Origin of the sequence: Gardnerella washingtoni (assembly GCF_049262705.1) — a bacterium.
Lineage (GTDB): Bacteria > Actinomycetota > Actinomycetes > Actinomycetales > Bifidobacteriaceae > Bifidobacterium > Bifidobacterium vaginale_D.
On the sequence record NZ_CP058398.1, the window covers coordinates 1,324,851 to 1,382,521 of the forward strand.

58 protein-coding genes, 1 tRNA gene and 1 pseudogene (2 of these 60 cut by a window edge) are annotated in these 57,671 nt (G+C 41.5%); 15 read left to right on the forward strand and 45 right to left on the reverse strand.

Annotated features, from left to right (window positions below):
* The 3 genes in view from HXT28_RS05145 to HXT28_RS05155 are tightly spaced (at most 34 nt apart) and all read left to right on the forward strand, a layout consistent with a single transcriptional unit that may run on beyond the window.
* Nucleotides 1–388 carry the 3' portion of a hypothetical protein gene (locus HXT28_RS05145; protein ID WP_004129675.1) on the forward strand. It extends 74 nt beyond the left edge of the window, so 388 of the gene's 462 nt are visible here — the last part of the coding sequence; its start codon lies beyond the left edge, outside the window; it ends in the stop codon at nt 386–388.
* Nucleotides 389–422: 34 nt separating this feature from the next.
* Entirely contained in the window at nt 423–1,076 is a 654-nt protein-coding gene (locus HXT28_RS05150) for a response regulator transcription factor (RefSeq protein ID WP_004129674.1), read from the forward strand.
* Between the two features lie 34 nt (nt 1,077–1,110).
* Nucleotides 1,111–2,283, forward strand: coding sequence for a hypothetical protein (locus HXT28_RS05155; protein ID WP_016637934.1), 1,173 nt, complete (start codon nt 1,111–1,113; stop codon nt 2,281–2,283).
* Nucleotides 2,284–2,492: 209 nt separating this feature from the next.
* Here the strand turns inward: HXT28_RS05155 and HXT28_RS05160 are convergent, their stop codons facing one another.
* Both HXT28_RS05160 and HXT28_RS05165 read right to left on the reverse strand, forming a co-directional pair.
* Nucleotides 2,493–2,780, reverse strand: coding sequence for an addiction module antidote protein (locus tag HXT28_RS05160; RefSeq protein WP_016636885.1), 288 nt, complete (start codon nt 2,778–2,780; stop codon nt 2,493–2,495).
* A complete protein-coding gene (locus tag HXT28_RS05165) occupies nt 2,774–3,001 on the reverse strand; it encodes a type II toxin-antitoxin system RelE/ParE family toxin (RefSeq protein ID WP_016636886.1) in 228 nt (75 codons plus the stop codon). Before HXT28_RS05165 ends, HXT28_RS05160 begins: the two co-directional genes overlap by 7 nt.
* 260 nt (nt 3,002–3,261) lie before the next feature.
* Here HXT28_RS05165 and HXT28_RS05170 point away from each other — a divergent pair, with 260 nt between their 5' ends.
* The 4 genes from HXT28_RS05170 (at nt 3,262) to HXT28_RS05185 (ending at nt 7,022) form a co-directional block, all read left to right on the forward strand.
* Nucleotides 3,262–3,531: a type II toxin-antitoxin system RelB/DinJ family antitoxin gene (locus HXT28_RS05170; protein ID WP_016636887.1), complete on the forward strand. Its 270-nt coding sequence runs from the start codon at nt 3,262–3,264 to the stop codon at nt 3,529–3,531.
* On the forward strand, nt 3,524–3,799 hold the full coding sequence (locus HXT28_RS05175; protein ID WP_012913985.1) for a type II toxin-antitoxin system YafQ family toxin: 276 nt from the start codon (nt 3,524–3,526) through the stop codon (nt 3,797–3,799). The genes HXT28_RS05170 and HXT28_RS05175 overlap by 8 nt, the downstream gene beginning before the upstream one ends.
* A gap of 346 nt (nt 3,800–4,145) precedes the next feature.
* The gene (locus tag HXT28_RS05180; RefSeq protein WP_422113342.1) at nt 4,146–6,344 is read left to right on the forward strand and encodes a hypothetical protein; all 2,199 of its coding nucleotides are present in this window, start codon (nt 4,146–4,148) and stop codon (nt 6,342–6,344) included.
* Between the two features lie 6 nt (nt 6,345–6,350).
* On the forward strand, nt 6,351–7,022 hold the full coding sequence (locus HXT28_RS05185; RefSeq protein ID WP_410296385.1) for an ABC transporter ATP-binding protein: 672 nt from the start codon (nt 6,351–6,353) through the stop codon (nt 7,020–7,022).
* 95 nt (nt 7,023–7,117) lie between these two features.
* Here the strand turns inward: HXT28_RS05185 and HXT28_RS05190 are convergent, their stop codons facing one another.
* From HXT28_RS05190 to HXT28_RS05205, 4 genes are all read right to left on the reverse strand, one after another.
* The gene (locus HXT28_RS05190) at nt 7,118–7,291 is read right to left on the reverse strand and encodes a hypothetical protein (protein ID WP_016636891.1); all 174 of its coding nucleotides are present in this window, start codon (nt 7,289–7,291) and stop codon (nt 7,118–7,120) included.
* Nucleotides 7,288–7,581, reverse strand: coding sequence for a DUF2089 family protein (locus HXT28_RS05195; protein ID WP_016636892.1), 294 nt, complete (start codon nt 7,579–7,581; stop codon nt 7,288–7,290). The genes HXT28_RS05190 and HXT28_RS05195 overlap by 4 nt, the downstream gene beginning before the upstream one ends.
* Before the next feature lie 217 nt (nt 7,582–7,798).
* The gene (locus tag HXT28_RS05200; RefSeq protein ID WP_016636893.1) at nt 7,799–9,022 is read right to left on the reverse strand and encodes a histidine kinase dimerization/phosphoacceptor domain-containing protein; all 1,224 of its coding nucleotides are present in this window, start codon (nt 9,020–9,022) and stop codon (nt 7,799–7,801) included.
* Nucleotides 9,016–9,756: a response regulator transcription factor gene (locus tag HXT28_RS05205; RefSeq protein WP_422113343.1), complete on the reverse strand. Its 741-nt coding sequence runs from the start codon at nt 9,754–9,756 to the stop codon at nt 9,016–9,018. The genes HXT28_RS05200 and HXT28_RS05205 overlap by 7 nt, the downstream gene beginning before the upstream one ends.
* 194 nt (nt 9,757–9,950) lie before the next feature.
* On the opposite strand from HXT28_RS05205, the gene HXT28_RS05210 reads away from it, so the two are divergent.
* Nucleotides 9,951–10,454, forward strand: a complete 504-nt coding sequence (locus tag HXT28_RS05210; protein WP_016636895.1) for a hypothetical protein — start codon at nt 9,951–9,953, stop codon at nt 10,452–10,454.
* Nucleotides 10,455–10,480: 26 nt separating this feature from the next.
* Here the strand turns inward: HXT28_RS05210 and HXT28_RS05215 are convergent, their stop codons facing one another.
* Entirely contained in the window at nt 10,481–10,828 is a 348-nt protein-coding gene (locus tag HXT28_RS05215; protein WP_016636896.1) for a hypothetical protein, read from the reverse strand.
* 228 nt (nt 10,829–11,056) lie between these two features.
* On the opposite strand from HXT28_RS05215, the gene HXT28_RS05220 reads away from it, so the two are divergent.
* Nucleotides 11,057–11,293: a hypothetical protein gene (locus HXT28_RS05220; protein ID WP_016636897.1), complete on the forward strand. Its 237-nt coding sequence runs from the start codon at nt 11,057–11,059 to the stop codon at nt 11,291–11,293.
* Between the two features lie 12 nt (nt 11,294–11,305).
* Here HXT28_RS05220 and HXT28_RS05225 read toward each other — a convergent pair whose 3' ends face one another.
* The 11 genes and pseudogenes from HXT28_RS05225 to HXT28_RS05275 form a co-directional block, all read right to left on the reverse strand.
* Nucleotides 11,306–11,905, reverse strand: coding sequence for an FMN-binding protein (locus HXT28_RS05225; RefSeq protein ID WP_032814828.1), 600 nt, complete (start codon nt 11,903–11,905; stop codon nt 11,306–11,308).
* A gap of 45 nt (nt 11,906–11,950) precedes the next feature.
* Nucleotides 11,951–12,796 carry an ABC transporter ATP-binding protein gene (locus tag HXT28_RS05230; RefSeq protein WP_081091175.1) on the reverse strand — a complete coding sequence of 282 codons (846 nt, stop codon included), beginning with the start codon at nt 12,794–12,796 and terminating at the stop codon, nt 11,951–11,953.
* Between the two features lie 50 nt (nt 12,797–12,846).
* The gene (locus HXT28_RS05235) at nt 12,847–14,142 is read right to left on the reverse strand and encodes an ABC transporter permease (RefSeq protein WP_016636900.1); all 1,296 of its coding nucleotides are present in this window, start codon (nt 14,140–14,142) and stop codon (nt 12,847–12,849) included.
* Entirely contained in the window at nt 14,132–15,466 is a 1,335-nt protein-coding gene (locus HXT28_RS05240) for an ABC transporter permease (protein WP_016636901.1), read from the reverse strand. The genes HXT28_RS05235 and HXT28_RS05240 overlap by 11 nt, the downstream gene beginning before the upstream one ends.
* Before the next feature lie 10 nt (nt 15,467–15,476).
* Entirely contained in the window at nt 15,477–16,748 is a 1,272-nt protein-coding gene (locus tag HXT28_RS05245; RefSeq protein ID WP_016636902.1) for a DUF2318 domain-containing protein, read from the reverse strand.
* 95 nt (nt 16,749–16,843) lie between these two features.
* On the reverse strand, nt 16,844–17,488 hold the full coding sequence (locus HXT28_RS05250) for an iron transporter (protein ID WP_016636903.1): 645 nt from the start codon (nt 17,486–17,488) through the stop codon (nt 16,844–16,846).
* 105 nt (nt 17,489–17,593) lie between these two features.
* Nucleotides 17,594–19,312 carry an FTR1 family iron permease gene (locus HXT28_RS05255; RefSeq protein ID WP_016636904.1) on the reverse strand — a complete coding sequence of 573 codons (1,719 nt, stop codon included), beginning with the start codon at nt 19,310–19,312 and terminating at the stop codon, nt 17,594–17,596.
* Nucleotides 19,313–19,537: 225 nt separating this feature from the next.
* Nucleotides 19,538–20,008 (reverse strand): annotated as a pseudogene (locus HXT28_RS05260) (type I restriction endonuclease subunit R, EcoR124 family); the annotation flags it as partial.
* A gap of 253 nt (nt 20,009–20,261) precedes the next feature.
* On the reverse strand, nt 20,262–21,026 hold the full coding sequence (locus HXT28_RS05265) for an ABC transporter permease (RefSeq protein ID WP_032814827.1): 765 nt from the start codon (nt 21,024–21,026) through the stop codon (nt 20,262–20,264).
* Between the two features lie 13 nt (nt 21,027–21,039).
* The gene (locus tag HXT28_RS05270; protein ID WP_016636908.1) at nt 21,040–21,765 is read right to left on the reverse strand and encodes an ABC transporter permease; all 726 of its coding nucleotides are present in this window, start codon (nt 21,763–21,765) and stop codon (nt 21,040–21,042) included.
* A complete protein-coding gene (locus tag HXT28_RS05275; protein ID WP_004105713.1) occupies nt 21,762–22,526 on the reverse strand; it encodes an ABC transporter ATP-binding protein in 765 nt (254 codons plus the stop codon). The genes HXT28_RS05270 and HXT28_RS05275 overlap by 4 nt, the downstream gene beginning before the upstream one ends.
* A gap of 139 nt (nt 22,527–22,665) precedes the next feature.
* On the opposite strand from HXT28_RS05275, the gene HXT28_RS05280 reads away from it, so the two are divergent.
* Together HXT28_RS05280 and HXT28_RS05285 are read left to right on the forward strand one after the other, a co-directional pair.
* Complete coding sequence (locus HXT28_RS05280; RefSeq protein ID WP_032814825.1) at nt 22,666–23,367, forward strand: response regulator transcription factor; 702 nt, start codon at nt 22,666–22,668, stop codon at nt 23,365–23,367.
* Nucleotides 23,368–23,373: 6 nt separating this feature from the next.
* On the forward strand, nt 23,374–24,783 hold the full coding sequence (locus HXT28_RS05285) for a sensor histidine kinase (protein ID WP_016636910.1): 1,410 nt from the start codon (nt 23,374–23,376) through the stop codon (nt 24,781–24,783).
* A gap of 124 nt (nt 24,784–24,907) precedes the next feature.
* Here HXT28_RS05285 and HXT28_RS05290 read toward each other — a convergent pair whose 3' ends face one another.
* The 5 genes from HXT28_RS05290 to HXT28_RS05310 form a co-directional block, all read right to left on the reverse strand.
* A complete protein-coding gene (locus tag HXT28_RS05290) occupies nt 24,908–25,930 on the reverse strand; it encodes an FAD:protein FMN transferase (protein WP_064347331.1) in 1,023 nt (340 codons plus the stop codon).
* Between the two features lie 23 nt (nt 25,931–25,953).
* Nucleotides 25,954–27,264 carry a Fic family protein gene (locus HXT28_RS05295; RefSeq protein ID WP_016637383.1) on the reverse strand — a complete coding sequence of 437 codons (1,311 nt, stop codon included), beginning with the start codon at nt 27,262–27,264 and terminating at the stop codon, nt 25,954–25,956.
* Nucleotides 27,265–27,771: 507 nt separating this feature from the next.
* Nucleotides 27,772–28,764 carry a Fic family protein gene (locus tag HXT28_RS05300; protein ID WP_016637386.1) on the reverse strand — a complete coding sequence of 331 codons (993 nt, stop codon included), beginning with the start codon at nt 28,762–28,764 and terminating at the stop codon, nt 27,772–27,774.
* A 208-nt stretch (nt 28,765–28,972) separates the two neighbouring features.
* Nucleotides 28,973–29,692, reverse strand: coding sequence for a Fic/DOC family protein (locus HXT28_RS05305; RefSeq protein WP_016637388.1), 720 nt, complete (start codon nt 29,690–29,692; stop codon nt 28,973–28,975).
* A gap of 23 nt (nt 29,693–29,715) precedes the next feature.
* Nucleotides 29,716–29,901, reverse strand: coding sequence for an antitoxin VbhA family protein (locus HXT28_RS05310; RefSeq protein WP_064347330.1), 186 nt, complete (start codon nt 29,899–29,901; stop codon nt 29,716–29,718).
* A 439-nt stretch (nt 29,902–30,340) separates the two neighbouring features.
* On the opposite strand from HXT28_RS05310, the gene HXT28_RS05315 reads away from it, so the two are divergent.
* A complete protein-coding gene (locus HXT28_RS05315) occupies nt 30,341–31,618 on the forward strand; it encodes an ATP-binding protein (RefSeq protein WP_016637391.1) in 1,278 nt (425 codons plus the stop codon).
* 152 nt (nt 31,619–31,770) lie between these two features.
* Here HXT28_RS05315 and HXT28_RS05320 read toward each other — a convergent pair whose 3' ends face one another.
* Nucleotides 31,771–32,823 carry a hypothetical protein gene (locus HXT28_RS05320; protein ID WP_422113344.1) on the reverse strand — a complete coding sequence of 351 codons (1,053 nt, stop codon included), beginning with the start codon at nt 32,821–32,823 and terminating at the stop codon, nt 31,771–31,773.
* A gap of 239 nt (nt 32,824–33,062) precedes the next feature.
* Between HXT28_RS05320 and HXT28_RS05325 the strand changes: the two genes are divergently transcribed.
* Nucleotides 33,063–33,365 (forward strand): HigA family addiction module antitoxin, encoded by a 303-nt coding sequence (locus HXT28_RS05325; protein ID WP_016637394.1) that lies wholly within the window; start codon nt 33,063–33,065, stop codon nt 33,363–33,365.
* A 66-nt stretch (nt 33,366–33,431) separates the two neighbouring features.
* Here HXT28_RS05325 and HXT28_RS05330 read toward each other — a convergent pair whose 3' ends face one another.
* The 10 genes from HXT28_RS05330 to HXT28_RS05375 all read right to left on the reverse strand — a co-directional run bounded on the left by HXT28_RS05330 (nt 33,432) and on the right by HXT28_RS05375 (nt 43,587).
* Nucleotides 33,432–34,877 (reverse strand): ATP-binding protein, encoded by a 1,446-nt coding sequence (locus tag HXT28_RS05330; RefSeq protein WP_422113345.1) that lies wholly within the window; start codon nt 34,875–34,877, stop codon nt 33,432–33,434.
* 544 nt (nt 34,878–35,421) lie between these two features.
* Nucleotides 35,422–35,736 (reverse strand): F0F1 ATP synthase subunit epsilon, encoded by a 315-nt coding sequence (locus tag HXT28_RS05335; RefSeq protein WP_016637244.1) that lies wholly within the window; start codon nt 35,734–35,736, stop codon nt 35,422–35,424.
* Nucleotides 35,737–35,738: 2 nt separating this feature from the next.
* Nucleotides 35,739–37,226 (reverse strand): F0F1 ATP synthase subunit beta, encoded by a 1,488-nt coding sequence (gene atpD, locus HXT28_RS05340; protein ID WP_016637243.1) that lies wholly within the window; start codon nt 37,224–37,226, stop codon nt 35,739–35,741.
* A gap of 6 nt (nt 37,227–37,232) precedes the next feature.
* Nucleotides 37,233–38,237 (reverse strand): F0F1 ATP synthase subunit gamma, encoded by a 1,005-nt coding sequence (locus tag HXT28_RS05345; RefSeq protein WP_016637242.1) that lies wholly within the window; start codon nt 38,235–38,237, stop codon nt 37,233–37,235.
* Between the two features lie 3 nt (nt 38,238–38,240).
* The gene (gene atpA / locus HXT28_RS05350; protein WP_016637241.1) at nt 38,241–39,902 is read right to left on the reverse strand and encodes a F0F1 ATP synthase subunit alpha; all 1,662 of its coding nucleotides are present in this window, start codon (nt 39,900–39,902) and stop codon (nt 38,241–38,243) included.
* Nucleotides 39,903–39,918: 16 nt separating this feature from the next.
* On the reverse strand, nt 39,919–40,500 hold the full coding sequence (locus HXT28_RS05355; RefSeq protein ID WP_016637240.1) for a F0F1 ATP synthase subunit delta: 582 nt from the start codon (nt 40,498–40,500) through the stop codon (nt 39,919–39,921).
* Between the two features lie 87 nt (nt 40,501–40,587).
* A complete protein-coding gene (locus HXT28_RS05360) occupies nt 40,588–41,130 on the reverse strand; it encodes a F0F1 ATP synthase subunit B (protein WP_016637239.1) in 543 nt (180 codons plus the stop codon).
* Nucleotides 41,131–41,194: 64 nt separating this feature from the next.
* Nucleotides 41,195–41,428: an ATP synthase F0 subunit C gene (atpE, locus tag HXT28_RS05365; protein ID WP_004126223.1), complete on the reverse strand. Its 234-nt coding sequence runs from the start codon at nt 41,426–41,428 to the stop codon at nt 41,195–41,197.
* A gap of 75 nt (nt 41,429–41,503) precedes the next feature.
* A complete protein-coding gene (gene atpB / locus HXT28_RS05370) occupies nt 41,504–42,358 on the reverse strand; it encodes a F0F1 ATP synthase subunit A (RefSeq protein ID WP_032814995.1) in 855 nt (284 codons plus the stop codon).
* A 197-nt stretch (nt 42,359–42,555) separates the two neighbouring features.
* Nucleotides 42,556–43,587 (reverse strand): homoserine O-succinyltransferase, encoded by a 1,032-nt coding sequence (locus HXT28_RS05375; RefSeq protein WP_016637237.1) that lies wholly within the window; start codon nt 43,585–43,587, stop codon nt 42,556–42,558.
* 139 nt (nt 43,588–43,726) lie between these two features.
* On the opposite strand from HXT28_RS05375, the gene HXT28_RS05380 reads away from it, so the two are divergent.
* A tRNA-Met gene (locus HXT28_RS05380) sits at nt 43,727–43,800 on the forward strand.
* 118 nt (nt 43,801–43,918) lie between these two features.
* Here HXT28_RS05380 and HXT28_RS05385 read toward each other — a convergent pair.
* From HXT28_RS05385 to HXT28_RS05395, 3 genes are read right to left on the reverse strand one after another with little or no spacing between them, the layout of a single operon-like run.
* Entirely contained in the window at nt 43,919–44,941 is a 1,023-nt protein-coding gene (locus HXT28_RS05385) for a co-chaperone YbbN (protein WP_016636530.1), read from the reverse strand.
* 45 nt (nt 44,942–44,986) lie between these two features.
* Entirely contained in the window at nt 44,987–46,051 is a 1,065-nt protein-coding gene (locus tag HXT28_RS05390) for a hypothetical protein (protein WP_016636529.1), read from the reverse strand.
* Entirely contained in the window at nt 46,035–47,837 is a 1,803-nt protein-coding gene (locus HXT28_RS05395) for a hypothetical protein (RefSeq protein WP_016636528.1), read from the reverse strand. The genes HXT28_RS05390 and HXT28_RS05395 overlap by 17 nt, the downstream gene beginning before the upstream one ends.
* Before the next feature lie 78 nt (nt 47,838–47,915).
* On the opposite strand from HXT28_RS05395, the gene HXT28_RS05400 reads away from it, so the two are divergent.
* Nucleotides 47,916–48,899: an FKBP-type peptidyl-prolyl cis-trans isomerase gene (locus HXT28_RS05400; protein ID WP_422113346.1), complete on the forward strand. Its 984-nt coding sequence runs from the start codon at nt 47,916–47,918 to the stop codon at nt 48,897–48,899.
* A 160-nt stretch (nt 48,900–49,059) separates the two neighbouring features.
* Here the strand turns inward: HXT28_RS05400 and nucS are convergent, their stop codons facing one another.
* The 8 genes from nucS to HXT28_RS05440 form a co-directional block, all read right to left on the reverse strand.
* Complete coding sequence (gene nucS / locus HXT28_RS05405; protein ID WP_064346795.1) at nt 49,060–49,767, reverse strand: endonuclease NucS; 708 nt, start codon at nt 49,765–49,767, stop codon at nt 49,060–49,062.
* A gap of 36 nt (nt 49,768–49,803) precedes the next feature.
* Nucleotides 49,804–51,237, reverse strand: a complete 1,434-nt coding sequence (locus HXT28_RS05410) for an amino acid permease (protein WP_155237199.1) — start codon at nt 51,235–51,237, stop codon at nt 49,804–49,806.
* A 226-nt stretch (nt 51,238–51,463) separates the two neighbouring features.
* A complete protein-coding gene (locus HXT28_RS05415) occupies nt 51,464–54,145 on the reverse strand; it encodes an FtsX-like permease family protein (RefSeq protein WP_422113347.1) in 2,682 nt (893 codons plus the stop codon).
* A 5-nt stretch (nt 54,146–54,150) separates the two neighbouring features.
* Nucleotides 54,151–54,852, reverse strand: a complete 702-nt coding sequence (locus HXT28_RS05420) for an ABC transporter ATP-binding protein (protein WP_422113348.1) — start codon at nt 54,850–54,852, stop codon at nt 54,151–54,153.
* Nucleotides 54,853–54,949: 97 nt separating this feature from the next.
* The gene (locus HXT28_RS05425) at nt 54,950–55,570 is read right to left on the reverse strand and encodes a DUF5701 family protein (protein ID WP_016636522.1); all 621 of its coding nucleotides are present in this window, start codon (nt 55,568–55,570) and stop codon (nt 54,950–54,952) included.
* A gap of 145 nt (nt 55,571–55,715) precedes the next feature.
* The gene (locus tag HXT28_RS05430) at nt 55,716–56,783 is read right to left on the reverse strand and encodes an aspartate-semialdehyde dehydrogenase (RefSeq protein WP_064346789.1); all 1,068 of its coding nucleotides are present in this window, start codon (nt 56,781–56,783) and stop codon (nt 55,716–55,718) included.
* 45 nt (nt 56,784–56,828) lie between these two features.
* Complete coding sequence (locus tag HXT28_RS05435; RefSeq protein ID WP_064346787.1) at nt 56,829–57,398, reverse strand: ACT domain-containing protein; 570 nt, start codon at nt 57,396–57,398, stop codon at nt 56,829–56,831.
* Between the two features lie 85 nt (nt 57,399–57,483).
* On the reverse strand, nt 57,484–57,671 hold the 3' end of the coding sequence (locus HXT28_RS05440; RefSeq protein WP_016636519.1) for an aspartate kinase. The gene runs 577 nt beyond the window's last position; 188 of the gene's 765 nt are visible here — the last part of the coding sequence; the start codon falls outside the window, past its right edge; its stop codon occupies nt 57,484–57,486.

Genomic DNA, 57,671 nt, shown 5'->3' on the forward strand with positions numbered 1-57,671 from the left:
CAAAACGTATGTGCTTACTATGAAGTACGACCCTTGGTGGAAAGATTTAATCAAACTATTTTTGTTACCTAAATTATTCTATGTAGCGCAAAGCGTTGTTGCGCGTATTATTGCTGCCACTAATAATGAGTTTATTATTGTTAATCCGAATGTCATTTTAGGCTCGGGTAATCTAGCTAAATTAGACGATAAGTATCTTCGTCGTATTGCGTGGAATCAACTCACTAATTTTGAAGTTATAAGTAAGCCAACAACTCAAATAATTCGTTTTACTGCGAATGGCAAAACCGAAGAATGGAGTGTGCCAACGGAAAGTGCTAGCGTATGGCACTTTAATGTGTACAATCTTGATAATTTGAGAAAAACAATACAATCGCACATCTCTTGATAAGCAAATTCCAAAACAAGATACCATATATTGTATGAACACTACTTACGCAATTGTTGATAATGACACGCTTGTATTGCGGTACATGCAACTTCTTCTAAAAAGTCGTTTGCCTGAAAACTTTGTTTGTGCATGGATGTGTTCTTCTGCAAAACAAGCTATTCATCGTTGCGTTACAGAAAATACTCCTGACGTACTTTTAGTAGATATGTCAATGAGAGAAATGAGTGGTGTTGATGTAATTAAAGCAATTCGCGAGCGCAATAGCAATATTGTTTTAATCGGCATTACTTCCTACATGTTAGATGAATACGTATTGCAAGTTGCTAAGTCAGGCGGTCAAGCGCTAGTACATAAAGACAATTTATCAGACGTAGTTGCAGCTATCCAATCGCGCGCAACAAGCTACGGGTGTCCAGAATTGCCACAATATATTGACTATTTTCACACTCCGCAAGAATCATTTAATATGATTTCTCAACTTCCGAAGACTTCAGTTTTGTCTCCTCAAGAATCGGAAATTATGCGCTTGTGCAAACAGGGGTATTCTACGAAAGAGATTGCAGATCAGCTTAATGTGAAAGTTTCAACAGTCAACACGCATTTACGGCGTATTTATGGAAAACTTCACGTCCGAAGTCGAATGCAGGCGCTTGCTGCGCTAGCAAAATATTCGCATGACATATAACGTGTAAGAAATTAACGTGTAAAAGTAGGTAGTTATGAAATTATTAACACGTATGATCAATTTTTTGCCGCATGACGCTTGGCAGAAAATTGGAATTGGCGCAATCATAAGTTGTACTTTGATTCTTGAAATTTGTTCCTATAATAATCTTCATTACTACTCTAATTGGCATGCAATTACGGTTGAAATAGTATGGATTGTAATCTGCTTATGTATTGCAATCTGGCCTCGTAAAGCATCTTTTATTGTGCTCATTTGGATGCCGTTGGTAATTATTGCGCCAAATATCAACTATTCATCTATGATGCTTACCATATTGATTTGTCTGGCAATTGCTGTAATTACTCAACCTTGGTACACTGTGCTTTCTTCTTGCGGAGTTTCTTCGTGGTTCTTTATTATATGCGATTTTCAAAACGCTTATGTGTTAGCGTGGTGGCTTCTTATCACTCTTATTTCTAGCGCAATCGTAAAATACTATATTTCCACTATTCACCAACAGCAGGAACAGTTATTTGCACAGCGTTACAACGTTTTTCAAAAATATGCCACTATTGCAGCAATTCGCATGCATGATGAAGTAACTAATGAGCTTTCCAGTATTATGATGATGGCCCAACAGTCTATTGAACCTCAAACAACTCATGAACAAGAGCATGAAAATTCTCGAGAGATTCTTCAATGTGCTACTACAACTATTCATAAAGCACGTAATATTATTTCTCTTCTTGACAATGCTACAACTGCAAGCACTGGCGATGTTATGCAATCGACTACATGTTATAAAGATTTTTGTACAGGATTACGCGTTTTATTTGATGGTGAGCAAAAGTCGTTTGAAAAGCTTGGCTATATTGGTTCCATTGACTTGAATAGTGATTTAGCTGCTGAAGATTCTCGGTCAATCCATTTGCCTTTTGAAGAATGTGCTCAAATTGAATATATTTGCCGAGAACTACTTGCAAACGTAAAAAAGCATGCTGCAAAGCCTAAAGAATACGCCATGAATGTAATGCTTAATGACAATGAATGTCATATTACGTGTATAAATAGTGCGCAACGAGGTATTCTTGCTAACTTGCAATTAGGATATGGACTGCGTTTCCATAAGATGCTTGCGGAACGAGTTGGCGGAACTTTTAAAGTTATTGAAGATGGCGATTCGTGGATTATTAATGTACACGTTCCGCTTCATGCAGAGCAATAGCCATTGTGCAAGAATAAATTATTATGCTTTCTTGCGCTTTAATCGAGTACTTGGATCTATTTCAATCGAGTATTTGGACGAACCTTTGCGTAGCAAACGCAAATAAGAAGTTAATCTGCAATGCAGAATGGTGTTTCGTTGCTATGTTACACACGTTATCGTGGCAGTTTTTGCTAATTTTGCAATTTTTGCCACGATAACTGTGTGCGTCACACATTTGCTGGTTCTATTGCAATACGTCCACCTAACGCTTGAACAACCTTCGCAATAGTTTGGAAGCTGGGATTGCCGTCTCGTCTTAAGCTTTTGTAAAGGCTTTCCCTTCCAACCTCGGCTTTTTGAGCAATCTCTTTCATTCCTTTAGCTTTTGCAATATCGCCTATAGCAGCTTGCAACAAGCGAGGATCATTAAGTTCTGCTGCGGCATTGAGATATGCAATAACATCATCATCGTTCTCAAGATACTCACTCGCATCCCATTTACTTATATTTACCATTTCTTCTCCTCAATTAACTGTGCAAGGAGTATCTTTGCTTGTTTAATATCTTTACTTTGACTACTTTTATCTCCACCAGCGAGTAACAGCATTAGCTTTGAGCCTTTTTGCGCAAAATACACACGATATCCTGGTCCAAAAGCGAAACGCAGCTCGCTAATGCCATTGCAAACTGGATGCAAATCACCTACTGGCTTGCCTGCAATTTCACATAATCTCACCTCGCGTTAATTCGAGCTTTAGATTGCGTATCGCGAAGTTTTTTCATCCAATTGCGATACTCATCTGTTTTAAGTATCTCCATAAAAATATTTTATCCTGTAGGATACAATTTTGCAATTTTTGCCACGATAACGCACGATTTAGTAATAATTGTGTGCACAATGGTGCTACTTTGGCATTACGTTGGGTGCTACATGTCTGCTACAATAAAGCAAAGCATGAATAACAAATTTATGATTTTAAGCTTAAAGGAAACAACATGACTTCTACAAAAACAGCCAAAACAAGCAGATTAAGTGTAAGAGTTAACCCAGAAATACGAGATAGCGCATCGCAAGTTCTTGAACATTATGGTCTTGATATGAGTTCAGCAGTCAACCTATTTTTGTATCAGATTGTAAATACGCAACGTTTCCCATTTTCACTTGAAAGTTCTCCATATGAGCACTCTATTGATGAAGCTATGAAAGAAAAACCAATAGCTGCAGGTACTGTTGACGATTTTGCTGAGCTGATGCGCAATGCCTAAACCGCCATTTTATAGTCCAATCTATCTGCGAGATGTTAAGAAATATAAGCAGAAGCATTACGATATTGAGCAGGTAATCAATATTGTAAGACTTATTTGCAATGGTGCAGATTCTCGCGAGCTTGCAACTTATAGAGATCATATTCTTAAAGGCTCATATAAAGGCGTGCATGAATTGCATGTGTCTGCAGATGTTCTACTGTTGTATCAAGTTAAAGAAGATTGCATTATATTCCTACGCTTAGGATCTCACGACGACTTATTCTAGCTAGCAAAAACTGACGCGATAACGTGTATAAAATAGCAACGAAACACCATTCTGCATCGCAGATTAACTTCTTATTTGCGTTTGCTACGCAAAGGTTCGTCTAAATACTCGGTCGGAATAAGTCGTTAGCATTTCTTGTTGACGCAACAAATAAGTGAATCTATCATGTTAGTGGGAGGCACATTGCCCCCCCCCAGCAAATAAGTTGGAGGTTTACGATGAAGAAAATTTCACGTATTGCATCGACAGTAGTGTTAGCAATTTCCATGGCATTGGCTCCATGCGCTACTGCATATTGGGATTGCAAATAATCTGTATGTATGAATAACTTATCATAGGGGATGCGATGTCTCGATTGTTGCGTTCATTGTCATGCGCACTTGTTCTTCTGCTTGCATTATTTGCATCGCTGTTAGGTTTGACAAAAATGAACGACTCCTTGGGTGATTGTATTGCTATATATCCACAAACGAGTCGCCTTTTTTCATTACGCGGTGTGACAGAAGACAAAGCTGATCAAATTTATGCATTACTCAAGAATACTGTTGCTCAGCATAATGCTTTTGTGGTTCGTAATGATATGCGCTTGGCAGCGAGTGACGCCGGTGTAGATGGTTTTGAGCTTGGCATATTTGGCAATCCTCGAGGTAAAGAAGACCTTATTACCTTGTCATATCTCGGAACGCCAATTCTGACATCGCATGCCTTTACGCAATTATTGCACAGCGAAAGTAGCAAAACGCTTGGACTTGATATGGCAAAAGCAGATATGCTTGCTGATCTGCCCACTATTTCCATTGAGGGTTCGCGTTTAGTTGTTCGTCAATTAGATGCCCTCGTCAACAATAGTAAAACAAAGCTTGGTGATTACAGGATTGTGGGACTTTCCAATCGAGACTACCATGCATTAGTTACTCAAGCTGCTCGCATCGCTGGTACAACCTACCAAGATTTTCAACGTGGAAAATCTGGAATAGCACGATCCAATAGTTTTAATCAACTTACTTTTATTATTGTCTGCATTGTAACAGTGTTGCTTCTTGGCATTACGATAATCGCTGATGGGTATCTTTCGTATAGAACATTGGGAAGCTACCTATTGTTGGGTTGGTCGCGTTCATCGTTTGCTTTGCGTCATCTTATGCCGATACTTGTTTCAGAGCTCGCCGTATATCCTCTTGTTTGTATCGTGATGAGTTTATTTACTCACGGATTTATATGGAATATTCAATTGTTAATGCAGGCGCTGATTATAGCGTTGCCAGTTATTGCAGTTGTGTTGCTTCTCAGTGCATTAGTCATTTTGATGATTATTTCTGTAAAACCAGTAGATGCAATTCGTAATCGTATTACCAAACGTGGTATGCTTATTGCTCTTGCACTCGTTTATGCTATTGCATCAACATGCGTATTAGAAGGTGTGCATAGCATAGATGGGCCAATAGGCGAGTTGACGAAAAGTGTGGAAGTTGCTCGTATGTGGCATCCTGTATTAAACCAGAGAATTATGTATCACCACCTCGTAGGGCAAGATGGTGCTTCGGTATCTGGTCAATCGACGCAGTATGCCAAAGATGCTTTTGCATGGTATCGTTCTATTGAGGATAAGCCAGGAGTAAGGCTTATTTACACAAGCTTCTTTGATGCGGATATACTACAAGATTGGCGCAACGGTAGCGTATATAAGCATGTGCCTTCTAAGCCATTCTGGTCGTTTGTGGCATCGCCTAAGTACTTGCAAGATCAAGGATTTACTGTAGATAACGAGGTCAAAAACCTTGCTCGTCAGGGTGTGCGCATCTACTTCATTCCCGACACGTATAATCCTCAAGAGCAGACTTCGATGAAGCAGTGGCTTCAAGAGTCAGACAACTTAACGTCTACTGATGTTTCGACCAAGTTTACTGCGCATCCACAATTCGCATTCCGCACGTATCATCCTTCTCGCGAGTGGTTTAACTGGTCTACGGATATTCATCATAAAGTTATGGTAAAAGATCCTATTATTTTTTATGCGACGAGCGATAATTTGAATGCATCTGAAAGTGAATCATTACTTGCTGGCGGCCTTGACAATAGCTACATTAAATTGAATGATCAAGCAGCAGCTCGATATCTGAGCGACGCTTATACTGCACGGTATCATCTTGATGATAATCATCTTCAATTCTTACAAGTAGGAGAATGCATTGCAGGCTACCAAAAGACGATTATGCAGACGTTGCAATTGTTTGGTAGCGTAATTCTGCTTATTACCCTGCTTATGTTGATATTGCTTATAGCGATTATTGCTATGTTTGCAGCATGCTATCAAGAAAGTATTGCGGTGAAACGATTGCTTGGTTTTTCGCTATTACGCATATTCTCTATGCCGTTCTTGCTTGTGGGAATCGTTCAAGGAGTACTTTTTGTTATTGCTTCGATTGAACGGACTCGTTCTGGCATGATATATGTGCTAATTTCGGCAATTATTGAACTCATATTATTAACGATACAAACATATTATTTGAGTAATAAACACATTACTTCTATGGTAAAGGAGTAGTCGATAATGCAAAATAACAGTATTGAACCTTTAATAAGTGTACGCAATCTTTATAAATCATATGGGAATCGACCGGTTTTACATAATCTTAGTTTTAGTGTGCAACAAGGAGAATCGTTAGCAATCATGGGGGCTTCCGGCTCTGGAAAATCCACTATTCTAAACATTCTCGGCATGCTTGAAACCTATGATAAAGGTGAAATAAAGATTGCTGGCAAAGAACTTCCAGCTATTAATTCTGTTGCTGCTACTAAGTTACGTCGTTATCATATTAGCTATTTATTTCAATCGTTTGCATTGCTCAATAATCGAACTGTATTTGATAATTTGTGGATTGCGATGGCATATAATAAAGAGTCAAAGTCTGTTAAACACCAAATGATTGATGCAGTTCTTGCTGAACTCAATATTGAGTATGCTAAAAATGACCGTATTGCTGTGCTTTCTGGTGGTGAACAGCAGCGAGTTGCGATTGCTCGTGCAATGCTGAAACCTGGCTCGTTGATTTTGGCAGATGAGCCGACGGGTTCACTTGATAGAGATCTTGCCGATAAAGTGTTTGCGCAATTGCAAGCGATGAATAAAGAATATAACAAGACATTGCTTGTAGTGACACATGATCCTTTGATTGCTCAGCGATGTGATCGTGTGTTGCATATTGAGGCGTTAGCTCGGTAGTTGCATTGCTTCTCTTCTCTTCGTTAAATTTCGAGTTATCGTTGCAAAAATTGCAAAATTAACAAAATCTGCCACGATAACTCGGTTTTTGTGTTTTATAAGTCCTGTAACGCAATTCTTTTATCTTCTGCAGACTGTTTAGATGACTTATCGTCCTTCTTAAGAGAATGCGCATAGCGAATAAGACTTCTTGCAACAAAGAACACTAAAGCACATATAGCAAGTGCAATAAGAATGTCAATTATCGGACCAAATAATGCATAGCTCATGATTCATCCTTTCTTTTTCTATATTCGTTTATAAGTGTTCGAGCTGTGTCAACATCGTATTTATCGTCAATAGCAAGACTCTTTACCAAAAGAACGAACGGGTCTTCTGGTTCATTGTCGCCTATGCGCAGTTTTTCGATGAGCCTGTTAAGCCTGATTCTCATCGTTGGGTAAGAGACTTGATACATTTGCGACATTTCTTTTAACGATCCAGACGATAATACAAAGTTCTTTATAAACGACATGTCTTCGTCTGTGAGATTAGCCATCCATTTTGGAATATGATCCATATCACCCCTTTCTTCAACCTATAAAACTTTAATTAAATTAAACTTTTATTAAAAATAATAAAGTTGTTGTATGAGTTTGTCAAGAATGAGCATGAGAGATATGACGCAAAGCGACATTTTTATGTCGCCAAAATTGTCGCTTTGTCGCCAAAATAATAAAGATATATATTTACGTAACATATGAGAACATGGAGCTATCGTGGCAGTTTGAGCGCCACTAGTTTAACGGAATAACAACATTAACCAACCAAGTGTCGTCATCTTTTTGAGCGCTTAAAGATCCGCCTAAACGTTCCACAGATTTTTTGTGAAACAGTAGACCTTTGCCAAAAACAAGTCTTTCGCCAAACTTATTCAACGTCGAAATCGAATTCATGCACATTATTTTGCATTCGCGCTCATCAACCGTAACATTCATAGAAAAATCAACGCTAGTATTGCAATGCTTGCGAATATTAGTAAGCAACTCACTGCACATGCGAATAGCACATTGGGCCTTTTCAGTATTAACAGTTGCAGATGCAGTAAAATCACCACTCCCCGAACTTTTATCAACCACTGTTAGAGAGCCATAATACCCAAGCTGCTCACAAATTTGCTGTTCAGCTTGTAAGCGCGCACGAATATTGCATAAAAAATCAGTCAAATTCATGCGATCATTGCTATTAGAACCATAAACGAACTGCGTGCTGGCAATATTTGAATCTAAAGAATCATCATACTTTTGCTCAGCTTGCTCAAGCAGGCTGATAACAAGTCTCGCTTTGGAAAGCGCGTTACGCGAATGTTCAACAATCTGCTCTAACGATTCTTTTGTATGTTCACTATTCTCAGCATATAAAGCATCCGTTGCAAGCAGCGTAATATCCGTAATCTCATTGTTCACATCGTCATGCAATTGCAACGCAACCGACGCAATATAAGACTGGAACTTGCTTCGTACAATATCCATTTTTGCGCGATTATTTTCTTCCAACATGTTCAAATACTTGCGCAAAGCGTAACCGCAAATCATGGAAATAAGAATAAAACAAGGAAAAGTAAGCGGAATGTACGCCATTTTTGCAAAGTACATAATATTCAGCGAAACTATGTACGCACAAAGCAAATACTTCCACGAATCGTAAAAGCCTGCAACAAACATGCTAGCGATCAATGAAAAAAGAAAGCAAGTTGCATTTACGCCTGGTACTGCTAACGTTACGCAATACAAAATCGGAGTTACGAGGGATATTTGACGTGAAAAAGCAATCAAAAGAAATATTGCGAACATCCAAACGTATTGGCACACAGATTGCTGCGGGTTATGCCACAAACCAGCTGTATTGCAAGATTGCACATCCATTGACACTACAAGAATCGCCAATATTATGAATAAAGTTCGTTGAATTTTCCAGCTTTTAACCAACTCAATAACACGCGAAAATGTTTTCATTACCATGCGTTATCCGTTTCTTGCAAAAGATTCTGATGATTTTGCAGCGAATCATTAAAATATTGCATATTGCTATTTTGCTCACGATTTTGCATTGCAGCAAATGCAGATATTGCTTGCACGCGGTTAGAAACATGCAATTTTTTGTAAATCCTATGAATATGCGTGTTTACAGTGTTTGGCATAAGACCAAGTTGAGCCGCAATCTGATTTGTTGTGTAGCCTTTAGCGAGCAGATCCATGATTTTTAGCTCTTGAGGCGGCAAAACGCTTCGCGACCTTGATTTAGAAAGCCTAATAAAAGATTCTTGCGGAGTAGCAAAATCGTAAGCAACATCTTTAACGCAACGGCAGCCATACACCTTCTGATTATCGCAATATTGCAAAGCTTCTGCTAGTCCTTTGAAATTGTCTTTAGCGACCATTGCTTGCCCACCAACTTGCGCAACCATCGAAGCGTAGGATCTACAATCGTAGGAAGTCATGCCAATTAAAATGATACTGTTGTTTTGCTCACGAATTGCGCGTATTACTTCCACTCCAGACATGTCTTTCATTGACATATCTATCAAAATATAATCCGGAGTTGTTTTTGTTACGAGGCAATATTTCAAAGCTTGCGCTCCAGATTTTACGCACCATTTGCACACGTACTCACTCGGCAAAAGCTTGCTGAGCACGTTTCGCATAACCGCTAAAACTAGCGGGTCGTTATCTACTATTGCATACGTTTTTGGCATAATGGCTTTCTTGCAATCACACGCTACTTTTCTTATATTCTACTTTATAAACGCGCGCAAAGTAGGGCAAATTGTGTAGTAAAAAATGATTACAAGTACTGCGCGTAGATCATATGTGCTTATAATAAGTAACAATATGTGACTTTTAGTTGCGTTTGAAAATGCAGTTTCAATAATGATTGCAGCAGGATTATATGACAAAACGATTAGTAGTATTGCACTCCGCAGAAGTAGCTGCGATGGCGCTTGCCTCAACAGCTGCTTTTATGCGTAGCTTTGGCTTTTTCGTTTTGTGGCTTGTTCCAGGACTTCTTTCTGTTGCATTGTATTCTTATGCATATTTTTTCTTGCGAAAAATCGTTATTAAAGAAAAAAATGCGTATATAGAAAATAATATATCTAAGATTGACGGCGCAGGCGCTAACAGCATAAGTAGTGATGTTGAGAATATAGAAAACAACAAAGATTACATAATGACTCTTGAGCAAAAACGCAAAAAAGTTGAATCACAAAATAAGCAAATACGTAGCAATTATCTAAATAATTTAACAAATATTATTTCATGCTTTATTTGTGGGCTTATTCACGTTCCTTGGATTTATTACTACGGAATTGCAAATGGCGTTGTAACATTGGTGATTCTGTGGCGCGTCATAAAGCGCCCACAAGGTCACCCTATTGATGAAAGCGATTTTTAAGGATTTAAGACTTTACGGATTTAAGCTTATCGTTGATCTTCCATTGAAAGATTTAATCCTTTTGCAGCATTGCGAAAATCTTCTATATGATTGCCATAACCGTCTGCAATAATAGCATCCTCTTTTACAACAAAAGAGCCATTTTCTAGCACGATATATTTTGTAAAGAATTCTTCTAATTGCTTAGCTAATTCATCAATGTCATCTTGTGAAAGCTCTTCGCTACTATTTTCCGCAAGGTTATCTTCCTGCTCCTGAATTTGATTAATGCTATTTTCACTAACGTTTCCTATTTTGTTTACGTTATCTTCTGGTTGCCAAGAGCTTATACCAAAATCACTCATACTTGCACTACCCATATTTGCGCTACTCATGTTTGTATCTCCTTGTATTTGTAACGTATTTGCACAACATATTTGTGCGTTGCTTTAAGTCTAATTACCAACATTTTCCGTGCAATATTGAGTACTAAGTTCTGAGTACATCGTACTGCTCGAAGGATTGCGACATTTATACTAGAAATACATACGAACGAGCAGCAACGTACGCTAATTAGCTACAATGCTCACGAACAAAACAGCAAATTAGAAAGAAGGCAACTCATGAGCAAGGACTCTATAAAACTTATTAAAAAAACGCTTATTTGGATTCTTAAGTGGGCAATATTTACAGCAATCGAATTCCTTCTTTTGTACGTTGCGATTATTTCTTGGGATCATGATTTTGCACAATTCATGCACGAATACAGTAATGCGATTATTCCATTTATGGCAGCAACCGGAGCTATGGCAGCAACGATGATTCGCGACGAAGGCACTATTCTTGAAGTCAAAGATTAAGGTGGTTGTAGATTATTTTGCGGATTGAATTGAAGCCTCTTGGCGAGCAACGTCAAGCGCTTTATTGAATGCGTCGCTAGTCCAACTTGCTCCAGCAACAACCGAAATATGCAAATCTTTCAACGGTTTTCCAACGATTTTTCCTGGAATAGCCTTTGAGAATGCATTCATATGGCCTCTTGAAATCGGCGTAAACGGATGAGGAGTGATTTGCACATCGCTCACATTGCCATTCGCAACGCTTAAATTGACTTCAATACTATCTTCCGCAACTGGGCCATACGTGGCTTTGATTTTGTATTCACCATCTTTGTAATTGCCAGTATCGGTTTTAGGCTGATTTTGCTGATTCTGAGAATCCTCACTTTGCGCAGAAGCGTGCGATTGTTGAGCACCTGAATCGTACTTACTCGAAGGGGTACCACTATCGTCTGCGCTTTGACCAGAATTACCAGCGAACTCATCGTTCATCGGCACAGCACTCGGCTCGCCGCAAGCAGACAACATAGCAGACGATGCAGCTACAATCGCAAGTGTAGCAACGGTTTTCGTAACTTTTTTGGATTTCAAATCGTCGCGTGAAACATCGTGAAACATATTATCTGAAATCATACAATCATCGCCTTTAAATCTTGTATATTCTAAAATCTTACGCAACTAATCATCTAAATTCGCTAATTTAGGCGACTTAGTAGGCTCATGGTCTTGCAAAGCTTCCGCAACGCTTTCATCAATATGCGCACTCGTAAACGCAGGCTTGCCGCCAATCGCCTCGTACGCTTTACGCGCATCCTCATTATTCCAGCGCTCACCAACAAGCACACCGTGATTAAGCATAATTTCGCGATCAGCGCATTGAGCTACCAAAGAATCGTGAGTTACAACAATAATCGTCGTGCCTTGCTTATGTAGCTGCTTAAACAAGTCGAGCACAATCTGCTCATTTTTTTCATCCAAATTGCCAGTTGGCTCATCCGCAAGCAGCAACTTAGGACAGTTAATAAGCGCACGAGCAATGCACACACGCTGCTGCTCGCCGCCAGAAAGCTGACTTGGCAGATGGTAAGCACGATCCTTCAAACCTACGCGATCCAAAGCGTCCATCGCTTGAGCTTCGTCAACAACCGAATGATAGTATTGCGCAACCATCACGTTTTCAACAGCCGTTAAATGTGGTACAAGATAAAACTTTTGAAAAACTAAGCCGATTACGTTTTTACGAACGTCAGCAAGCTGACCGGCGTTCAAATCCTCAAGTTTGCGTCCTTGCAAAGACACGGAACCCTTGGACGGCGAATCCATGCAGCCAATAATGTTCATTAACGTTGTTTTGCCAGAACCACTGGAGCCAACAATAGAAAGCCACTCACCTTCTGGCACAGTAAGCGACAAATCGTCAACAGCACGAAGAGAGCCGTAGATCTTGGAAATATGATCCAAAGTCAACAGCATTTTTGGCTTAGACTCCGCGCCTTCCAACTTATTTTCTACATTCTCTGCCATGTTAAATCCTTAACTCAAATCTTAAACAATCCATAAATTTACGCTTAAAATTATTCTTCTCGAAGCACAATTGCAGGGTCAATTTTTGAAGCGCGCAAAACAGGCGGCAACGCAGCAACGCAAGAAGCAATCAGGCTAAATGCAACAGAAAATGCAACAAGCCACCAATTCACACCCAAATCTCTAGCGAACACCATTGCCGCAAGCAAACGCGCAAACACATACCCTACTGCCGTACCGGCAATGCCACCAACGAAACCGTATAATCCAGCTTCGGCAGTAAATTCCACGCCAATACTCTTAGCGCTTGCACCCAAAGCTTTGCGCAAACCAATTTCGTTTCGACGCTGTTGCACAATCGAAGAAATCGTAGTGCTCACACCAACCATCATCAACGCGAGCACAACTAGCGAAACTATGCAAAACAGGCTGCGAAGCATAGTAATAATACCAGTGTCAGCAGCAGTAACTTTAGTAACCTGCTGAGCGCGCACGCGCATAGAAGTCATATTGTTAATGCTTCTCACAACCGCATCAACGCTAGGCGCAGAAGACGAGTAAGCAATCACGTCTGCTCCGCGCTTAACTCCAGTAAGAGTATTTACATCTGCGTTTAGTGCATAAAGCATGGAATCCTCTGCACCACCAGTGTCCAAAATGCCACAAACGCGGAAAGTTGTGCCGTGAGTATCCATAATATCCGTTGAAACTCTGCCTTCAACAAGCTTTTGTTGAGAAGATTTTTGTGCAGACTGATTTGTAGACTTATTTGCAGATTTACTTGCAGACTTATCTTCAGATTTCTCTGCAGGCTTATGCGAGCCGTTAGTATTATCCGAAGATCTATACGCAATTGCAATACGAGAGCCTATTTTTAAGCCCATCGCAGAAGCAACATCTCGCCCAACCATCACATTTCCGCTGCTCGGCCAAGAGCCGTCTACATTCCAATGCTTATTAAGAGACTTTACTGAACGAACGTCTATTCCTGCTAAAACGTACGGAGCTGCGTTAATACGCACATTTTCGTAACGATACGTAGCAGATCGCATAGCACCTTTTGCAAGAACCATATCGTTTGTATGCAAAACCATTGCGCGATCAATACCGTTTTTCCACTCGCCCTCAATTGGCGTTACGATAATATTCGCTCCATACGCGCGCATTTCGTCGCTCATCTGCTGGGGCACAACCAGGCAGATTGCAGCCAAACAAAACAGCGTAGCAGCACCAACAAGCGTTGCAATAACAGCCATTAGAGCACGCGATTTTCGGCGAAATACCGCGCTCAATAGCATGGTTATAAACATTGCATTGTTGGAAGTCATATAAGATTTACCTGCCATGAAGCACCTCCGCAGGACGCACACTCAAAATCGAACGAATCGACGAGCCTGCAGCCGCAAGCACAGTCAACGCAAGCAGCACAAACACAAGCACAAATACCATTGGTCGGAACAAAATCGCAGAACCAAACACCGTAAAACCAATAATCTGTGCCACCGCAAATCCCAAAACCATGCCTAGAAGCGCTCCACCAAATGCAATAACCGCAGTTTCCATAAGCATAAGACGAGCAACAGCACCATCTCGTGCGCCCAAAGCCTTAAGTAAGGCAAGCTCACCGGAACGTTCCGAAATCGAAGCAGCCATAAGATTCGCCACAGCAACAGCCGCAGCAATCAAGCTCAATGCAGTCATCAAAACCATAACAGCGCGCGTCTTATTCAATACGTTTCCCTGCAGCGCCGCAACTTGACGAACCTGTTTTGCAACAGCTCCCGGAATTACCTCCTCAATTTGGTAAGTAATCGAACTCGGGTAAGCAGTGCAATACCAAGTCTCCCACTCTTCTTGGCTGAGTGCTGCCGGATTTTTAGCAGCCTTACGCGCTAAATCATTTTCAGGAGTAGTAAGCGCCTTTACCTCAATCAAATCAGCCATATTCGGCTTATTTGCAAGGTTTTGAGCATCGCTAGAGCTTGCGTAAATTGCGTTATTATCGTCGTCGCCGGAATCGTATACGCCCACAATGCGCAACAAAATTTTGCGTCCGTCACGAAGCAAACGCAAACGCTGGCCAAGTTTTAAGTGCAAACGTTCCGCTAGATTCACACCGACCATTGCCTCGGATTGATTATCTTTTGCCCATCTGCCTGAGCGAATCTTCCACCAAGAACGCAAACCTTGAACGCCAACAACAGTTGTTTCACCAGAAGCCAGCGCAAGCTTGCGATTAAACCAAGTTCCAACAATCGGCACCACAGTTTTCGTAGAAGACTTCACTTCAAGATTGGCGTGAACTTTTATTTTCGGCGCAAAATTCGTAATATTGAACGCCCAAAAAATCATTTTAATTTTTGCAGCGTCTGATTCCTTCAAAAAAGCAGTAGACTCTTGGCTTTCGGCAGCTGCTAGATTATGCAAAGAAGCAGCATCTTCCTGCTCGCGAGACGCATACAAATCATTCACAACAGCACTAGATTTTGGTTGAACAACAATATTCGAACCGTATGAGCTAAGCTCGGCGTTAATCTTGTCTCCAACGTCATACACAACACTAAGCATTGCAACGCTTACGCACGCGCTTAAACACACTACAAGCGCAATCAGAACGCGCTTTTTTATTTGCCGCACAAGAGAGCGAGCAACCATACGCATCATAAACATTAGTTGCTCCTTACTTAAAGTGCGAACTAAGCACGTCTAAATCAGCAGTATGAATGGTGATTTTGCCATGCCCAGCCTTATACGGGAACGGAATCGGATTGCAACCACCCTTAAAACCAATGGTCGCCAAGTTAATTGCTACGTCACATTTGCGGCAAATAATCTTGCCGTCTTTTTCATAGTAGCCTGCGTCTCCACAGTTTTCACACGCGTCTAAACCAACTCCATATGCTCCACCATTCTTTTTAATGATTATAAAGCGCATAACAGTGCCATCTTTTGCTTTGTATTGGAAGCGGTGAAGGTGGCCGTCTGAAATTTGCACAAAGTTGATAGTTGCCACACCATCGTGCAATTCGTACGGTTCTGGAGGCGTAAGAGTTGGCTTAATATTCATAATAGATACGCCTGCAGTAAGCGTAAGTATTACCGTAACTGCAGCCAAAAGCGCTGCGAGCGCAGACTTTCGAGATTTGCGCTTAAAAGCTCGCTTTGTGCGAATTTCTGCAGCATTTTCACCAACTACTGCCGTCTTAAAACCGATTACGAGAGATGCAACTGCAGGAATCAAAAACACACAAATTTGCGCCATAATCATCAGCGGATTATTGTTAATCAGCCAAACAAGCACGCTGAAAGAAAAGTCGTCAATATAAAGCAGAATGCTTCCTTGCATAATCTGCAAAAGTGAAGTTACGTGCTGCACAAGCAGAATAATCATGCTGAGCACAATTGCAATTTTGAAGGAAATTGCGCTAGCTGTAGCTCGCACTGAACGAGCCATAAGACTTAAACAAATCGCCGCAATAATACCTAGAATAAAACCAAGAGCACGCAAAAGCATGTCGGAAGTAAACGGCGGCGTGCTTGAATCTACGAAAATTGTAAGCTGTAAAATAACGTCTGGAAGCGCATAAAATACGGTAAATGCTAGTGCGCACGCGCCGATTGCGTTACTTATGTGCATTGCAAGCTGGTGCGTACGCCAGTTTTCAACAGTTTTGTGCGAACGAAGCACAACTACAATCGCCGCAATGTCGAAAGGAACTGCAACGCAAAGCGCAGGCATGTTAATAAAGTTACGCTGATTAATTACTACGCTTGCTCGAAGAATCGCAAAAATAAGTGCGGCAACTGTGCCAACCGACAGGCCATACAATCTCCATCGCGCACTTAGCGGCTTATCTCGCCCCTCACCAACCGTAAGAGAAGCGCTTAAGCCCATGGTAAGTAGCATAAGAGGGAGCAGCCCAGGCATAACTGCTACGAACAGTCTGAGCATAACTCCCTCCTTTGCTATCAGTTATAATCTTTAACTCAATAATTACTAATAATTGCTAATAATTACTAACTACTTCTGATTATTACTAACTATTACTACCACTGGCGAGGAGTGTACTTCCAGTCGTCGAATGTTGCCTTGATTGGTTCAGTCCAGAAGCGACCAGTTACGCCGGTAGCAGGATCGACGTGAAGCATCCAACCCTTCTTTTCTGGGGATTCGATGGAAAGCACAAGCTTGTAGTTGCCAGCCTTGTCAAGCTTAACGTTTGCACCATAATGAGGACCATCGGAAGCATTCATCTGCATGAACGTGCCCTTGCCAACAGATTCGCCGCTTGCCTTGTCAACAATCTCATAGTTCACAGTCAAATCTGGAATGAACTCGCCCTTACCGTAGCCGAGCTTGGTGCCTTTTTGGTTAGCATGAATATCGGCTTCAAGATGGAAGCTCGCTTCTGAAGCCTTCAAGCCCATGCCAGCTGGAACCATATCAACTGGCTGGAAGTATACGGCACCGATAGTAAGAGGTCCAATGTTTTGATCCTGGTGAGGGCCAACTGGCACCTCTTCAAAGCCCTTATCGCCGCCTTTGTCGTCGGCCTTGTCGTCAGCCTTCTGCTCAGTCGCTTGTGACTTAGCGGCAGTTTTAGCAGAATTGCCATTAGCACCACATCCAGCGAGTGCAAGCATTCCTGCAAGCACTAAGGCAGCAAGTGCCATCATCTTATTATTCTTCATATCTAACCTTCTCTGTTTGTTGATTGGTTATTTATTTGTGAGTTACTCGTTGTTTAATTGTTACTTATTTGTTAGTTATTTATTGGTTATTTTTGATTATTTTGCTTATTTATTTTCTACCGTACACTTTCCACGGCTTCGCACAATAGATACGCAAAGCAGCGAAATTACCACGATTACAGCTACAATTTGAGCTACAATCGTTTCCACATACGGGTAGAATCCAAGCCAATCGTTAGTTGGCAAGCCTTGAATATACATACCTGCGAGCGCATCGCCTTCTATGAGCGCATGCACGCCACCGCCAGCAAAAATCACCACAAGCACAGACATAAGAGCACTTGTACCGGTGAAGAATGGGCGAATTGGTATGCGCACAGATGCGAAACGAATCAGCAGGAAAATTACTACTAAAACTGCAGCCGCAGCAACGAAACCGCCCCAAATCATGGAATCAGCTCCGTTTGAAACCGCAAAAATAGCTTGGTAGAAGATTACAGTTTCTGCACCTTCACGAAACACTGCCAAGAAGCTAAGCAGTACAAGCGAAATCAAGCTGCCTTGGGACACGGCAGCCGTGGTTTGATCGCTAATGTATTTATTCCACGCTTGTACAGAAGAGCGCGAAATCATCCAGTTGCTTGTGTACAGAAGCATAAGCATTGCAAACAGTGCAACCACGCCTTCCGTAATCTCTTGCTGCGGTCCAGAACCATTAAACAATAGTCCGAACAGTGCAGCAACAATCAGCGAAGCAACAATACCAGCAACAAGTCCTAAGTAAATGTACTTCACCATGTTTTTGTGACCAGATTTAATCAGGTACGCAATAATTGCTGCAACAACCAGCAATGCTTCTAAGCCTTCACGCAGTAAAATAACAAAAGCCTGACCAAAAGAACTAGTTATAAATTGCATCAACGGGTTTGCGCTAGAAGAAGCACCACCGTCAAGTTTTGCAGCATCTTCTATAAGCATTGCTTTAAGATCCGTTACGAACTTTTTAGCTTGCTCAACCGTTTTGCCGTTGTTCATTGCTTGGCGGCACTCTTTGAACTGATATTCGACTGTTGAAACGCGGCTTCCACTAATTGCATTCATAACGTTTTTCTCAAAGCCAAGTTTTTCATAATACTGGTAGTAGGCTTCGTTAATTAAATCAACGGCTGTTGCGACTTGCGACTGGTTTCCTTTTGCAGATTTGTAGGTTGCAACGGACTTGTCGAGAATAACGTTCATTTCTCGTGCAACTTGACTCCATGTGCGACCATTTCTGCCAAGATTTTTCTTTTTTGCAGCGTCAAGCTTTTTTCGCTCTGCTTTGATTTGCGCCCGAAGTTTTTGTGCGTAAATATTAGGCTTATCTAACTTAGCATTTGAGTCAAGTTGAGCTGCAGTTTGTGCAACGTCTTCTGAAAGAGCTTTTGATACAGCGCTTATTTGCGAACCTTGATTTTGTTGATATACCAGCGTTTGCAACTGCTGGAACTGGTCTTGCTGCGCTTGAACTTTATCCTGCCCAATTGTATCTCGCACAACTGTAATCATGTTTGAAGCAACGTACACAGAATTGTAGGCTGCTTGGAATCTCGTCGCAGCACCGGAATTGTTACCACTTCTGTATTCGTTTTGACCTTGCTGTAATTGATTATCTATAGCCTTGGAAACTTCAGTCCATGTAGCGTATGAACGATCTGCATCTGTTGCGAAAACTGGCGTAGCGATAGCAAATGAGCTTACTACACAACTTATAAGCATGCACACAGCCAGCATCAGCGCAGCCGAATTACGAATAATCCAGCGCACTTTTACACACGCGCGCATAACATCTCCTCGCGTTCTTTTGTGTCTTTTGCATTTTGCGCGCTTGCGCTTCACACACTTCACGCACTTCCTGCATTTCTAAACGCTCTACCCCAATCGAGCGCACCCAACTAAAACTTGCCATACAAAGGCCCCACAGGTACATAATATCGATATATCAACTAGATTGATATAGTTCAGCGCAAAAAATGCGGAAATATTGCAAAATGATATTGATAATGAGAATTATCTTTCGTATTGACTGAAGCCAATAAGTCCAACAAACTCATTAAACAGTTTTCTCATACTTTCTACAATGCGACTTTTCTTCTCAGCGCGCGCCTTAGCCGCAGCGCCAAATCTGCTCATTCTAGGCATTAAATCATTAATATCTGTGCCAAGCTCACTTACTTCGCCAGCGCTAAAAGATTTCTCCATAAACTTACGAGTCAAAGCATCGTTTAATCCTTCGCTTTGCACGAGTTGTGCCAAGTCATGATTATACTTTTGCTCAACATACTCGCTCCAGCAATCAACAACGCTCAACTTGTTGCCGTGCGAATCGTAAACAGCAGTGTCATCGCTATAATCCGCAAGCTTCTCAAGCTCCTTCTCGTTAAGTTGTGCAATAAACCCTTCAATAAGCGCTTTTTTACTACGCAACTCTGGGCTAGCATCAACCGCCGCCTTAATAGAAGCAAGAACATTTTTATCTCTGATTTGTGTTGGCGTTTGTTGTGCGTGTGGTGGTTTTGAGTGTTGAATGTGTTACTTTCGGTTTTGTTTGCTACTAGTGGCATTCAAAACCGAAAGCTTTTTGTTTTTGTTCTATTTGTTTCCATACTGCGTTTTGAACGTTTTACGCGTTTTGTGTATAGCTAAAACCTTATATGCGATTTTGCAAGTCACATCTGCATTTGTTATTTCGTTTCATTTGTTATCTCACTGCATTGTTATTTAATATACCTTGTTATCTCATCTCTTTTTTACCAAATTGTGTTATTGCAATCAAAAATACAAACACAGATATTGCAATTGCACATGGCAAAAATGGTATAAGATTAAATCCGTTTACTAATCCTGTTGATGTAACTGCATGTAGAGAGCGGGAAACCATATATCCGCTGTAACAATAAGGATAAACTATCCAAAGTGGAGTATTTGCTATTAATACGCCAGGAATCACAAGAAGTATATTTAATCCAACAGATAACATTGACTTTTCAAAAAGCACAGTAATCGCCCACATGACTATTACGCTTGGAATCATAGTCAAAAACAGATCTAAACACCATTTTAGTAGATACACAATTGGGAGCGTTTCTGTAACTCCTGTACTACTGGTTGCAAACAATCCTGCTATAACGAATACAGCAAAAAATACGACCATTTCCATAAGCAAATAAAATAGCAGTACGCAAAATTTTGCAGCAGAAATCGCGTATCTGCTAACAGGTAATGCCAGCATTTTTAGTATTCCGTTATTGCTTGTTTCTCGTCCTGCAATCATCACGCAAATAACAATCATACTAAGCGGAAGCAGATAATATGAGTAGACTAATGCGCTTTGAATAAACATAGCAGCCCATGCGTGTGTATATTCTGGAGTGAAGTAGCTATGAAGGCTTGCTACACCAGATCCAACCACAAGTAATGGCGCAATAAAAATCAAAGGAATAATTTTACTACGTTTTACTTTCTTAAATTCGATTCTAAAAAGTTCAAAAAATCTCATTTTCATAATCTCCTTATTCATAGTGCAGGTTCTTAGCCGCCCACAATCCAGAACATAAAAACAGAAGTGTTTCAACTATGGATACGATTACGACCGTAGTATTAGGTTGCGCGCTCATGGCAACTGCTGGTTTTAACATAACGATAAAAGGTGATGCCATAAAAAGCACAATGTCTGAAGAAGCCAATGCCATGCCGCTTAAAAATCCTGCTACACCAATTCCAAGCGTTACCCACATGTTTTCAAATCGTGATGATACAAAAATCATAAAGGACAATACAGGCATTGACGTAATAAATGAATATGCAGCAAAAGATATAAGAGTACTTACATTAAACGTACCTTGTGGCAAATCTGTTACACCGATTTTTGCAAGTGCCAAATTTTGTATGCAAATAGCGATTAGTAATAGAACAGTCAGCAGCATAAATTTGCATAGGTACATAGCAGGAACTCTCATAGGCAGCATATGCATCTTTTTTACTGCATTTCCCTTAAATTCCATGTTGTAGATAATGCATGCTGCGACTATTATGCCGAACATGTTTAACACCATAATCATGCCGTAAAGCTGTGTGAGAAGAATATCCATAGGAGCTAAAGGCAGGTTTAATAATGTATTTTTTCGTACAATAAAATTCACAAAAGCGTACGCTGCTCCCATAACGCCAATAGCAATCATAAGAGCTATAAAACCAGTTCTCTTGCATTTTTTTAGTTCGATTACAAGCGTTTTCATAGTCTTGCACTCTGCTTCCTGATCTTATTGTCTTCATCAATCATGGATAGGAACATATCTTCCAAATTGTCGGAAGCAAAACCAGATTGTAAAGCATGCTGTCGTAGTTCATCTAAACTACCTTCAAATAACAAGTGTCCGTGATTAAGTATTCCAATATCATCTGCAATAAGCTCAATTTCGGATAGCATATGAGAAGAAATAAGAATCGTGCAATCGTAAAGATCTGGCAGCGACTTAATCAGATTTCGGATTTCGTGTATGCCAGATGGATCGAGTCCATTTGTTGGCTCATCTAAAATCAAAATAGGTGGTCTACCAAGCAATGCTCCAGCAAGACCAAGCCTTTGCTTCATGCCAAGCGAATATTTTTTTGCAAGACGGTCTCCAAACTCAGAAAGACCTACTAATTCTAATGCGTCATCAACCGCACTCTTAGGTAGTTCTAAAATGCGACGTATAATGTCAAGATTTTCTCTACCTGTTAGATTTGCATAGAAAGATGGTGATTCAATAAATGAGCCTATTTCTTTCAAAATAGGTATGCGATCGGCAGGAAACTGCTTTCCGTCGATTGTAAATACACCTTTTGTTGGAGCCGTAAGCCCTAGGAGCATTTTCATTGTTGTAGATTTTCCAGCTCCATTTGGCCCAAGAAAGCCGTAAATGCTACCTTTGCGAATATGAAGTGAAACATCATTAACAGCAATAAATGATTTATATTTTTTTGTTAAATGTTCTGTTGTAACAATATTGTTCATGGCAATATCTCCTTTCGGGATTTATGATATTGCGTCAACCTTTCTACAACATTCTCTTCACCTTACATCTACCTTACATTTTTATGCGAGGTCAAAAAATGAATATTCACATGGCATAATATATGTTAGGGGGTTCTCCATGAATCTGAATGATTATTTATTGAACAAGCATCTGCTGCTTGTTGATGATGAGCAGGAACTTCTAGATATGGTTGTGTCCATATTAAACGAATACGGTTTTTATAATATAACGACTGCAAAAAGTATAAAAGATGCCGTAGAAGCAACACAAAAATTACGTCCAGAATTAGCAATCCTTGATGTTATGCTCCCCGACGGTAATGGGTTTGAGCTAATGAAGCAGATAAAACAATATAGTGATTGTCCTATTTTATTCCTTACTGCTTGCGGTGAAGATGAAGATAAGTTTAAGGGATTTGACTTAGGAGCAGACGATTATATTGTAAAGCCGTTTCTTCCAAAAGAGCTAACGTTTCGCATTATGGCAATTTTAAGACGAAGCTACAAGAACGAAAATCCCATTGTTAAACTGAAAAATAGTCAGATTGATTTTTCTTCTGCCCAAGTAATAAAAAATAACGAACATATTCAACTCACAGCCAAAGAATATGACTTACTTTCTGCACTTTATAGAAATGCTGGATGCATTGTAACAATTGACGCGTTATGTGAAGCTACATGGGGAGCTAATCCTTTTGGATATGAAAATTCTTTAATGGCACATATACGTCGTATCAGAGAAAAAATAGAACTCAATCCATCGCAGCCTGTTTCTTTAATAACAGTTAAAGGCTTAGGGTATAAGCTGATTGTGAAGTAAAGCAGAATGAAAAGCATACCAAAACTAATACAACGCTTCATAAGTATTTTTCTACTAAGCTCTGTGCTTATAGTATTAATGAATATTATTGCGTTTGTTGTACTTATAGGAAACTACGCTCCCGATAAAGAGATGTCTCCTTATAGCATAGCAAAAGAGACGGGAGAAGCATTACAATTATCCGCAAGTGGGGATTATGCATTATCAAAAAATATGTCTTCCAAATTGACAAATTCTGGCGCATGGGCAATTTTGATTGATAATAATACGTTGAAAGTCGTATGGAAAACAGAAAATGTCCCTGCAGGTATTCCAAACGACTATACTTTGTCTGATATAGCTAATTTGAGCGTTGGTTACATTGATGGTTATCCAACTTACACTGGCAAAAATAAGGATGGAGTTGTTGTAGTCGGATTTCCGCACAACAGTTTTTGGAAACATACGCGACCAAGTTGGAACTACAGTTTAATCTCAAATTTTCCGCAGATTGTTTTAAGCGTATTATTTATCAACATTTTGCTGATTCTTGGAATTTATTTAATAGCTAATATAAAACTACTAAAATCAATTAATCCGATTACAAAAGGGATACAACGTTTATCTAGTGGAGAAAGCGTGCATATTCCAGAAACAGGAGCGCTTTCAGAAATTTCATCTAATATAAATTCTGCTTCCGATATTTTGCAAATACAAAAAGAACAATTGAGGAAAAGAGAGACTGCAAGAGCGAATTGGATAGCTGGGGTTTCGCATGATATTCGTACGCCGTTATCTATGGTTATGGGATATGCGGGACAGTTAGAAAATTCTCTCCATATTTTGGAAGAAGATCGTAAAAAAGCAACGATGATTATTAAGCAAAGTGTCAGAATGAAGAATTTGATTAATGACCTTAATCTGGCTTCAAAACTTGAATACAATATGCAACCAATTATGAAAAAAGAAGAAAATGTTGTTGCTGTTGTTAGGCAAGTTGTTGTGGATTTTATGAACATGGGTATGCAAGATGAGTTTTCGATTAAATGGGAAACGAACGCAGAATTGACTGTTTGCAATATTAATGTAGACAAAGATTTATTAAAACGAGCAATATCTAATCTTATTCAGAACAGCATATCTCATAATGAAAATGGGTGTACGATTTATGTATCCGTTGCTGCAAATAATAATAATTGTATTATTTGTGTTGAAGATAACGGTATAGGTGTTTCAGATGAAAAAATCGAAAAGCTTAATCATGAACCGCACTATATGATTTGCGATACAAGTACTGCAGAGCAACGGCATGGTTTGGGTTTGCTGATTGTTCAGCAGATTATTGGCGCTCATAATGGAACAGTTGATATAAGTAGAAGCAAATACGGTGGGTTTAAGGTTGAGTTAACAGTGCCAAGTAAAAAATGTGGGTTATAGGTCTTTTGGACTATAACCCACAACCCTAGCTTTACACACTTTTTGGTCTATAACCCAACTAACTCGCATCGTCATTATTCAGCATTAGTTGGAATTATCCCGCATTATTCAGCATTATTCGGCATCATTCGGCAAAAAAGTGCGCTGGGAATGCGCGCGTTTTGCGAAGCGCATGATTTGGCGAGATTACAGCAAACTCAGCGCCAACATTTTGCACGATTTTTTGCAAATCGCTTTCTTTCGATACAAACAACGCACTTGCAATCGCGTCGGCATAAGCAGCTGGAAAATCGCAAGTTTTAGCAGGCACATACGCCCAACTTGCGCATAAATCGCAAGCAGGAATGCCGTCAAGCGCATTAATCAAGTGAGTCGCAATTAAATTAGACTCAAAGCCACTTGCATCTTTACCTAAGTAACTTGCTTCTTTTACTTTCCAACGCTTTCTTGCACTAGACGATGCACACAGCGCCCCGCTTGCGATTGATGCCACTCCAACTGCTTGAGTTGTGTCAAAAGGATTTTCCAGAGCCACTTTTATTTGACTATTCTCTTTGCTAAAGCAAGCGCGCATATCGCCGCCTGCGTTTACCAAAAAATCAAAATCCTCATGAAGCTGCTCGCTAAGCTCCTCTTTAATAATCTGCGTTACAAAATCTACAAAATAGCCTTTTCCAGCTGCACCAAAATCAAGCTGCACTGGCTGATTTGTGCAAAGCGTTGTGCCGCCGCCACCTTGCGAAATATCTGCCCACGTAACTGGCAAAGCGCGGCGATAGTTAGACCAACTATCACTGCTACTATTCTCATTCTTACCTGAGCCAGCTGCCGATTGCGGAATAAAGCGAACAGAATTGTTATAGCCAAGAGCAAGCAAATCCGCGCCAACGCACGCGTCGAAAGCACCGTGCGTTGCAGCGTAAAACTCGCTATAAAGAGCAAAAAGTGGCTGAGCCCACGTTGGAAACTCAAACTCGCCGCCGTCCTCCGCACGAGACATGCGCGAAACAAGCGAATCTTCACGAAAGCGCGAAAGCACCGATTCATACTCTTCAACAAAAGCGCGAATCCGCTTCTGCACGCGCTGCGAAATCGGCACGCTGCTAGAGATAATAATCCCCGTGCCAAGCGCGCGCTCAAACGCCATTACATTCCTAAACATCGCTTGCTTCACTCAAACATTTCATTCGCTTTTTTAGAAAGCTCATACCGAATAGGACGCTCACCTACCACGTCAATCATTCCAAAATCAATCAAACCGTTAAGCGCGCTCACAATCTTTCGCTCGCCAATCTTCTCATCAATTGCATTGCCAACGTATTCACTTAATTGCTTGCGAGTCATGGGAGTTGGGTTATAAGAAAAAAGCTTATTTTGCAACAAAATGGTCATCACTTCGTGCTGCACTTTAGAAATCGATGTTTTTTTAGAAAACTCGGATAGCTTATCCATACAGTAAATAATCTGTTTTGCTTGCAAAATAATATTGTCTAATACTTCGTTCTGCGCTTTTTTAATATATTCCAACATTGTGCAGCAAAACATAGTTAAATCGTTGCAATTAAATAGCTCCTGCGATTTAGAAAAAGCAGCATAGTATCCAGATTTTTCTGCATAAACTATAGAGCTTAAGCTCAAAATTGTTGGCATCGAAAGCTGATCATGCAATTGCAAAGCAAGCAAAAATCGCCCAGTTCTGCCGTTCCCATCATAAAATGGGTGCACGCTCTCAAAAGCATAGTGGCACATGCACGCCTTAATAAGCGTTGGGACTTTGCTGATATTCATAAATCTCAACATCTGCATTAAATGATTTTGAATTTCTACTTCCGTTGCATCGCCATCATGCACTACATTATTTGCACCATCACGAATACTTACTTTCCCACTCCTAAAAATCTCACCATCTGGAATGTCTTTTTCTTCTAATTCGCCTTGCATAATGCTGTCGTAAATTTTTCGTATATCTTGTAATATTTGCGGAATTGAAGTGCCATACTCATCGGAGTTGGCAACCGACTTTACATTCAAATCCGCAACAGAGTCCGTAACAGACTTTTCTTTAGAATCTGCAAGCTCAAGAAAAAGCTTAGTAAATTCACTAAAACGCGTATGCTTATTCTGTTCACTCGCAGCATTAAGCGCTTTGGAAAGCTCTTTTCTAGTGCTGTGAACACCCTCAATAATGTTTGTATTTTGCACTTCTTTTGCAATAAGTTGCATTAAATACTCACGCTGAGCAAACCGCGGCAGCATGCTCCATGTTTTTTCAATGACTTTTTCAGTGCACATAATATCATCTATGTGCGTTACAAGATCCGTTACGCACATTGCAAAAATCTCATGATTATCAAATACGATTCCAGAACGATACGTCGCAGGATTATCAATGCGCGATCGATATTCTTCTTCCGCAATATCGCACGGTTTTGCATTACTTTTAGACATCGCAACTATTTTGCGTATTGTTTTGTAATCCATAATGCAGCTCCGTTTACGTTATTGCGTTTACATTATTGCGTCTACGTTATTGAGGATTTTGTAGTAATGTCTTGCAATATTTTGCTTGCGATATTTTTGCTTATACGCAAATAACGCATTTATCACAAAATGATTGCTTAACTAACGTAAAAATCTATTCTATACCGACATTTTCGCAAAATGAAGGCATAGCAAGTAAAAAACATTCGTCTATACCTACATTTTTGAAAAATAGCAGTATAGAAACATCGGTAGCGTCTGCAACATCAACATAACGCCACTCGTTTCGGCGTAGCATGATTTACAACGCTATAAAACTAGCAAATTTCATTTCGCAAATTTGAAAATTTTTTAATTTTGCGAAATGGGGGTATGTAAGGGTAAGCAGAAAAAATCGGGCGACGCATAAATGCATCGCCCGCAAAACTTTCGTTTTCAAGTCGTATAAAACACGCTACCACGCCGCGCATACGTTACGCAATACAGTCTCTTTACAAAAAGCTTGCGTCACAACCCAAAAAGCTTCAACAACGCACGGAACGTATCTTGACCGTCATAGCAAGTTTCAACTAAGAATCCGCGCTCATTGCTGTATTCTTTGAGACCTCGATAATAGTAATATTTCTTTCGATCCTCAATAATAAACGGCACGATATTATGCTTTAAGCATTCCTTAAAAGCAATCAAACGCCCAACTCTGCCATTACCGTCCTGAAATGGGTGTATTCGCTCAAACCTGTAGTGAAAATCAACTATATCCTCTAGCTGCAAATCAGTTTTAGCAAGGTATTCAGCCAACAGCTTACTAATCTCCTCGTGCACTTTTTTCGGCTCGCAAGTTTGCACACCACCTACAACATTTGCGCGCAACTTGTAGTCGCCCACACGAAACCAAGGCAGAAGCTCGTCGCTTGTTCCGCGTTTAAGCAGCAAATGTAAATGCTTAATCATGTCTTCGCTAAGAGGCTCTTCAGCGACATCAATGCAATAATCAATCGCGCGAAAATGATTCACTGTTTCAACAATGTCATCAACCTTAATAGCTGTGCTCTCTGCTGCACCAGTGCTTGAAGCCGCGCTATCAACTACACCATCCACATTTTCTTCGGAATCAATAGTATTAGTTTCAAAAATTCGCCTAGTTTGATCTTCACTTAGCTGGCTACCTTCAATATGATTCGAGTTGTACGTCATGCGAATTTGAAGCTCGTGGTAAATTCCACCAGGTATACGATGCTCCTTTTCTTCCCTAAGCCTCTGCAAAATAGGGTTACTTGAAATTACGCGATACAATTCGCTCGGATTACATTGTAAATAGTTGCTTATTTTTGCGATTACTGAATTTGACAGTTTTTCACCTTTTGAAATTTTCGCAATCGTACGAGAAGAAATATGCAGCTCGGCTGCTAATTGAGATTTTTTAACGCATTTTTCTTGTAGCCTTTTGTTCAATCCCGAGTAATCATACATTTTTAACAGTTCGCTTTCTTCCGCTTGCATAGTTTTGATTGAGATAAATCATGAAGAATCTAAATACTCACACACTAAAATCTTTACTTATTTTCCCATAATCAACATCAAAAGTAAAGATAATTGCGATTTTGTACACTCAAAAGTAAAGATTCGCAAAACTTAAGCAAAAAGAAAGAGCCTTCGCGCGCGAACGCAAGCAAGAAAACAAACAAGCGAACGCGAGCGAAAGCCCTAATCAATCTATGCCGTAACGCGTTTTATACGCAGCATAATCCTTATCTTGCAAAACACTAGCCACATTCGGCGCGTATTCGTATTCTTCTTCAACAAGATGCGCAAACTGCTGCTGAGCTAAAAGCTCAACATTCAAAGGCTTTGTAATAATGTGGAACATGTCTTCAAGAAGCTTGGTATCGTTAGCATCTTTGGCCTGTATTGAAGCCTTGTCGTTAACGCGCTGAGTTATTAATCCCCAATCAAAATGGTATCCAGCATCTCGCGCAACTATATCCCAAAAAACACGCTGTGTTCTACCATTGCCCTCACGAAATGGGTGCAAAACATTAAAATTATTGTAATTTACGCTTAGCTTACTAATAAACTCATCAATAGATAAACCTTGCAATAAATTATCATTTTTAAGCGTTTGTTCGCAGTAGCGAATCCCAACGCCCATGTATTCAAGCGGATGAAACGGCTCACCACCGCCTTTAGACATGTCTATAGTACGAATCTGACCAGCCCAATCGTAAACATCCTGGAAAAGATAATGATGAATCCACTGCAATTGCTTAACAGTTCCTTCAGCATGCGGCAAGTTTTCGTACAAAATAGAGCATCTTGTGAGAACAGCATCGTTCTCATATTTATCTAATTCAATCTGATTATTTATATTAGATTTGTTCTTTAACACCCTTGTGTGGGAAATAAGATATGGATCAAAAACTGTTTCCATAGCACTAACGCAATCCGAGTAAGTTAATCCGTTACACTATATCTAGAACGCATTCTAGCAACAAATTCGTCACTGGTTATAAAACCTTTAGCATATTGATTTGCGTCATAAAGAAACTCTTTTGAAGGCGAATTGCCTTCAAGTCTGCCTGAAGCTATTGCAAGACCCAAATTTTCTTCACGTCTACGTTGCGTTTCTTTATCAATCATTTCTTCTCCCTGCCAGCACCCGCTCTAAAATCAAAAATAACTACGCACTATTTTACTATTCGCAATGCATTTTGATTACAGCATATTTTTGTTACAGCACACTTTAGTTACGGCACACTTTAGTTACAGGACATTCTGCGATTTGACGAATCCAGCATCGGCAACATAACGCCACTCGTTTCGGCGTAAGCAACGCAGCAGTGGCATGCGCACAAAAAGAAAGGGCCTTCGCGCGCGCACGCAAGCAAGAAAACAAACAATCGAACGCGAGCGCAAATAGGCACTCACTTTCAAAACTTAAAAAATATTACAGTTTTGAAAGTGAAAATGATATAATACTTTCAAAAGTAAAATAAAATTAAAGTTTTGAAAGTGAAAATGGTATAATACTTTCAAAAGTGAAATAAAATTACAGTTTTGAAAGTGAAAGGCGATTAAAATGAAGATTATCGAGAGAACAGATTACTTAAATCGCCTCAAACGCGTTAAAGGCACGCCAGATATAAAAATCATTACCGGAATTCGACGCAGTGGAAAATCGGAACTACTACGCGCTTACCGCACATATTTAGGAAACACATACAGTAATCAAAGTAGCAAACTTTACGCTTCAGCAAAGCATGCGCAACTACCAGACGCACTACAACATCAGCAGAACAGCCAACAACTTAACATAATCAGCATTGACTTCAATAACCTAAATTATGAAAATCTGAAAAATTACAAAAGTCTTTTTGCGTACGTTGAAAGCCGTTACATACCCGAAGCCTACAACGTTCTCATGATTGACGAAGTTCAATTATGCCCAAAATTTGAGCTTGCAATCAACAGTCTTCACAATAGCAATAAATACGATATTTACTTAACGGGATCCAACGCATTCTTACTTAGTTCGGATCTTGCGACACTGTTTAGTGGAAGATTTATTGAAATACCAGTATTCCCGTTTAGTTTTGCAGAATATTGCGAGTACTTTGAAGTAGAAAACAACTTTAACGATGCTTTGCAAAAGTATTTACAACAAGGCGGGCTTGCAGGATCATACGTTTACGCCAACCAAGACGATGCACAAGCGTACATAAAAAATGTGTATACAACTCTTGTTAAACGCGATTTAGTAGACAAATACGCAATATCAGAAGTGTCACTTCTTGACTCAATATGCGAATTTTTAATGGATAATATTGCAAATCTCACAACCGCAAACAATGTAAGCTCAATACTTAGGCAAAATCAGATTGAAACAACACACATAACAGTTGGCAATTATCTAAAATATTTATGCAATGCATTCATGTTTTATAAAGTAAAACGTTACGATATTCGAGGCAAAAAATACTTAGAAACAAACGAAAAATACTATTTAGCAGACACCGCGCTACGCTACGCAATTCTAGGAACGCGCAACATGGATTACGGAAGAGCGTACGAGAATATTGTGGCACTTGAGCTTATGCGAAGAGGATACTCGATTTATGTTGGTAAACTTTATCAAAAAGAAGTAGATTTTGTGGCAATAAAAGCGAGTGAAAAACTTTATATTCAAGTTTCAGACAACATTAGCAATGATTCCACATTGGAACGCGAACTTTCGCCGTTAAAAGCAATAAAAGACTCTTACCCTAAAATCCTACTTGCAAACACTCGCCACGATTCTTACGATATTGAAGGAATACGCGTAATAGACATAGCGCAATGGCTGCTTAGCGCGAACTAAGTCAAATAACAGAACGCAATCGAAAACACAATAAACAGAATGCAGTAGAAAAGCACAAAAAGAAAGAGCCTTCGCGCGCGCACGCAAGCAAGCGAACGCAAACGAAGACCCTTAATCTTTTCACTTGTAACAACTACACTATGTCAGCTAACCTAACGAGCTACAACACCAACAGGCACAGCTGGAACAGAAGAATCAGCATCAGCGACATCAGCAGTAGCTAAATCATCAAGATCCAAATCACCAAGATCATCCAACAAATCAGCAAAATCGAAATCAGACAGATCGAAATCACCAATGTTGAAATCATCTACACCACTAGGGATATCAGCGTCACCAAAGTTATCAACACTACCAGTGCCGACGAAATCCCCGACGTTCATGTTGCCTAAATCAGACAAATCACCCAACGCATCAACATCAAAATCAGCCATATCTAACATCTCGCTAAAATCAATATTGTCGTCGAGCGCAGGAGTAAGCGAGTCAAGCACTGAAGGAGCAGGGGCAGGAGTCATACCATGATGCTCAGGTGCAGGAGCAGGAGCAGGAGCTGGAGCTGGCTTAGGAGCTGGTGCAGGAGCAGGAGCAGGAGTTTGGTCTGAACCAGACTTATGATCTTCGCCATCATTGAAATATCCATGCGCTTTGCATACTTTATATTCGTTGGTACCTATACTGGCGTCTTTACATCCATTTTTATCGCAGTATTCAGGGCCACCACTTGTTACGACATCTCTCCTTCTGCCTGTTTCGTCCATGCTATGCAAGAATCCGCCCCGAAGTGCATAATAGCAAAATACGTCGCTCGTCTTCAGTTTTTCATTAATATAGTTGTCAACACGATCATAATCAACAAAAGGGCCTAATGGGCAAAAAATGCCATCACACCAATCGTGCGCATCACCAATAAATAATTCTCCTGGAACATTAAGTCTCTTTGCAACAGCTATGCTCCATTCCTTTCTTTCTGCGAGTGACGCCTCATGATATTCTGAACTGCTGGAATCTTTGCAATATAGCGTGCGGGTGTAAATACCTATGTGAAATTCTTCATCTTTCTCGCGAACTTCGCAATTTTTCTCTATATCACTACCACTGTTGTCATCGTTTGCAAACGCAACTGGAGCAAGCGATGCAAAAGCAAAACCACTAAGCAAAGTAGCAGCAGCAACAAAAGCACCTATCGCTTTTTTCTTTAGCATACTTTATCCTTTCTTCTCTCACACAAAAAGCGCAAATATCACATGTTGACACAACTGGCAGATTGATAAAAGTAAAGCCAGAAATTCATCAACAATCACACACAAGAATACCCCCCGTTGCCAAAAATAAACAATATTAATCAAAAATCAACTAAAAACAGCATACTAAACACTTGATAGCTCTAACACAAATAACACTAACGCTTGACGTTAGTAACGCAATGCATTACCATAATTTTATGAAAACCAGAGAAAAGGAACTTAACAAACACTTGAGCACTCCTGGCGAAATCTTGCGCGAAGAATTTATGGAACCGCTTAAAATCAGCTCATACAAACTTGCACACACTATTGGAACATCCCAAACAGCCATCGGAGAAATTTTAAACGACAAACGCGCAATCAGTGTAGCAATGGCATACAAGCTATCTAAAGCTTTTAGAACAACCCCCGATTTCTGGCTCAACCTTCAACGCGACTACGACATTCTGCGATTTGACGAATCCAGCATCGGCAACATAACGCCACTCGTTTCGGCGTAGCACGATTTACGCGCTTTAATACCTACTTACATAACTCCTAATTAAAAAAGAAACCAATCAGCAACGCTACTTAAGCAGCCAATCAACAATGTTTTCAACGCGAATGCCGTCGTAGTCATCATCTAAAGCCTTACTCAAAGTTATAACCAACTTATCGTAATTATTATGAATCTTACGAAGCGGCTTTAACTCTCGCTCGCGCACAGACTCATCCATCATGCTTTCAGTTACTTGAATATAAAGCTTTTCGGAAGCAGAAGTCGCAACAAAATCCACTTCCAAATTATCTATTTTACCAACAGCAACATCGTAGCCTCGCCTTAAAAGCTCAAAGAAAACAACGTTCTCCAGCGCATGTCCTCTATCTCTGTCCCTAAATCCAAGCAAATAATTACGCAACCCAATGTCAACAATGTAATACTTGCCAAGAGTGCGTAAATAATCCTTACCTTTAATATCGAAACATTTAACATCGTAAAACATGTAAGATTCTTTTAACGCACCAACGTAAGCAGATATAGTTTGAGTAGCGGGCTTAGTGCCACGCGCGCGCAAGCCACGAGAATTGCTATCCGCAGAATCAAGCAGATTTTCCGAAGAAAGCGTATTACACATAGAATTTAAAGACGTATTGTTTCCAATATTATCTGCCAAAAACATAATGATTTTTCTAAGAAGGTCGGCGTCTGTAATCTGCCTCTGCCCGCGGCGCTTCTCGCACTCGAGTATATCGCGAACTACTACAGTGGAATAAATTCCGTCCAACAAAGTCATTGCACTACTCTGGTTAAAACCTGATTCTAAAGCAAAATCGCAAATTGCAGGCATACCACCGTAACGCATATAAGCTGCAAACAAGTCACCAAGCTCTACACTACTGCCATTCGCACTCACCGCTCTTTTTTTCAAATCACCGAGCGGAGACTTATATTCTTCAATGGAATAATCCTGAAAATCAACGAACTCTTTGAACGAAAGCGGATACATTTTCACTTCCACATACCGCCCAGACAAGTATGTTGAGTACTCCGAGGAAAGCAGGTATGCGTTGGATCCAGTTATGTAAATATCGCAATCAAAATCTACGCGAAACGAGTTAATTGCATCTTCCCAACGATCTATACGCTGCAGCTCGTCAAAGAAAAGATACGTTTTTTTAGGAGACTTAATACCAGAAAACTCAATCTTAGTAGACTCAATCTTGCTTTTAACGTAAAAGTATAAGTCTTTGTAACTCATATCTTGAAACTCGAGTGACTCAAAGTTTATAGATATAATTTGATTTTGCTCAACCCCGGAGTTAAGCAAGTACGATTGCATGAGCTTAAGCAGAGTTGACTTGCCACAGCGGCGAATACCTGTTACAACTTTTACAGGCTCTGTATCTTTGAAAGATATAAGCTGGCTAAGGTAAATATCGCGATTTTTAATATTTTTGCCGACTATTGCAGTGCGATTACTGCGCATTGGCAAATTTGCGCTTTCAAGTGGCTGATTTTGCGAATTTACCATAATAAACCTCAACTCCGCTTTAACAAGTTTAGCGATTAGCAAAACAGTGCCAATGCTGATTGTGTGGCCACAAATTTCATGAATTTTATAATCCTATGAATATTATGAATCAAACTTCAATTTTTTACAAGTTTAGGTTATTGATGACCTAAACTTTTATTTTTCGTAAGTTTAGGTTATTGATGACCTAAACTTTGGATTTTTAGAAGTTTAAGTTGTGCACTATAACATACAGACACTCGTTTCGGCGTAAGCAACGCAGCAGTGGCATGCATATCAAAGTAAAGATCTGAATTTTGCGTAAACAAACGCCCCACTTTCAAAAGTGAAAAAATATTACAGTTTTGAAAGTGAAAATACGTATCTACTTTCAAAAGTGAAAAATACTACGATTTTGAAGACAATATTAGTGACTCGGCTGACTGAGTTAGTAACAGTGTTTCGCCACTGAGATCTATTTTTTAAACGCACGATAGAAACAAAAAGACAGGAGCTTGGGATATCCAAACTCCTGTCTTTTCGCCTACTTCATTTATACGTAAGCCTAAATCACCTTAGCGTTAGGCAGCACGTTGCCGTCTTTATCTACGTTACAACTGTGCTCTACGGCAATTGTAATATTGTCAGAGTCAACGGAGAAGAATCCGTCCGTCACCTTAAAAACGTGACGCACACCCTTCAAATCATCAACCTTGACAAAACCGTGATTAATCAACGCAAGCACAGCCTCGTGTCCAGGAAGCACACCCATTGCGCCATTCACAGAAGGAATAACAACGAATTTGGCTTCACCTTCCCACACAGGATGCCTGGCTGCCACCACACTCACGTGCAGCGATTTTACTTGCTTCTCTGCCATAATCACGCACCAAACTCTTGCTGCATATCGTGCCAACGACGCTCAAGATCATCGATGCCACCGATACCCGAGAATGCCTGCTCAGGAATCTCATCGTAAACACCATCGCAAATACGAGTGAATGCTTCGATGGTTTCATCTGCTGGCACGTAAGAGCCCGGACGACCTGTGAACTTTTCAGCCACGTAGAAGTTCTGACCAAGGAACTGCTCAATCTTGCGTGCGCGGCTCACAGTAGTCTTATCTTCCTCACCAAGCTCATCAATACCAATCAAAGCAATGATGTCCTGAAGCTCCTTGTTACGCTGCAAAATAGCCTTCACACGATTAGCGCAATCATAATGAGCCTGACCAACGTAACGCGGATCCAAGATTCTTGACGTAGAAGCCAAAGGATCCACAGCCGGGTAAATACCCTTAGCTGCAATATCACGTGAAAGCTCAGTAGTTGCATCCAAGTGCGTAAAGGTTGTTGCAGGTGCAGGATCAGTGTAATCATCTGCAGGCACGTAAATAGCCTGAAGCGAAGTAATGGAATGACCACGAGTAGAAGTAATACGCTCCTGCAACGCACCCATTTCATCAGCCAAGTTTGGCTGATAACCCACTGCAGAAGGCATACGACCCAGCAATGTGGAAACTTCAGAACCAGCCTGAGTAAAGCGGAAGATGTTGTCAATAAACAGCAACACATCCTGATTCTGCACATCGCGGAAGTACTCAGCCATAGTCAAAGCGGTAAGAGGCACACGCAGACGAGTCCCAGGAGGCTCATCCATCTGGCCGAAGACAAGTGCCGTTTTCTCCAAAACACCAGCCTCAGCCATTTCGCCAATTAAATCATTACCCTCACGAGTACGTTCGCCGACGCCAGCAAACACAGACACACCACCGTGATTCTGTGCAACGCGCTGAATCATTTCCTGAATCAACACGGTTTTACCAACGCCTGCACCACCGAACAGACCGATTTTGCCACCCTGAACGTAAGGGGTAAGCAAATCAATAACCTTAATGCCAGTTTCAAACATTTGAGTCTTAGACTCAAGTTGATCGAAAGCAGGTGGGTTGCGGTGAATTGGCCAACGCTCAGTTACTTCAATATTCTCACCTGGCTTAGCATTCAAAATGTTGCCAGTAACATCGAACACGTGACCCTTAGTAACATCGCCAACTGGTACGGAAATTGGACCACCAGTATCGCGCACTAAAGCACCACGAACCAAGCCGTCCGTAGGCTTAAGCGCCACTGCTCGCACGGTGGAATCACCAAGGTGCTGTTCAACTTCCAACGTAATCTCGTGAACGGTATCACCTTCCGTATTACCTACGGTAGCAATATCTACTTTGAGAGCATTGTAAATATCCGGCAGATAGCCAACCGGGAATTCAACGTCAATCACGGAACCCTGAACGCGAGTTACGCGACCAGCCGTTGGGTCGACTTCCTTTTCAGCTTCTGGAGGCGCTGTGGTCTGATTCTCAGCCATATGCTCCTAATCCTCCTCATTATTCAGCGCATCAGCGCTGCCGATAATCTCGGTAAGTTCTTGAGTGATAGATGCCTGACGAGAAGCATTAAGCTTTCTAGTCAAATCATCCACCAAATTGCGGGCGTTATCTGTAGCCGTATGCATAGCGTTCTGTCTGCTCGCCGTTTCAGAAGCAGCAGAAGTAAGCAAGCACTCGTGAATACGAGACTGAATATACTTCGGTAGAACAGCATCCAGCACTTCATCTGGACTTGGCTCGAAGCAATATTCAACAGCATCAGGATTGCTACGGCTCACTGCTTCTTCACGAGCTGAAACTGCGCTCGTAGACGACAACGATGCTGAAGGTCCAGAAGCTGCTTCGTAATCAGGACGGTGCATAGCAAACTCCTCACCATCCTTCAATGGAACCAGCTCAACTGGCAGCATACGTAGTGTACGAACCTTTTGCCTCACCATATTGATAAATTCAGTGAATACAATATACAGTTCCGAAACTCCGCCTTCCGCTTCCGGCGTCATATAAGCATCCATCAACGTATCAGAAATTTTTTCTGCAATAGTGACATCAGGATGATCTGTAGAACCTTCCCAAGTGCCTGCCACATCGCGATTGCGATACTTATAGTAAGTTGCACCACGACGACCATAGACGTACAGTTCTGCATGCTTACCTTCCGCATCAAGCTTGGCAAGGAGCGCCTCAGTCTCACGAATAATCGAAGACGTAAACGCACCTGCCATGCCACGATCAGAAGTAAGAGCTAGAACCGCTACACGGTTGCCGGCATGCTCTTTACCGAAAATAGGATGCTTAATATTTGCTTCGTGATGAGCTACCAACGCCTGCACGGCATCGAAAATTGCGTCGCTATAAGGCTTAGCATTCAGCGCAATATCACGCGCTTTTGCAATATGCGAAGACGCAATCATTTCCTGAGCCTTAAAGATTTTACCCAAAGACTGTGTGGAAATAATTCTCGATTTCAATGCAAGTTGGGAGGACATACGCTACTTCCCCTCAGGCTCGCGACCGTCTGTTTTTGGCTTTGCAACAAGCTGCTCTTTTTCAACAGGAGCAGGATTTTCAGCCGGCGGCAACGAATCCTTTACAATCAAAGGCTTGCCTACAGAAGTCTTAAACGTCCTACGGAAATCATCAATAGCAGCATCAAGCTTTGCTTCAGTTTCCTTAGTGAAGTCCTCAGTATCTCGAATTACTTGCAAAATGTCGGTACCTTTATCCAAGTAATCCAACAATTCACTTTCAAAACGTAAAACATCCTTCACAGGAATATCATCAAGCTTGCCATGTGTACCAGCCCACACAGAAACAACTTCCTGCTCCATAGAACGAGGAGAGAACTGCTTCTGCTTAAGCAACTCGGTTAAGCGTGCACCACGGGTCAACTGAGCCTTAGATGCTGCGTCCAAATCGGAAGCAAACATGGCGAAAGATTCCAAAGACTTGTAACGAGCCAAAGAAATCTTCAACATGCCAGAAACTTTCTTCAAAGCTTTAGCCTGAGCTGCACCACCAACACGAGACACAGAAATACCGACGTCAACTGCTGGACGCTGACCTGCGTTGAACAAATCAGACTGCAAGAAGATCTGACCATCAGTGATAGAAATCACGTTGGTTGGAATATACGCAGAAACGTCGTTTGCTTTAGTTTCGATAATCGGCAAACCGGTCATAGAACCGCCGCCCAAATCATCGGAAAGCTTAGCACAACGTTCAAGCAGACGAGAGTGCAAGTAGAACACGTCGCCTGGGTAAGCTTCACGCCCAGGTGGACGACGCAAAAGCAAGGAAATTGAACGGTATGCTTCTGCTTGCTTCGACAAATCGTCGAAAACGATCAAAACGTGCTTGCCGTTATACATCCAATGCTGACCAATTGCAGAACCGGTGTAAGGAGCAATGTATTTAAAACCTGCAGAATCAGAAGCCGGGCTTGCCACAATCGTGGTGTACTTCATAGCGCCCGCTTCTTCGAGGCTTTGGCGCACTGCAGCAATAGTAGAACCTTTCTGACCGATTGCTACATAAATACAGCGCACTTGCTTCTTTGGATCGCCGCTCTCCCAGTTTGTACGCTGGTTGATAATTGTATCGATTGCAATTGCAGTCTTACCGGTTTGGCGGTCACCAATAATCAACTGACGCTGACCGCGGCCAATTGGCGTCATTGCGTCAATGGCCTTCAAACCAGTAGACAAAGGTTCGTCAACTGGATGACGGTGAATAACGTCTGGAGCCTGGGCTTCAAGAATACGACGCTCATTGCACTCAATCGCACCTAAACCATCGATTGGATTACCCAAAGGATCCACAGTACGACCAAGATAAGCGTCACCAACCGGCACAGACAACACTTCGCCTGTGCGGTATACTTCCTGCCCTTCCTCAATGCCAGTGAAATCGCCAAGAATAACAACGCCGATTTCATGCGCATCAAGGTTGAACGCAAGACCCAAAGTATCGTTCTCGAAGGTGAGCAGTTCGTTCGCCATGCAGCCGGACAATCCGGCTACGTGCGCAATGCCGTCACCAGCCGTAACAACATAACCAACTTCTTGTGTTGGCATGTCTGTAGGCTTATACGAGTCAACGAAACCGTCGAGCGCCTTGCGTATAAGGGCGGGATCAATAGATAGTTCCGCCATAATTCTCCTTAATTTATTACTTCACTGCCTGTGTCCAAGCACCATTGCGAGCAGAACGCTGCAACTGCTTCAGCTGCATTAACATGGTGCGATCGGTTATTTGATCACCGATTTGTATACGCATACCACCAAGCACGTTTGGATCCACAATTGGGTTAATGTATGCGCGATGACCCAACTTATTGCTGTAGATCTCAATCAAACGCTTAATCTGTTTATCTGTAAGCGGCTGAGCAGTAGTGACCGTAACCAAGGTCTCACCAGCTTCACGCTCGAAGCCTGACCAGGCGCCACCAAAGCTACCGGTTTTACCGCTTTCAGATCCACCATGCCAGGTTCCTACGAGATAGTGCATAATGCGCAATACAACAGGGTGCGCTTTACCTCCAATAAGCTCGTCAATTAAACGAGACTTATCTTCCGAAGACCTATTCGGATCGGTAATCGCATCAGAAAGCTCAGGATATTGATCAATCATGCCCATCATTGACGAAAGTTCGTCAGCAATGCGCTGCGCTTCATCATGTGCATCTGTAATAGCCTGAGCGAGTGAAGAACGCGACAAACTATCGTTTGCACGCGATGCCTTTTCTGGCATTCTTACCTCCTCGTTTCTGTAAAAACGAAGTAATGCAACGAATGCATCAAACTCAATAACTTACTATTGAGATTAATGCATCAAGCTTTACTTGCTCTGATCCGAATTTTTAGTGTCTCCAACTTCATCAATTACATGATCAATAATTTTGGAGCTTACAGTATCATCATCCAGCTTGGATGCAAGAATCTTGCCAGCCAACGCTGCTGCAAGAACTGATACTTCTCCTTGGAGGCTGGACATGGCATGCTTATGCTGAGCTTCAATAGAATGTTGTGCCTCACTAATGATTTTGGCAGCATCCTTTTCAGCGCGTTGTCTAGCTTCGCCAATAATTTTTGAAGCTTCTGTACGAGCCTCTTCGCGAGTCTTTGCAGCATCAGCCTGAGCTTGAGCAAGCTCCTCTTCCATCTGACTCTTTAATTCGTCAGCTTCATGCTGCACGTTTGCTGCTTTAGCTATTCCGCCTTCGATTTTTTCTGCGCGCTCGTCAAGAATTGCCTGGAATTTAGGCATAACGAACTTGTAGAAAAACACTGCAAGAACTACCAAAACAACTAGCGACCACACTAAGTCATAAGGCTCAGGCAAGAACAACGCCAAACCATTACTCTCAGATGCATGTGCCATGGCTTGTCCTTTCTATTCCTTCAACACTTTTATATTTGTGCTGGAACGAGTTGTTTCGTTCGGTTCACTTTCCCATAATGTAGGCAACGAATCCGAGCAAACCCAGAACCTCGATGAATGCCAAGCCGACGAACATGAACAACTGAATACGGTTGCCAACTTCTGGCTGGCGTGCAGTAGATTCCATAGCTTTAGCAACAACGATTGCCATACCAAGTGCAGGAGAAATTGTTGCGACAGCAAAGCCAAGAATACTGAGGTTGCCGACCAAACCTGCGAGAGCGATGATATTATTCATTGGTTTCCTTTCTGTAAAACAGTAACCAGTATAAACCCGTAAGATGGGTAAAATCTGAAGATTTAAGCTATGCTATCAGGCAACAGCAACAGCAGACTTTTCTTCTTCCTCCGGGTAACTTTCCGAAATGTAGACAGAAGCAAGCACAGTGAAAATAAACGCCTGCAAACCGGCTACCATAATTTCGAATAGGGTAAACAGAATGCCACCAAGCAGCCATAATGCACCGCCGAAGGCAAGGAGTTTATTGCTGGAATCCACCACAAAGAAATTGGTGAATACTAAACAAGTGGCCACCAGCAAATGGCCAGCAATCATATTCGCAAACAAACGGATTGTAAGCGAAAGTGGTCGCACAATTATTAATTCTATGAGCTGCAATGGCGAAAGAATGAAGTAAATCGGCCATGGCACACCCGCTGGGAACAACGCTTCACGGAAGAATCGCACAAAACCTTTTTCGCGAATGCCAGCAATAAGATATTGGCACACAACCCACAAAGCAAATACAAGCGGACCAGCAATGGTTGCGGTTGCAGCCATATTTAATCCTGGAATCACAGAACAAAGATTAAAGAAGAAAATCGTGATGAAAAGTGTAGACATCATTGGCACGTAACGCTTACCGCGCTCCTCACCAATCATTTCGTACACAATGTTGTAACGCACAAAGTCCATTAAGATTTCCAGCATACTTTGGAATCTTCCTGGAACTAACTTTGCACGAGCAGCACCGATGCCGAAAATAATCATGACAATTACAGCCATAAGCACACGCACTAAAATAATGCGGTTCATAGCAAACGGTGTGCCCTGGAACAAAATCTCTGGAGGCAAAAATTCGCCAATATTAGGCAATTCTGGTCCAGACGAAGCCACTGCTGAAGCTACATTGGTAGTCCTCAGCAACAAGTCAACCATTCCATCCATAAGTGCCTCCTTAAGCAATTCGTTCACACGCCTTAATAACAGTGCTGTTCATCTCATTAATGCAATTCATTCATTCTCGCGACATAATAAATCATTCAGTAGCACATCTATCTCGCAAGGCGCGGGGCACGAAACGAAAAATACATCTAAATGCTGATTGTACTCTCCGTATGTACATAATTACACCATCGTGGAAATTATTCATGCATACCGTACTTCATGTGGCGGAATGGGTAAAAATCGTCAACGCGCGGAGAAGCTGGCTCATGACGAATAGAACGATCTGTTCCAAGTTTGCCTGTAGCACGAAGCTGCGGAATATTGGCAAGATTGTAAGGCGTAGTCTCATATACCCAATTTAGCCAATTGCGCCATAGCAAATTTGCGTGCGCACGCCAAGAAAATAGCGGCTCTAATTTTGCATCATCATGAGGGAAATAGTTGCGTGGAAATGGCACGTTACGTAAACCCTTCGCCATATCGCGCTCATACTCTTGAGCAAGCGTCATTTTGCCATATTCCCAATGCCCGAGTGCAAATACTTCTGAAAAATCACGTGTTGCGACCAAACCCGGACCAGATTCAGGACCGCATGTAAGAATTTGTAAACGCTTGTCTGCAGCAATATCGTCAATATCCACACTCGCTATTCGAGAATGCGGTTGCAAAGAAATTTCATCAAACCCGTTCGTAAGAAAGCAATACTCATCCTGCAAATATTGCGGAAATACTCCAAAAACTTTTTCACTGAGCACATGCTTTTTTATGCCGTAACGATGGTAAAGCGCGCCCATTGCACCCCAGCATAAGTACATTGTTGAAAAAACATGTGTTGCTGCCCAGTCAAGAATTTGAGTGAATTCTTGCCAATAATCAACATCCTCAAATTCCATATGTTCGACTGGTGCACCTGTAACCACAAAGCCGTCGTAATAATTGTTACGAAGCGCATCAAGATTTTCGTAGAATTTCACTAAATGATCCGCACTCACATGTGTTGATACATGCGTGGAAGTTTTCATAAAATCGACATCAACTTGCAAAGGCGATTTAGAGATAAGGCGCAAAAGTTGAGTTTCTGTTTCGATTTTTTTGGGCATAAGATTCAAAATCAATAAGCGCAGCGGACGAACATCCTGCTGTTCTGCTTCTGGGCGTTCCAATGCAAAAATGCGCTCAGCATCTAATATGCTTCGTGCTGGCAATCCTTCAGGAATCTTAATAGGCATATGTTTATTATATCTCACAATTGTTTATGCCTCTATTATGACCATCAATAGAAATTTCAGAGTAACCCAATAAGACACGCCGAAAGTTGACAAATCTAAATTTGCACCTATCGTAGATAGAGCTGCTAAAAGTAGCCGACGCGGGGTGGAGCAGCTCGGTAGCTCGCTGGGCTCATAACCCAGAGGTCCATGGTTCAAATCCATGCCCCGCTACTGAAGCCAAGAATCACACAAATTTCTCACGATTGTTGTAGTTCTTGGCTTTTTTGTTTAATACCGCATCAGTCATCAAAATGGGGTTATTCCCCAAAATGCGCACACCGCACAATAATCAATAAAGAAGAATTGCAAGACGACGACGAGCACGCGCAAGGCGCTCATCATCACCAGGAAGCATAGCAAAATACTCAAGCATACGCGCACGAATAACTTCGACATCTGCACGATGACCACTTGCCAAAAAATCAAGCAGACGACCAAACGCATCGTCAATATGACCATCAATCATATCCACATCAGCCACAGCAAGCTGTGCTTCAACATCATTGGGATTATCTCCTGCAGTCTTGCGAACTGCCGCCACATCAGTACTGACGTTACGCGCAAGCAACAAAGCTTTAGCATGTTCACGAGCAGCAAGCACATCATGTGGATCAGATTCCATTATTTTCGCATATTCGCGAGCCGCACCAGCATAATCACCTTGCATAGCCAACGTATGCGCCTGCTCATGTGCAGCAGGAATTTGAGGAGACTCTTGAGATGAAGATTGAGCATTGCTCTGAACATCTTTTTGAGTATCTTCATGATGAGATTGCTCCACAAAAGGCGCAGTACCAGCAACACCAGAACGTTCGGCAACTTGTACCAATTGCGGAAGAATTGCGTCACAAATTTGCTGCACCTCATCTTCACTTGGCAAACCTTGAGCAATCGGCATAGGACGACCACCAATTAATCCATACACTGCAGGAAGTTGCTGTGCTCGAAGAGCCTGAGCAACAGTAGGACTTTCATCAGCATCAATACGAGCTAGCTGCATACGCCCATCAAGCGCATTAACAGCATCAGCTAACCGCTGTGCAACATCGTAAGAAGCTTCATCCTGCGATTGCCAAAGCAATAAAACAATTGGAAAACTTACAGAAGTTTGAACCATTGCTTGGAAAGACTGCTCATTAACATCAATAACATAGCCACCTGCTTGTGGCGCAGAGGAAACCCCATCCGTAGAAGCTGAAGCTTTTGCAGCCTGCTTAGCTTGAGCTTCCACTCGACGTTTTACACCTTCTAAATCTACTGCTCCAGCTAGCGAGAATCCGCCGGGATTCATTTGCCCCTGAGTCTTCACCATTTTACTGCCTCTTTCCTTAGCGTTTATATTACGCTTATAAACAATTTACAATGCTTCTACTTTAATAGGCTGACGTTCAGCACCAACCGGCGTAATTTTCATATGCGAGCCAGCAGGAGGCACCACTAATGCAATAACATTGACATACGTTACACGCATAGTGCTCTTCGCTTTATTATCTCCAAACAATGCTTTTTCTTCATCGGAAGCTGGGCGAGATTCACGCCCCTCCCCAGCAGCACGCGTCCACACAGAATTAATTCGTGCTACAACCAAATCACTGCCATCACTTGAGCGCATAACACTGATTTGCTGTAATTCCGGAGTAAATACTTGCTCTTGCGAACCTTTATTGCGCTCCATGCCAACTTGTACTGCCTTAGAAAGTTCAGATAACTTCTGCCGCAAATAGTCATCAGCAAAATATTTGGCATACTTACTTTCATTACCGTGCTGCAAAACGTCCGCATACGCCGTTACTGCTTCTTCTGGAGTCATAACTAAACCAGTGTCGTTGACTTTACCCATTAATGAACCAATGCTTGGCACAGCAAATTTAGGAAGATGCACACCAGGGAACAAACGCGCAACCGCCCAAAGTTTGTAATTTGAGCGCGCACGCTGCTGTCGCAAAACTAGCAAACGTTTAGATTGCTGATCTTTTGTAGTAGTAGTAATCGTCATCAAATCGCGCGGCCATGCTGCATTAGTTGGAACAATTGTTTGCGCAGCTTCACGCGGTATAACAGTTTTAGGATCTAATTTCCCAGTTTTACTCGCAATAGTTAGTTCACTTGTACGAACATCAAGAGCTGGGCCAGATACTACGTGCTGTAGAGCATTTATATTTTTTTCATCATTAGCTTGTTCCAATGCGCGAAGTAAACCAAGACGAATATCTTTTTCTTGCAACATCGTCACATTAGGTAGTTCCTGACTGCTACGAACTTCTGCCGGTTTTGGCACTTGTCCATCGCAAGCGGATAAGCTCGCAACCATAACAACAGATACCGCACTTGCAACAAACGCAACTGCAATGCGCCATGCACGCTGAGTTTTACCAGAATTAGCCCTACTGATATCAATATTCATATTACGCATTGCGCCCATTCCCTCGCTCGTTCGACGAATTACCTCGATAACCCTTGCCACTTTTGCGGTAACGATTATTGCTGTTGCCATTACCTCGATAACCATTACGATTTACGCGCGATTGTTTAGTATTACTATTTTTAGATATAGATTGACGTTTATTTGCTTCATTTTTGTGAACAACTTCATCATTATGTAATTTTTGTTTAGCAGATTCCCTGTTACTGCCATCATTGTTATGAGATGATTGAATTTGTTCTAAGCGATGATGCCGTTTCTGTTTCAGTTGCTGTGCATCGTTCTGTTGTGCAAATCTATTGATTTTAGATTTATTATTTTGCTTATTTCGACGATTTTGATTATTTGACTGCGCTTGTTTATCACGCTGCCGCTTATTTGATTGCGTCTGCTCATTCTTCTTAGCATGAGCATCATTATGTTGGAGTTTCGGTGAAGATGATTCTCCCAACTTATTTGCATTATGCTCACGGGAGTCACTTTGAGACGCACTAACATGAGGAGCATCGTGCGTATTAGAAGAATTCTTAAACCCCTCCCCCGTATTGTCAGGCACATGAGCTGCCTCCACCAGTGGATCCGAATTATGTTGTTGCATAAAACGCGCAGCAAAAGCAAGCATATCATCGCGCGAAATAACAGCAGTTTCCGCTAACGAATCAGTGGGTGAAACTGCTGTTGACGCAACTGCCGTACGCGTTTGTTGCGTATCATAAGTTTTCTCGCTATTGTCGCTCTGATTTTCAAACAAATTTTTACGACGCCCCGTACGAGAACCATGCCGTGCATGCGAGCCTGTAGACTTCTTGTGATTCTTACGCTCGAATATACCTGACATAGTTCCAGCAAAGGCTTCAGCAAATGTCACTTCCTCACGAACCTCAGGCTTTACAGTTAATATACCTGAACTACTTGCAGCCAATTGCTGATTACGACGTCGGTGCGGAGCCATGGCAAAAATAGTCGCAGCAAGCAAAGCTAGCACAGCAAAAAGTCCGCCCATGAAGTATAAAGGTGTCGCAAAATCAGGAACCTGATGGCGACGCCAACGCAATTCTATGGAAGCTTCCGGCGTATTATTCCCTAAATCAATTAGTAATACGCGTCGAGCTGCTTGCGAACGCAATGATGCAGATCGCGCAGTATGACGATTTGAATTTTTACGAGTACGTTTTGCAGATTGATCAACAGCACCTTCTGCAACTGCGTTATCGTATGATGCAGATCCTGATGATTGCACATAATCTGCAGTATTTATTGCCAGCTTTGCCAAACCGAGCTGACATGTAGCCGTAGGCCACAAATCAGACTGTTGGAACTTCACATTAGCATCTTTACTCTCCGTAGATGTATCATTTTGCATCGAATCTTTACTCGACATTTCTTCTACAGAAAGATTATTCCAATCACGCAAACCAGTAATTCGTTGCACAGAATTGCCCGCAACCCAGCCACGAACATCTTTTATTAAACCTACCGCAACACAGATAGGTCTGCGCGTATGCAAAGCGGCAACACTAACATGTACACGACTATCAACTAAATTCAAAACGCCAGGATCAGTAACAATGTAACGCGTCCCAGACACTTGTGCATATGCAATAACTACATTACTCGGCTTCCAAAAAGTTGCATTAGCAACACCAAAAATAATACTTAACGCAGCAAGTACAGCAAAAAATGGAGCTACAATACCGCGCATAATAGTACCGCGCAGAGTAAATCGTTGCACTGATAGTCGCATTGGTTGTCCTTCTAAGTCAGACGTATTATCAATAATCGTCATAGCAATACCATTCTACAGTCTTTCTATACCAGTTGCAGAATTTGCTTCAAAATCAATATCAGGCTGTAGTGTAGTCTTATGCAAAAAATCACAATTTTTAAACAAAAACCACTGGTAATGCGCGCTTTTGCCGTTATGAGCGCCATAGCATTATGCGTAGGATTATCTTCCTGCGGTAACAACAACAATGAAGGCGCAGCCGATGAAAATGCTCAAAAAGTAGGCATGCAGCTACTGAAAGGCGTGAGCGCCTCTGGTGAACTTGGGAAAAAACCAGATGTTAAGCTACAAACACCGTTAGATGTGAAAAAGAATACATATGCTATTTTGCAACGAGGCAATGGTGATGTTATTCAAGAAGGCGATCGTGTATGCTCACAAGGTATCGTGCTTTCCGCTAAAGACGGTAAAGAGCTGCTGAATACTTGGAAAGAAAATCGCACTGATTGCTCTATTTCCATCAATAAGAAAACAACAAGTCGTCCATACTATGCACTGCTTAAAGGTAAGAGGATTAACACTACTATCGCATTTGGCATCAGTGCTAGCGGCAAGAATCCTGCGTATGTTATGGTACTGACACTAGTATCTCGCGAAAAATCGTTAACTCGCGCAACAGGTAAAGAAGTAACTAATATTCCTGCGCAATTGCCAAAAGTTACGCGTGATGCTTCAGGCAAGCCTTCGCTTGATTTGAATGGCTACAAGCCAAATGGAAAATTAGTTTCACAAACTGTTATTGAAGGCACTGGAAAGAAAGTACCTGAAAATAGCACAGTTTCCGTGCATTATACCGGCTGGACTCTCGATAAAGATGGCAAACTACATCAATTTGATTCCTCATGGACTCGAGGCATGCCTATCAACTTCTCACTTGCAGGTCAAGTGATTTCTGGCTGGACTAAAGGTCTAACTGGTAAAAAGGTCGGTTCGCAAGTACTGCTTGTTATTCCACCAAATGAGGGCTATGGCAGCGAAGAGAAGAAAGATATGCGAGGAAATGTGTCAATTCCTGCTAACTCTACACTGTACTTCGTTGTAGATATCCTCTACGCTTCGTGAGCAAATAATTGTGCACGTGCGCATAACGCAAGTGCACAAAAATAATTTGGAATAACTCAATAAGAAAACAATAATAAGCTACTAGCTTACTAAAAATAATCAACGGAAGCCCCTCTAAGAGGGGCTTCCGCATAAATTACCTTTGTATAAATAATCTGCCTTAAAACAGACGAAGAGCATCAGACTCTACACCACGCATATCGTCATAGTCAAGAATAAGGCAAGTAAAACCGCGATCTTCAGCCAAAACTCGCGCCTGTGGACTAATCGTTTGCGCAGCAAAAATACCGCGGACAGGCTTAAGTAACGGATCACGATTAAGCAATTCACAGTAGCGAGTAAGCTGCTCTACACCATCAATGCCCCCATGGCGTTTAATCTCAATAGCCACATGTACGCCATTTGCATCTTGAGCCATAATATCTACCGGACCTATCGCCGTTGGATACTCGCGACGAACTAGCTTAGCACCATCTCCAATACGCTCAATCTGTTCAGCTAAATAACGCTGCAAATGCTCCTCAACGCCATCTTTCACTAAGCCAGGATCTTCACCCAAGTCATAAGTACTATCACTATATATATGCGCCAAAGAGATTTTAAGCAAATCATCACTTTTTACAGCAGTAACACGTAGAACACAGCCATCAGCAACCTCATTGGAAGCAGCATCGGTACCATTTTCTTTTTGAAGAATGCGCATAGTACAGGGAGCAACCATCCAATTAAGCGGCTTATATGCACCAAGCTCTGAAAAAATCAATACGCTACCATCTGCCTTAATAAGCAAAACACGTTTAGCCAATGGGAGCATAGCATTTAATCGGCCTGTATACTCGGCACTACAATCTGCAACAATAATTCGCACACAGCAAGCATAACAGAAATTGCGTAGTAGGAAACACTACTTGCCTAATGCTTCAGCTAAATCGCGATTCTGCCAACGCTCATGCAATGCGCAATAACCGCCAAATAACACCAGCCACACTAAACCGCCAATTGCAGAAACACGTGTATCGTCGCTAATAAATAACGTAATATACACAAACACAAAGAATGCAATAGTAAGAGAATTCAGAAGCTTATAATGCGGCATTACGAAACCATCTGGCAGAAAATCAGCTGATTGACGATACTTACGGTGGGTAACCATAATCAAAATATAGATCATGATAATAACTGCAGAAGATGCCGAAGCAAATAGAATAAACGCACCATGCACACCCGGAATTGAATTAATAACCGGTGAAAGCAGAATCAAAGCAGCTGAGAATACGATAGCACGAGCAGGAACCTTTGTATGCGACACTTTGCGCAACTTACCCAGAATTGGAGAAGGTGATTCAAGCGCAATCTGATACATGTGCCTTCCAGCAGAGTACAGCAACGAGTTAAGGGCAGAAGAGGCAGCCGTAATAACAACAAAGAATACGAGCGCAGAAGCCCAATGCACTCCCGCATATTGGAATACCATAATAAATGGCGACATAAACACGCCTTCAGCATTCGTCGCCTTAAAACGTTGCCACGGCACAATTAGCATAATTGCTACAAGAGCACCAACATAAAAAATTAAAATGCGCATAATGATTTCGTTCACAGCTTTCGGCAACACATGGCGAGGATTCTTTGTTTCCGAAACTGTCACACCTACGAACTCAATAAGCTGATACGCATAAAACACCATTTGGAAGCTCATCAAAAATGCAAGCCAGCCATTTGGCATCAACGAAAAATTGTTGAAAATATTATCAAATCCAACATGACCTGCCGGACTGACTACACCACCATGAAGAGGAGTTGCTGGGTAATGATAGCCAATTACAACCATAACTACCGCAGTTACAATAAGCGCTACAATCAGCGTAATTTTAATCATAGAGAACCAAAATTCTGTTTCTCCAAAAAGCTTTACAGCAACTAAATTAATGCACACTAAAGCAGCTAAGAACACTACTTCTATCAGCCATTTCCAATGGCTCACATCAATATCAAAAGTTTCAAAAAATGTGACGCAATATGTACTCACAGCAGTAATTTCGCTCATACCAATCAACACAAGTACAAACCAGTATGACCAGCCAGCAAAATTGCCCCAACCCCTACCAAGATAGCGCGTAATAAAGCTAATAAATGTATGCTGATTCGGATCTTTGTACATCAACTCACCAATGCCACGCATGAGCAGGAACATAATCAAACCAACAATAATGTAAACGAATACAATGCTTGGACCAGTTAAACTAATAGACTTTCCAGATCCAAGGAACAAACCTGTACCAATCGTGCCACCAATAGCAATAAATTGCACGTGACGCTTAGTAAGACTTCGTTCCATTTGGTTCGTATGTGCGCTTTCTTCCCCATGCGCGTAATGTGTTGAAGATGCAATATGAGAAGACGAGTCAACGGCTTCTTCTGTAGATTCCGATTGTGTAGAACCCACATTTACACCACTATTCGTCGTCTTACTCATTGCTATAACTCCGTTTCTTAGTAACCATGAACTTCTAATTTTATCGGAACCCGTAACTATTAGCCGGCAAAAGCATTATCTCTTGCTACTATTCCACACTTTTTAGCGAACTAACTGGATCAATTCGGTCAAGAGCAGGATTAGTTGCCCACTGCACAATTAGTGCAAAAATTAATGTAGCAGCACCAGCGATACCATAACTTAATGGCGCTACTTCAACTTCAAAATACAATGATGGCATTTTCAGTGCGTTAGTGAGCAAACCTGCAATCAGCCTACCTAATGGCAAACCTACTGCAATACCAATTATAGTAAGAATGAGCATTTCCTTATGAACATAAGAATGAACTTCTCTACGATAGAAGCCAAGAACTTTCAACGTCGCCATTTCGCGAGAACGTTCAGAAATATTCGTACTAGCCAAAGTAAATAGCACTGCTAAAGCCAAGCCTGCAGCTAACGTCACAATTAACGCAACAACAGCATTCATCAAATCAAAACTAAAAGCGTGCTTCATTTGTGTAATATTCATAACTGCAAGAACAGCATCACGCTCAGCAATATTATTCGCATATTCTATCTTTTTATTATCACTGCCACGCAAACGAAGCATTAACGCATTATGTTTCAAAGATTTACTATTGTTAGCGTTAAACAACCGTTCATAACATCTAGCAGTCATGTACATATTTGAACCAATAAGGTTGCGAACAATAGCATGAACTTTTACTGTTGCACGCTTAAAACCTGCGTTAGTTACGGTGATTTCATTGCCACGATTAATATCGAGAGAAGCTGCCGCACTTTGAGAAAGCAACGGACCGTTATCTGTGAGCTTAACAGGCTGCAAATTGTTGTCAATATTTTGCAATCGCACAAGACGAGCTAATGTCGCTACGTCTTTTACAACAATCATTTGTATGCTTTCAGTATCTTCTACATTATGATGTTCAGATTTGTTGTTGCCCGAATTTTGATGCTTAGCAATTTCGCCGGAACTTATGTAAGCAGGAAGCATAGTTTCTACTTTATTATTCGACTTATCTTGTTCCACACGTTTTCTCATGCTTTGGAAAGAATCGGGGGCAGAAATCGCAATCATATCGTAATGGTAGATTCCCTCGTATTGGCGAGTTCCTAAAGTTGCAACAGTATCGTTTAACGCAAGACCACACACAATAAGTGCAGTGCAACCAGCAACACCGCCGATTGTCATGCATAATCTGCCTTTAAAGCGCGCTATGTTGCGAATAGTTACTTTATTTAGGAAGCTCATACGCTTCCAAATCCAAGGCAAACGCTCAAGAAGTACGCGAGCACCGGCTTTTGGAGCTTTTGGACGAAGTAAATCAGCAGGAACTTGCTTTGTTTCACGCCAACTAACAACTATTGTGCAGACTGCTACAGGAATCACAAAAGCAAGCACACACAGTGAACCGTATAACCAGTCGTAACGCAACCTAACACCTGGAACAACGTAAAGCCCGCGCAAAATCTTCAAAAGAAGCGAAGGAATTGCAAGGAATCCAAGAATATCTCCAACTCCGCCACCAATAAAGCATGCGAAAATAGCGAAGAATGCGTGCCTTGTAACTGCAGCCGAACGTCCATAACCTAGGCTTAGGTACGTTCCAATAAGACCTCGCTCTTCCTCAACCATACGTGCCATAGCTGTTAAGCTCATCATCATGGCAACAACAAGAAATACTGCCGGGAAAGCGTAACCAAGCGACTGAATTGAAGCAACGTCGGAGCGTAAGCTTGCGTAACTATCATTAGCGATTCGAGTAGATATATGCCATTGTGCTTGAGGAACTTTCTTTTGAATTTCTGGCTTAATCTGCTTTAGAATTTTCGCTTTTGCTTGTTCTTTCACAGAATTTGGAGCAAGCTTTAGCCTTGGGTCATTCGCAATAATATTTTTCGCTTCTCTATTCGCTATCTCATCAATAATTTGACTACGACGAGTTTTTTCACGATGAGACTGCACTTTTTCACGAATTTCTTCAGACGCATCGTCAACAATATTGCGATACGATTTAGAAAACGCATTAACATTCTTAGTATCGTTCAATCTCACAGATATTGCAGAATACGGCAGGTCACTCATGTTGCTTGGGGCTGCAGACGTAAAGATTGGGTAGCGAGATGTTACAGAATTACGAAAAGCTTTTGACTGGTAACCTTCCGGATTGTTTAAATCGTTACTATCTAAGACGCTTCCAGTAATTAGAAGATTATATTTTTCAGATTTTTTATTTGAATTATTTGAAACACTGCTGCCAGATGCAGCCGATTGCTGCAAATTTACAACAACGGTACTACCAATACTTAAACCACTATCGTGCAAAAATCGTTGAGTTACAACAGCTTCGCGATTATTAGTAGGCATACTGCCATGAAGTAAATGCAGACGGTTCATATTTTTTTGCGAGTTGTAATGCATAAAATTCATTGCGTATGAAGAACTCTCATCGTTATTAGGATGCGCTGTAGCTTTCCATGAATGTTCTGCTTCAATTTCACTGATGCTAGATAATTTTCGCAAAGAATCAACATCATCTTGAGTTAAACCCAAAGTAGATACGATTTGCAAATCATAAGCATGTAACTTTGCGTACATGTCATTCGCACCAAGAAGCATATCGTTACAACCGGCGTAAATTCCTGTCATAACAGCAACACCAAGCATCGCAATAACTGCAAGTACGCAAAAACGACGCCATTCGCGAACCCACATTCTAACGGCACTAATAAATAATGCACTCATTACAATCACCACTCAATATCAGCAATGGGCATAGGATTCTCTTGTATAGTCTCGCTTACGACTTTTCCAGAGCGAAAACGCACAACTTTATGCGCCATAGGTGCGATTGCAGCGTTATGAGTAATAATCAGCACTGTCATGCCTTCAGTACGACAGATATTTTGCAATAATTGCAACACTGCTTTACCTGTTTCATAGTCCAGAGCACCAGTAGGTTCGTCGCACAGAAGAAGCTTCGGCTTTTTAGCAAGAGCACACGCAATGGATACGCGTTGTTGCTCGCCGCCAGAAAGTTGCGCTGGGAAGTTTTGCAAACGATCTGCCAATCCAACATCTCTTAGCGTTTTTGCAGGATCAAAATGATCTGAACAAATCTGTGAAGCCAATTCAACGTTTTCAAGCGCAGTCAAATTTGGCACGAGATTATAAAACTGGAAAACAAAGCCAATATCTTCACGACGGTAACGCACTAAACTTTTCCCTTTAAGCTTAGTAATATCACAATCACCGACAATAACGCGACCACTTGTAGCCGTATCCATACCACCTAGGATATTTAATGCCGTGGTTTTTCCAGCACCTGACGCACCTAAAATTACTGTAAGCTCGCCAAGTTCTGCCGTAAAACTAGCATCGTCCAAAGCCCGCACAACTGAAGAACCAGACGGGTATTCTTTTACAACATGGTCAAATGTTATGTATGCCACAATGCACCCTTTATGAAATTTATCCGTTAACAGTATTCGTTCAAATGTTTATTGTATTTTCATATTACTTTACGCAATATGAACAAAAGACACGAGCTTATTGCAAAAGTGAAACTCCGCGACGCGCCATACAATACGCATTGCCAAGCCATGTATGGCGAGAATTTTGCCATACCGCGCCTAAACGTGGAGCACCTTGGCTCATCCAAATACTTGGCACACGACCATCAGTACTTTGCGATCCAAGTAGATTAAAACCGTTCTTACTTTCCAACCAATCTGGGTGTTGCGTCACAAGCGCAAGACCTTCCTCTAAAGTAAGCGGTAAACGCTCATCAGAATCAATAAGTTTGTGCGCGACATCCGGCTCACGATTGAGATACTGGGTACCCGTATGAGGATCAATAGCTACATAAAACGGTCCTTCAGGCGGCTCAAAACCATCTTGCGGCATAAAACTTGCGATATCACGCGGAGGCATAGTTGTAAAACCTGCCATGCGGTCAATACTCGTACGAGAAATTAACGACTCTGGCGATACCAGTTCGCGTGTAGGAACTAATAAAATATTCGTACCTAAATCAATTTTCTCGAGTGCATGTAACAGTGGACGCGCAAGCGCACGGAAGGCATCCGCACTCATATCTGCAACATCCGGATATCCCAACGCCACAATGCGATCAAGCTGCTGCTGTATTTCTTCCGATGCTATTGACATACTTCCAGTTTACGCAAAGACTTTTATAATTGCGAGAGCACAATCACGCATCATCTCTTACAAGACAGCAGAAAGTATAGACTTATTTACGCAGTCATCAATATTCAAATGTGACAACATACTAATACTTTACAATCGCCTCAAATTACTGTATAAAATGACGCTTTTCAGCAATAATTTCTGCTAATTGCATAGCATTTAATGCAGCGCCCTTACGCAGATTATCGTTGGCGATAAACAAAGCCAATCCACGATTACCATCTACAGCTTGATCTTGACGAATCCTACCAACGTAACTTGCAGATCTACCTGCAGCTAGCTGAGGAGTAGGGATATCATTCAATTCAACACCAGCAGCACCCTGCAATACCTCGCGAGCCATCCCTGGAGTCACCTCATGCTTAAATTCAGCATTAACACTCATGCCATGACCTGTAAAAACGCCAACTCGCACGCAAGTACAAGACGCAGCAAGATTTGGTAAGTGCAAAATCTTACGACTTTCATTACGCAACTTCTGCTCTTCATCGGTTTCCTCAGAACCGTCATCAACAATTGCACCAATAAAAGGCACTACATTAAAAGCAATGGTGCGTACAACTTTGGTAGGTTGCGGAAAATCGATTGCACTTCCATCAAAAACCAATTTATCTGCGCCCTGATCTAACGCAGCTTGAGCCTCATTCATAAGCTGTAAAGCGCCAGCACGACCAGCACCCGAAACAGCTTGATACGAAGATACGATTAATCGTTGCAAACCAAAAGCGTCGGCAAGTGGCTTCAACACAGGCATGCATGCCATTGTTGTGCAATTAGGATTGGCGACTATACCACAAGGGATTGTGTCTAAATCTTCGGGATTCACTTCTGCAACAACCAGCGGCACATCATCATGCATACGCCATTGCGAAGAATTATCTACTACGATTGCACCAGCTTGAGCAAATTTAGGCGCCCAAATTTTTGATGTTCCGCCGCCTGCAGAAAAGATAGCAATATCAATTCCACGCAAATCCGATTTTTCTACATCTTCTACAACAATATCTTTACCACGATATTGCAAAACTGTTCCTGCAGAGTGAGCAGAAGCCATAAAACGCAAATCTTTGATTGGAAAATTACGCTCATCAAGCACACGGCGCATAACCATACCAACTTGACCTGTGGCACCTAGCACCGCCACATTCACACCTGTTTCATTGATAATCGTCATCTTATTACTCCCTCAACAGCGAATAGCATAATAATTTCAGCAATTTCAACGGCCACTACCACCATACACAACAGCCTCAATTTGATTTGCATCTAAACCATAAGCTGTGTGCAAAGCACGAACTGCTTCATCAAGCTGATCAACCGGCACTAAAGCAGCAATACGAATTTCTGACGTAGAAATCATTAGCGTATTAATACCATGTTCACTTAATGCTGTAAAGAACGTAGCAGCTAAACCAGAATGTGTTTTCATACCGACGCCCACCACTGCTACCTTACCGACAGTAGGATCAACATCCATAGAAGTGAACTTCAACTCATCACGCGCAGCATCAAGCACTCTACGAATTGCTTCCATTGACGAGCTAGGAGCAGTAAGAGAAATATCGGCGGTACCAGTAGATGCACTTGCTTGAGCAATCATATCAATATTTGCGTTAGCTTTAGCCAGCGTAGTAAATACCTTCGCAGCCATGCCAGGAACATCAGGAATACCACGCACCGTAATCATAGATTCACTACAATCATGAGCAATACCTGAAATCACAGGTGTTTCCGGTCCTAAATCTGGAAACAAATCACCCATGGTAGAACGAATATCCTGATTTACCATTATTACCTTCCTTGCTCTCAAAATTTGTTGGTTTATTATCTATTCAAGTATTAAGGTGAACACACATATTCACACACATATAAAACTAATTCAAATTAGGTAATTTATGTGGATCAACATTACGCGGCACAATAAGCGTTCCATTCCTATGTGAGAAAGAGCTCCGCACGTGAAGAGGCATGCTAAAGCGCTGAGCATACTCAACGCAACGCAACGCAAGCACACGGGAACCACACGACGACATTTCTAACATTGAATCGTAATCAATAACTG

Coding starts and splice junctions, on each gene's coding strand:
- HXT28_RS05150 (WP_004129674.1), top strand. CDS start 423: ATGAACACTACTTACGCAATTGTTGATAATGACACGCTTGTATTGCGG.
- HXT28_RS05155 (WP_016637934.1), top strand. CDS start 1,111: ATGAAATTATTAACACGTATGATCAATTTTTTGCCGCATGACGCTTGG.
- HXT28_RS05160 (WP_016636885.1), bottom strand. CDS start 2,780: ATGGTAAATATAAGTAAATGGGATGCGAGTGAGTATCTTGAGAACGAT.
- HXT28_RS05170 (WP_016636887.1), top strand. CDS start 3,262: ATGACTTCTACAAAAACAGCCAAAACAAGCAGATTAAGTGTAAGAGTT.
- HXT28_RS05175 (WP_012913985.1), top strand. CDS start 3,524: ATGCCTAAACCGCCATTTTATAGTCCAATCTATCTGCGAGATGTTAAG.
- HXT28_RS05180 (WP_422113342.1), top strand. CDS start 4,146: ATGTCTCGATTGTTGCGTTCATTGTCATGCGCACTTGTTCTTCTGCTT.
- HXT28_RS05185 (WP_410296385.1), top strand. CDS start 6,351: ATGCAAAATAACAGTATTGAACCTTTAATAAGTGTACGCAATCTTTAT.
- HXT28_RS05190 (WP_016636891.1), bottom strand. CDS start 7,291: ATGAGCTATGCATTATTTGGTCCGATAATTGACATTCTTATTGCACTT.
- HXT28_RS05195 (WP_016636892.1), bottom strand. CDS start 7,581: ATGGATCATATTCCAAAATGGATGGCTAATCTCACAGACGAAGACATG.
- HXT28_RS05200 (WP_016636893.1), bottom strand. CDS start 9,022: ATGGTAATGAAAACATTTTCGCGTGTTATTGAGTTGGTTAAAAGCTGG.
- HXT28_RS05205 (WP_422113343.1), bottom strand. CDS start 9,756: ATGCCAAAAACGTATGCAATAGTAGATAACGACCCGCTAGTTTTAGCG.
- HXT28_RS05210 (WP_016636895.1), top strand. CDS start 9,951: ATGACAAAACGATTAGTAGTATTGCACTCCGCAGAAGTAGCTGCGATG.
- HXT28_RS05215 (WP_016636896.1), bottom strand. CDS start 10,828: ATGAGTAGCGCAAATATGGGTAGTGCAAGTATGAGTGATTTTGGTATA.
- HXT28_RS05220 (WP_016636897.1), top strand. CDS start 11,057: ATGAGCAAGGACTCTATAAAACTTATTAAAAAAACGCTTATTTGGATT.
- HXT28_RS05225 (WP_032814828.1), bottom strand. CDS start 11,905: ATGATTTCAGATAATATGTTTCACGATGTTTCACGCGACGATTTGAAA.
- HXT28_RS05230 (WP_081091175.1), bottom strand. CDS start 12,796: ATGGCAGAGAATGTAGAAAATAAGTTGGAAGGCGCGGAGTCTAAGCCA.
- HXT28_RS05235 (WP_016636900.1), bottom strand. CDS start 14,142: ATGGCAGGTAAATCTTATATGACTTCCAACAATGCAATGTTTATAACC.
- HXT28_RS05240 (WP_016636901.1), bottom strand. CDS start 15,466: ATGTTTATGATGCGTATGGTTGCTCGCTCTCTTGTGCGGCAAATAAAA.
- HXT28_RS05245 (WP_016636902.1), bottom strand. CDS start 16,748: ATGCTCAGACTGTTCGTAGCAGTTATGCCTGGGCTGCTCCCTCTTATG.
- HXT28_RS05250 (WP_016636903.1), bottom strand. CDS start 17,488: ATGAAGAATAATAAGATGATGGCACTTGCTGCCTTAGTGCTTGCAGGA.
- HXT28_RS05255 (WP_016636904.1), bottom strand. CDS start 19,312: ATGCGCGCGTGTGTAAAAGTGCGCTGGATTATTCGTAATTCGGCTGCG.
- HXT28_RS05265 (WP_032814827.1), bottom strand. CDS start 21,026: ATGAGATTTTTTGAACTTTTTAGAATCGAATTTAAGAAAGTAAAACGT.
- HXT28_RS05270 (WP_016636908.1), bottom strand. CDS start 21,765: ATGAAAACGCTTGTAATCGAACTAAAAAAATGCAAGAGAACTGGTTTT.
- HXT28_RS05275 (WP_004105713.1), bottom strand. CDS start 22,526: ATGAACAATATTGTTACAACAGAACATTTAACAAAAAAATATAAATCA.
- HXT28_RS05280 (WP_032814825.1), top strand. CDS start 22,666: ATGAATCTGAATGATTATTTATTGAACAAGCATCTGCTGCTTGTTGAT.
- HXT28_RS05285 (WP_016636910.1), top strand. CDS start 23,374: ATGAAAAGCATACCAAAACTAATACAACGCTTCATAAGTATTTTTCTA.
- HXT28_RS05290 (WP_064347331.1), bottom strand. CDS start 25,930: ATGGCGTTTGAGCGCGCGCTTGGCACGGGGATTATTATCTCTAGCAGC.
- HXT28_RS05295 (WP_016637383.1), bottom strand. CDS start 27,264: ATGGATTACAAAACAATACGCAAAATAGTTGCGATGTCTAAAAGTAAT.
- HXT28_RS05300 (WP_016637386.1), bottom strand. CDS start 28,764: ATGCAAGCGGAAGAAAGCGAACTGTTAAAAATGTATGATTACTCGGGA.
- HXT28_RS05305 (WP_016637388.1), bottom strand. CDS start 29,692: ATGGAAACAGTTTTTGATCCATATCTTATTTCCCACACAAGGGTGTTA.
- HXT28_RS05310 (WP_064347330.1), bottom strand. CDS start 29,901: ATGATTGATAAAGAAACGCAACGTAGACGTGAAGAAAATTTGGGTCTT.
- HXT28_RS05315 (WP_016637391.1), top strand. CDS start 30,341: ATGAAGATTATCGAGAGAACAGATTACTTAAATCGCCTCAAACGCGTT.
- HXT28_RS05320 (WP_422113344.1), bottom strand. CDS start 32,823: ATGCTAAAGAAAAAAGCGATAGGTGCTTTTGTTGCTGCTGCTACTTTG.
- HXT28_RS05325 (WP_016637394.1), top strand. CDS start 33,063: ATGAAAACCAGAGAAAAGGAACTTAACAAACACTTGAGCACTCCTGGC.
- HXT28_RS05330 (WP_422113345.1), bottom strand. CDS start 34,877: ATGGTAAATTCGCAAAATCAGCCACTTGAAAGCGCAAATTTGCCAATG.
- HXT28_RS05335 (WP_016637244.1), bottom strand. CDS start 35,736: ATGGCAGAGAAGCAAGTAAAATCGCTGCACGTGAGTGTGGTGGCAGCC.
- atpD (WP_016637243.1), bottom strand. CDS start 37,226: ATGGCTGAGAATCAGACCACAGCGCCTCCAGAAGCTGAAAAGGAAGTC.
- HXT28_RS05345 (WP_016637242.1), bottom strand. CDS start 38,237: ATGTCCTCCCAACTTGCATTGAAATCGAGAATTATTTCCACACAGTCT.
- atpA (WP_016637241.1), bottom strand. CDS start 39,902: ATGGCGGAACTATCTATTGATCCCGCCCTTATACGCAAGGCGCTCGAC.
- HXT28_RS05355 (WP_016637240.1), bottom strand. CDS start 40,500: ATGCCAGAAAAGGCATCGCGTGCAAACGATAGTTTGTCGCGTTCTTCA.
- HXT28_RS05360 (WP_016637239.1), bottom strand. CDS start 41,130: ATGGCACATGCATCTGAGAGTAATGGTTTGGCGTTGTTCTTGCCTGAG.
- atpE (WP_004126223.1), bottom strand. CDS start 41,428: ATGAATAATATCATCGCTCTCGCAGGTTTGGTCGGCAACCTCAGTATT.
- atpB (WP_032814995.1), bottom strand. CDS start 42,358: ATGGATGGAATGGTTGACTTGTTGCTGAGGACTACCAATGTAGCTTCA.
- HXT28_RS05375 (WP_016637237.1), bottom strand. CDS start 43,587: ATGCCTATTAAGATTCCTGAAGGATTGCCAGCACGAAGCATATTAGAT.
- HXT28_RS05385 (WP_016636530.1), bottom strand. CDS start 44,941: ATGGTGAAGACTCAGGGGCAAATGAATCCCGGCGGATTCTCGCTAGCT.
- HXT28_RS05390 (WP_016636529.1), bottom strand. CDS start 46,051: ATGGGCGCAATGCGTAATATGAATATTGATATCAGTAGGGCTAATTCT.
- HXT28_RS05395 (WP_016636528.1), bottom strand. CDS start 47,837: ATGACGATTATTGATAATACGTCTGACTTAGAAGGACAACCAATGCGA.
- HXT28_RS05400 (WP_422113346.1), top strand. CDS start 47,916: ATGCAAAAAATCACAATTTTTAAACAAAAACCACTGGTAATGCGCGCT.
- HXT28_RS05410 (WP_155237199.1), bottom strand. CDS start 51,237: ATGGAACGAAGTCTTACTAAGCGTCACGTGCAATTTATTGCTATTGGT.
- HXT28_RS05415 (WP_422113347.1), bottom strand. CDS start 54,145: ATGAGTGCATTATTTATTAGTGCCGTTAGAATGTGGGTTCGCGAATGG.
- HXT28_RS05425 (WP_016636522.1), bottom strand. CDS start 55,570: ATGTCAATAGCATCGGAAGAAATACAGCAGCAGCTTGATCGCATTGTG.
- HXT28_RS05430 (WP_064346789.1), bottom strand. CDS start 56,783: ATGACGATTATCAATGAAACAGGTGTGAATGTGGCGGTGCTAGGTGCC.
- HXT28_RS05435 (WP_064346787.1), bottom strand. CDS start 57,398: ATGGTAAATCAGGATATTCGTTCTACCATGGGTGATTTGTTTCCAGAT.